This is a genomic window from Pleomorphochaeta naphthae (assembly GCF_055396005.1).
The window spans coordinates 2635221-2692535 of sequence record NZ_AP042457.1 but is presented as its reverse complement, the minus strand read 5'-3'; the positions used below and the strand labels follow the sequence as shown (position 1 = coordinate 2692535).

The 57315-nt window shown below is 33.5% G+C and carries 63 protein-coding genes, 2 tRNA genes and 1 pseudogene (2 of these 66 running past the window's edge); 61 read left to right on the top strand and 5 right to left on the bottom strand.

Annotation, left to right across the window (positions count from 1 at the left end; translation table 11 throughout):
• The 7 genes from ACZ5SO_RS12320 to clpB form a co-directional block, all read left to right on the top strand.
• A protein-coding gene (locus ACZ5SO_RS12320; RefSeq protein WP_464624986.1) for a methionine ABC transporter permease crosses the window boundary here: on the top strand, positions 1-241 show its 3' portion. Its footprint begins 422 nt before the window's first position; 241 of the gene's 663 nt are visible here — the last part of the coding sequence; its start codon lies off the left edge, out of view; the stop codon is at positions 239-241.
• Positions 242-472: 231 nt separating this feature from the next.
• Complete coding sequence (locus tag ACZ5SO_RS12315) at positions 473-1846, top strand: IS1380 family transposase (protein ID WP_464623994.1); 1374 nt, start codon at positions 473-475, stop codon at positions 1844-1846.
• Between the two features lie 525 nt (positions 1847-2371).
• Entirely contained in the window at positions 2372-3175 is an 804-nt protein-coding gene (locus ACZ5SO_RS12310) for a MetQ/NlpA family ABC transporter substrate-binding protein (protein ID WP_464624985.1), read from the top strand.
• Between the two features lie 73 nt (positions 3176-3248).
• Positions 3249-4463 (top strand): DNA recombination protein RmuC, encoded by a 1215-nt coding sequence (locus ACZ5SO_RS12305; RefSeq protein WP_464624984.1) that lies wholly within the window; start codon positions 3249-3251, stop codon positions 4461-4463.
• 47 nt (positions 4464-4510) lie between these two features.
• A complete protein-coding gene (gene argF / locus ACZ5SO_RS12300; protein ID WP_464624982.1) occupies positions 4511-5533 on the top strand; it encodes an ornithine carbamoyltransferase in 1023 nt (340 codons plus the stop codon).
• A gap of 285 nt (positions 5534-5818) precedes the next feature.
• The gene (locus tag ACZ5SO_RS12295) at positions 5819-6424 is read left to right on the top strand and encodes a TetR/AcrR family transcriptional regulator (protein WP_464624981.1); all 606 of its coding nucleotides are present in this window, start codon (positions 5819-5821) and stop codon (positions 6422-6424) included.
• A gap of 83 nt (positions 6425-6507) precedes the next feature.
• Positions 6508-9084: an ATP-dependent chaperone ClpB gene (gene clpB, locus ACZ5SO_RS12290; protein WP_464624980.1), complete on the top strand. Its 2577-nt coding sequence runs from the start codon at positions 6508-6510 to the stop codon at positions 9082-9084.
• On the opposite strand, the gene ACZ5SO_RS12285 is transcribed toward clpB, so the two are convergent.
• Entirely contained in the window at positions 9051-9656 is a 606-nt protein-coding gene (locus ACZ5SO_RS12285; RefSeq protein ID WP_464624979.1) for a nucleotidyltransferase family protein, read from the bottom strand. The two genes, clpB and ACZ5SO_RS12285, sit on opposite strands and share 34 nt — an antisense overlap.
• A 48-nt stretch (positions 9657-9704) precedes the next feature.
• Between ACZ5SO_RS12285 and ACZ5SO_RS12280 the strand changes: the two genes are divergently transcribed.
• Complete coding sequence (locus tag ACZ5SO_RS12280; RefSeq protein WP_464624978.1) at positions 9705-10421, top strand: DUF554 domain-containing protein; 717 nt, start codon at positions 9705-9707, stop codon at positions 10419-10421.
• A 3-nt stretch (positions 10422-10424) separates the two neighbouring features.
• Here ACZ5SO_RS12280 and ACZ5SO_RS12275 read toward each other — a convergent pair whose 3' ends face one another.
• From ACZ5SO_RS12275 to ACZ5SO_RS12265, 3 genes are all read right to left on the bottom strand, one after another.
• Positions 10425-10634, bottom strand: a complete 210-nt coding sequence (locus ACZ5SO_RS12275) for a type II toxin-antitoxin system antitoxin (RefSeq protein ID WP_464624977.1) — start codon at positions 10632-10634, stop codon at positions 10425-10427.
• Positions 10635-10686: 52 nt separating this feature from the next.
• Positions 10687-11637 (bottom strand): SPFH domain-containing protein, encoded by a 951-nt coding sequence (locus ACZ5SO_RS12270; RefSeq protein ID WP_464624976.1) that lies wholly within the window; start codon positions 11635-11637, stop codon positions 10687-10689.
• 150 nt (positions 11638-11787) lie between these two features.
• Positions 11788-14301 carry a glycogen/starch/alpha-glucan phosphorylase gene (locus tag ACZ5SO_RS12265; RefSeq protein ID WP_464624974.1) on the bottom strand — a complete coding sequence of 838 codons (2514 nt, stop codon included), beginning with the start codon at positions 14299-14301 and terminating at the stop codon, positions 11788-11790.
• 222 nt (positions 14302-14523) lie between these two features.
• On the opposite strand from ACZ5SO_RS12265, the gene ACZ5SO_RS12260 reads away from it, so the two are divergent.
• The 45 genes and pseudogenes from ACZ5SO_RS12260 (at position 14524) to ACZ5SO_RS12040 (ending at position 46621) form a co-directional block, all read left to right on the top strand.
• Positions 14524-14595 (top strand) — tRNA-Thr (locus ACZ5SO_RS12260).
• 56 nt (positions 14596-14651) lie between these two features.
• Positions 14652-14831: a 50S ribosomal protein L33 gene (rpmG, locus tag ACZ5SO_RS12255; RefSeq protein ID WP_464624972.1), complete on the top strand. Its 180-nt coding sequence runs from the start codon at positions 14652-14654 to the stop codon at positions 14829-14831.
• Between the two features lie 31 nt (positions 14832-14862).
• Positions 14863-14936 (top strand) — tRNA-Trp (locus ACZ5SO_RS12250).
• Positions 14937-15120: 184 nt separating this feature from the next.
• Positions 15121-15300 (top strand): preprotein translocase subunit SecE, encoded by a 180-nt coding sequence (gene secE, locus ACZ5SO_RS12245; RefSeq protein WP_464624970.1) that lies wholly within the window; start codon positions 15121-15123, stop codon positions 15298-15300.
• Between the two features lie 13 nt (positions 15301-15313).
• Positions 15314-15877, top strand: a complete 564-nt coding sequence (nusG, locus tag ACZ5SO_RS12240) for a transcription termination/antitermination protein NusG (RefSeq protein WP_464624968.1) — start codon at positions 15314-15316, stop codon at positions 15875-15877.
• A gap of 209 nt (positions 15878-16086) precedes the next feature.
• On the top strand, positions 16087-16518 hold the full coding sequence (gene rplK / locus ACZ5SO_RS12235) for a 50S ribosomal protein L11 (protein ID WP_464624966.1): 432 nt from the start codon (positions 16087-16089) through the stop codon (positions 16516-16518).
• 1 nt (position 16519) lies between these two features.
• Positions 16520-17206 carry a 50S ribosomal protein L1 gene (rplA, locus tag ACZ5SO_RS12230; protein ID WP_464624964.1) on the top strand — a complete coding sequence of 229 codons (687 nt, stop codon included), beginning with the start codon at positions 16520-16522 and terminating at the stop codon, positions 17204-17206.
• A gap of 12 nt (positions 17207-17218) precedes the next feature.
• Positions 17219-17746 carry a 50S ribosomal protein L10 gene (gene rplJ / locus ACZ5SO_RS12225; protein WP_464624963.1) on the top strand — a complete coding sequence of 176 codons (528 nt, stop codon included), beginning with the start codon at positions 17219-17221 and terminating at the stop codon, positions 17744-17746.
• A gap of 66 nt (positions 17747-17812) precedes the next feature.
• Complete coding sequence (gene rplL, locus ACZ5SO_RS12220; RefSeq protein ID WP_464624961.1) at positions 17813-18196, top strand: 50S ribosomal protein L7/L12; 384 nt, start codon at positions 17813-17815, stop codon at positions 18194-18196.
• A gap of 179 nt (positions 18197-18375) precedes the next feature.
• A complete protein-coding gene (rpoB, locus tag ACZ5SO_RS12215; RefSeq protein WP_464627849.1) occupies positions 18376-21939 on the top strand; it encodes a DNA-directed RNA polymerase subunit beta in 3564 nt (1187 codons plus the stop codon).
• A 16-nt stretch (positions 21940-21955) separates the two neighbouring features.
• Entirely contained in the window at positions 21956-26233 is a 4278-nt protein-coding gene (rpoC, locus tag ACZ5SO_RS12210; protein WP_464624959.1) for a DNA-directed RNA polymerase subunit beta', read from the top strand.
• A gap of 187 nt (positions 26234-26420) precedes the next feature.
• A complete protein-coding gene (gene rpsL, locus ACZ5SO_RS12205) occupies positions 26421-26795 on the top strand; it encodes a 30S ribosomal protein S12 (RefSeq protein ID WP_464624957.1) in 375 nt (124 codons plus the stop codon).
• Between the two features lie 12 nt (positions 26796-26807).
• Positions 26808-27278, top strand: coding sequence for a 30S ribosomal protein S7 (rpsG, locus tag ACZ5SO_RS12200; protein ID WP_464624955.1), 471 nt, complete (start codon positions 26808-26810; stop codon positions 27276-27278).
• Between the two features lie 606 nt (positions 27279-27884).
• Complete coding sequence (tuf, locus tag ACZ5SO_RS12195; protein ID WP_464624953.1) at positions 27885-29075, top strand: elongation factor Tu; 1191 nt, start codon at positions 27885-27887, stop codon at positions 29073-29075.
• Between the two features lie 65 nt (positions 29076-29140).
• Positions 29141-29449: a 30S ribosomal protein S10 gene (rpsJ, locus tag ACZ5SO_RS12190; RefSeq protein ID WP_464624951.1), complete on the top strand. Its 309-nt coding sequence runs from the start codon at positions 29141-29143 to the stop codon at positions 29447-29449.
• 16 nt (positions 29450-29465) lie between these two features.
• A complete protein-coding gene (gene rplC / locus ACZ5SO_RS12185) occupies positions 29466-30086 on the top strand; it encodes a 50S ribosomal protein L3 (protein WP_464624949.1) in 621 nt (206 codons plus the stop codon).
• Positions 30087-30100: 14 nt separating this feature from the next.
• Positions 30101-30730 (top strand): 50S ribosomal protein L4, encoded by a 630-nt coding sequence (gene rplD, locus ACZ5SO_RS12180; RefSeq protein WP_464624948.1) that lies wholly within the window; start codon positions 30101-30103, stop codon positions 30728-30730.
• 13 nt (positions 30731-30743) lie between these two features.
• Complete coding sequence (gene rplW, locus ACZ5SO_RS12175) at positions 30744-31046, top strand: 50S ribosomal protein L23 (protein WP_464624946.1); 303 nt, start codon at positions 30744-30746, stop codon at positions 31044-31046.
• Positions 31047-31060: 14 nt separating this feature from the next.
• Positions 31061-31885 (top strand): 50S ribosomal protein L2, encoded by an 825-nt coding sequence (rplB, locus tag ACZ5SO_RS12170; protein ID WP_464624944.1) that lies wholly within the window; start codon positions 31061-31063, stop codon positions 31883-31885.
• 9 nt (positions 31886-31894) lie between these two features.
• A complete protein-coding gene (gene rpsS, locus ACZ5SO_RS12165; protein ID WP_464624942.1) occupies positions 31895-32173 on the top strand; it encodes a 30S ribosomal protein S19 in 279 nt (92 codons plus the stop codon).
• 3 nt (positions 32174-32176) lie between these two features.
• On the top strand, positions 32177-32539 hold the full coding sequence (gene rplV / locus ACZ5SO_RS12160; protein WP_464624941.1) for a 50S ribosomal protein L22: 363 nt from the start codon (positions 32177-32179) through the stop codon (positions 32537-32539).
• Positions 32540-33232 carry a 30S ribosomal protein S3 gene (gene rpsC / locus ACZ5SO_RS12155; protein WP_464624939.1) on the top strand — a complete coding sequence of 231 codons (693 nt, stop codon included), beginning with the start codon at positions 32540-32542 and terminating at the stop codon, positions 33230-33232.
• Positions 33232-33648 (top strand): 50S ribosomal protein L16, encoded by a 417-nt coding sequence (gene rplP / locus ACZ5SO_RS12150; RefSeq protein ID WP_464624938.1) that lies wholly within the window; start codon positions 33232-33234, stop codon positions 33646-33648. Before rpsC ends, rplP begins: the two co-directional genes overlap by 1 nt.
• Position 33649: 1 nt before the next feature.
• A complete protein-coding gene (gene rpmC, locus ACZ5SO_RS12145) occupies positions 33650-33856 on the top strand; it encodes a 50S ribosomal protein L29 (protein ID WP_464624937.1) in 207 nt (68 codons plus the stop codon).
• 16 nt (positions 33857-33872) lie between these two features.
• A complete protein-coding gene (gene rpsQ / locus ACZ5SO_RS12140) occupies positions 33873-34124 on the top strand; it encodes a 30S ribosomal protein S17 (RefSeq protein ID WP_464624936.1) in 252 nt (83 codons plus the stop codon).
• 15 nt (positions 34125-34139) lie between these two features.
• Positions 34140-34505 (top strand): 50S ribosomal protein L14, encoded by a 366-nt coding sequence (gene rplN, locus ACZ5SO_RS12135; RefSeq protein ID WP_464624934.1) that lies wholly within the window; start codon positions 34140-34142, stop codon positions 34503-34505.
• 10 nt (positions 34506-34515) lie between these two features.
• A complete protein-coding gene (rplX, locus tag ACZ5SO_RS12130; protein ID WP_464624933.1) occupies positions 34516-34818 on the top strand; it encodes a 50S ribosomal protein L24 in 303 nt (100 codons plus the stop codon).
• Positions 34818-35372 carry a 50S ribosomal protein L5 gene (rplE, locus tag ACZ5SO_RS12125; protein WP_464624931.1) on the top strand — a complete coding sequence of 185 codons (555 nt, stop codon included), beginning with the start codon at positions 34818-34820 and terminating at the stop codon, positions 35370-35372. Before rplX ends, rplE begins: the two co-directional genes overlap by 1 nt.
• 13 nt (positions 35373-35385) lie before the next feature.
• Entirely contained in the window at positions 35386-35571 is a 186-nt protein-coding gene (locus tag ACZ5SO_RS12120) for a type Z 30S ribosomal protein S14 (protein WP_464624929.1), read from the top strand.
• A gap of 9 nt (positions 35572-35580) precedes the next feature.
• On the top strand, positions 35581-35979 hold the full coding sequence (gene rpsH, locus ACZ5SO_RS12115) for a 30S ribosomal protein S8 (RefSeq protein WP_464624928.1): 399 nt from the start codon (positions 35581-35583) through the stop codon (positions 35977-35979).
• Positions 35980-35990: 11 nt separating this feature from the next.
• Positions 35991-36527 (top strand): 50S ribosomal protein L6, encoded by a 537-nt coding sequence (rplF, locus tag ACZ5SO_RS12110; RefSeq protein WP_464624927.1) that lies wholly within the window; start codon positions 35991-35993, stop codon positions 36525-36527.
• Between the two features lie 14 nt (positions 36528-36541).
• Positions 36542-36901, top strand: coding sequence for a 50S ribosomal protein L18 (rplR, locus tag ACZ5SO_RS12105; RefSeq protein ID WP_464624925.1), 360 nt, complete (start codon positions 36542-36544; stop codon positions 36899-36901).
• A gap of 9 nt (positions 36902-36910) precedes the next feature.
• On the top strand, positions 36911-37417 hold the full coding sequence (rpsE, locus tag ACZ5SO_RS12100) for a 30S ribosomal protein S5 (RefSeq protein ID WP_464624923.1): 507 nt from the start codon (positions 36911-36913) through the stop codon (positions 37415-37417).
• Between the two features lie 2 nt (positions 37418-37419).
• A complete protein-coding gene (gene rpmD, locus ACZ5SO_RS12095) occupies positions 37420-37611 on the top strand; it encodes a 50S ribosomal protein L30 (protein ID WP_464624921.1) in 192 nt (63 codons plus the stop codon).
• Position 37612: 1 nt separating this feature from the next.
• The gene (gene rplO, locus ACZ5SO_RS12090; protein WP_464624919.1) at positions 37613-38053 is read left to right on the top strand and encodes a 50S ribosomal protein L15; all 441 of its coding nucleotides are present in this window, start codon (positions 37613-37615) and stop codon (positions 38051-38053) included.
• A 17-nt stretch (positions 38054-38070) separates the two neighbouring features.
• A complete protein-coding gene (secY, locus tag ACZ5SO_RS12085; protein WP_464624917.1) occupies positions 38071-39381 on the top strand; it encodes a preprotein translocase subunit SecY in 1311 nt (436 codons plus the stop codon).
• A 12-nt stretch (positions 39382-39393) separates the two neighbouring features.
• Positions 39394-39507 carry a 50S ribosomal protein L36 gene (rpmJ, locus tag ACZ5SO_RS12080; protein ID WP_464624916.1) on the top strand — a complete coding sequence of 38 codons (114 nt, stop codon included), beginning with the start codon at positions 39394-39396 and terminating at the stop codon, positions 39505-39507.
• Positions 39508-39555: 48 nt separating this feature from the next.
• Positions 39556-39921, top strand: coding sequence for a 30S ribosomal protein S13 (rpsM, locus tag ACZ5SO_RS12075; RefSeq protein ID WP_464624915.1), 366 nt, complete (start codon positions 39556-39558; stop codon positions 39919-39921).
• 14 nt (positions 39922-39935) lie between these two features.
• On the top strand, positions 39936-40325 hold the full coding sequence (gene rpsK / locus ACZ5SO_RS12070) for a 30S ribosomal protein S11 (RefSeq protein ID WP_464624913.1): 390 nt from the start codon (positions 39936-39938) through the stop codon (positions 40323-40325).
• 120 nt (positions 40326-40445) lie between these two features.
• Positions 40446-41498 (top strand): DNA-directed RNA polymerase subunit alpha, encoded by a 1053-nt coding sequence (locus ACZ5SO_RS12065; protein ID WP_464624911.1) that lies wholly within the window; start codon positions 40446-40448, stop codon positions 41496-41498.
• Positions 41488-41862 (top strand): annotated as a pseudogene (rplQ, locus tag ACZ5SO_RS12060) (50S ribosomal protein L17); the annotation flags it as partial. The gene ACZ5SO_RS12065 and the pseudogene rplQ, both read left to right, overlap by 11 nt.
• A 274-nt stretch (positions 41863-42136) precedes the next feature.
• A complete protein-coding gene (rny, locus tag ACZ5SO_RS12055; protein WP_464624909.1) occupies positions 42137-43666 on the top strand; it encodes a ribonuclease Y in 1530 nt (509 codons plus the stop codon).
• 43 nt (positions 43667-43709) lie between these two features.
• Complete coding sequence (locus ACZ5SO_RS12050) at positions 43710-44504, top strand: TIGR00282 family metallophosphoesterase (RefSeq protein ID WP_464624908.1); 795 nt, start codon at positions 43710-43712, stop codon at positions 44502-44504.
• A gap of 2 nt (positions 44505-44506) precedes the next feature.
• Entirely contained in the window at positions 44507-45292 is a 786-nt protein-coding gene (locus ACZ5SO_RS12045) for a TlyA family RNA methyltransferase (RefSeq protein ID WP_464624906.1), read from the top strand.
• Positions 45293-45328: 36 nt separating this feature from the next.
• Positions 45329-46621: a hypothetical protein gene (locus ACZ5SO_RS12040; RefSeq protein ID WP_464624904.1), complete on the top strand. Its 1293-nt coding sequence runs from the start codon at positions 45329-45331 to the stop codon at positions 46619-46621.
• On the opposite strand, the gene ACZ5SO_RS12035 is transcribed toward ACZ5SO_RS12040, so the two are convergent.
• Positions 46605-47159 (bottom strand): hypothetical protein, encoded by a 555-nt coding sequence (locus tag ACZ5SO_RS12035; protein ID WP_464624902.1) that lies wholly within the window; start codon positions 47157-47159, stop codon positions 46605-46607. The two genes, ACZ5SO_RS12040 and ACZ5SO_RS12035, sit on opposite strands and share 17 nt — an antisense overlap.
• A gap of 75 nt (positions 47160-47234) precedes the next feature.
• On the opposite strand from ACZ5SO_RS12035, the gene ptsP reads away from it, so the two are divergent.
• The 8 genes from ptsP to rlmB all read left to right on the top strand — a co-directional run.
• Positions 47235-48977, top strand: a complete 1743-nt coding sequence (gene ptsP / locus ACZ5SO_RS12030; protein WP_464624901.1) for a phosphoenolpyruvate--protein phosphotransferase — start codon at positions 47235-47237, stop codon at positions 48975-48977.
• Between the two features lie 57 nt (positions 48978-49034).
• The gene (gene der / locus ACZ5SO_RS12025) at positions 49035-50570 is read left to right on the top strand and encodes a ribosome biogenesis GTPase Der (protein WP_464624900.1); all 1536 of its coding nucleotides are present in this window, start codon (positions 49035-49037) and stop codon (positions 50568-50570) included.
• Complete coding sequence (locus ACZ5SO_RS12020; RefSeq protein WP_464624899.1) at positions 50570-51280, top strand: HAD family hydrolase; 711 nt, start codon at positions 50570-50572, stop codon at positions 51278-51280. Before der ends, ACZ5SO_RS12020 begins: the two co-directional genes overlap by 1 nt.
• 12 nt (positions 51281-51292) lie before the next feature.
• Positions 51293-52423, top strand: coding sequence for a hypothetical protein (locus ACZ5SO_RS12015; protein ID WP_464624898.1), 1131 nt, complete (start codon positions 51293-51295; stop codon positions 52421-52423).
• A gap of 143 nt (positions 52424-52566) precedes the next feature.
• Positions 52567-53238: a nucleotide exchange factor GrpE gene (locus ACZ5SO_RS12010; protein ID WP_464624897.1), complete on the top strand. Its 672-nt coding sequence runs from the start codon at positions 52567-52569 to the stop codon at positions 53236-53238.
• An 80-nt stretch (positions 53239-53318) separates the two neighbouring features.
• On the top strand, positions 53319-55262 hold the full coding sequence (gene dnaK / locus ACZ5SO_RS12005; RefSeq protein ID WP_464624896.1) for a molecular chaperone DnaK: 1944 nt from the start codon (positions 53319-53321) through the stop codon (positions 55260-55262).
• Between the two features lie 86 nt (positions 55263-55348).
• On the top strand, positions 55349-56467 hold the full coding sequence (gene dnaJ, locus ACZ5SO_RS12000) for a molecular chaperone DnaJ (RefSeq protein WP_464624894.1): 1119 nt from the start codon (positions 55349-55351) through the stop codon (positions 56465-56467).
• A gap of 177 nt (positions 56468-56644) precedes the next feature.
• A protein-coding gene (gene rlmB, locus ACZ5SO_RS11995) for a 23S rRNA (guanosine(2251)-2'-O)-methyltransferase RlmB (protein ID WP_464624893.1) crosses the window boundary here: on the top strand, positions 56645-57315 show its 5' portion. It continues 73 nt past the right edge of the window; the window shows 671 of its 744 coding nt (coding positions 1-671); its start codon is at positions 56645-56647; the stop codon falls past the right edge of the window.

The following is a 57315-nucleotide window of genomic DNA, read 5'->3' as shown; positions in this document are numbered from 1 at the left end:
TCCCGAAGCACTTCCTGCTTTAGTTTCTGGAATAATTTTAACAATTATTAACTTGATTGGATATTCAGCAATGGCAGGAGCTATTGGTGGCGGAGGTCTTGGTGATTTGGCTATTCGTTATGGTTTCCAAAGATTTAGAGCAGATGTAATGTTTGTCGCAGTTATTGTTATCTTACTTTTAGTTGAAATAGTTCAAGTTTTAGGCGATAAATTAGTTGCTCATTTAATGTCAAAAAGATAAATAAACATACAAATCTTATAAATTTAAACTTCTCTTATGGTACATTTGAGAAGCTTTTTTAATATTTATACTCTAAAAGTTGAAATAGTTAAGAAAAATATACAAATACCTGAATCCGTATAGAATACAAAATAAGTAAAATATATCAACATATGTATAGTAAATTATAGACTAAAAAAGCCTCTTATGTTACAATTAAATTATCACAAAAAACGTAACAGGAGAGGCCAAATGATTGATTTTGATTCTACAACAATTACACTAGAGAGTAAAGCAGGTTTAAACTTAATTTCTAAAATTTTAACATTTGCAATGATGAAAGTTAATGATAATGCTGAATATGATTTGGATACCCTTAAATCTAAAAGTCTTTTAGAAAATGAAACTATATATAAAACCTTAGTTGGTTTAAACTCTATGGGATTTACTAATTTTTCTGATGTAGAGCAATTTAGAAATAATGAAGTATTTAAAGAATGTTTAAATCTTAAATTCACTCCTGCTCAAGAAACACTAAGATTGTATTTAGAGAAAGAACGTAGTGCAAATTTTATTGAACATTGTAATTTAGTTAATATTGAATTACTAAAGAAAGTTTCTTTCCCATGTGAAAAGATAAGTGAAAAATATATTCCATTAGATTTTGATGTAACACCTATGATTAATCCTAAATGCAATAAAGAAGAATGTTCTAGAACATATAAAGGGGAAGATGGGTTTGCACCACTTATGAGTTACTTAGGCTCTTATTGTATTGGAGCTGAACTTAGACCTGGAAAACAACATTCTCAAAAAGATTCAATACCGTTTGTTCAAAAGGTATTGGATAATGCTAAAGAGATACTTACTTTAGAAGATTATAGTAAAGTGTTGTGTAGATTTGATAGTGGTCATGATAGTGTAGAAACTATTAATGTACTTGATAAAAATAATGTTAACTTTATTATCAAGAAAAAATGTAGAAGAAACGACTATTCACAAGATTTATTAGAAAGAGCTAAATCATTATATGATAAAAAGATATCATATGATTATAGACAAACAACTGTATACTATGGTTATTTTACCCAAATGTATCCAGTAGGAAAAGAAAATGTTACAAATAAGGCTCAAATAGCATTTAAGATAAAAGAGATTTATGAAGATAAAAAAGGTAATATATTATTATTTCCAGAAATAGAAGTAGAGCTTTATTGGACTAACCTTATTGAAGATGCAATAACAGTAGTTAATCTATATCATGATCATGCAACAAGTGAACAATATCATAGTGAAATAAAAACTGATTTAAACTTTGAAAGATTAGCATCTGGTAAATATAGAGTAAATGAAATGTTATTAGCAGCTATTACTAATGCTTATAACATTTTGAGAATAATTGGAGATATTACATTATTAAATCAATTCTATTTACCTGAAGGAACTAAGGGTAATAAAGATAGAATTAGAATGAAGACAATATTAAGAGATATTATTTATACTAGTGCCAGATATATGAGAAAAGGAAGAAATAAAGTGCTTCGACTCTATAAGAATAATCCTTGGACAGGGTTGTTATTAAGAATTGATAAATTTATTAACATATATTTTCCGCTTTCTGTTTAACACTCAAATAATATAAATACAAAACAACAGAAATAATACTTCTAATATCAATTAGAAGAGTTTAGTATGACTGAAAAAAGTTGTATTTGGAAAAAATTAAAAATATTATTCTTTCTTCTATCAAAATAATGGAATAAAATGTAAAAATAGAAATTGCTAAAACAAATAGACAAGATAAAATCCGTACAACAAAATAATTCAATTATAAAATAGCCAAAAATTAGCTATAATTATCAATTATTAAGATTTATACGGATTTAGGAAATAATGAATAAATATACTTGAATTATTGATAAAAAAAATGTAGAGTATCAAACAAATAAGTAAAGGAGATGAATCATGATAAATATTATTCGGTCAATTTCTAATAAAACTATGATGTCTCCTATGATGATGCCCTAAGGGGCTAAAATATTTATATCTAAAACACATCAAGAAATCTATTTAAAATATCACAATAATTAAATAAAAAAATAATATTTAAAGGATAACTATATCCAAAATAAACATATAAGAGAGGAATTTATGAAAAAATCATTACTATTAACAGCTATAGCATTAATATCAATCACATCATTATTTGCAAGCGGAGCAAAAGAAACTGTACAATCAAATAAAATTGTTGTTGGAGCAACTCCAGAACCACATGCAGCAATGTTGAATTTAATAAAGGATGATTTAGCAGCAGAAGGATATGATTTAGAAGTTATAGAATTTACAGATTATGTAACACCTAATGAAGCCTTAGAAAGTGGTGAAATTGATGCAAACTTCTTCCAACACTTACCATATTTAGAAACTTTCAATAGTGAACATAATACACATTTAGTATCTGCTGGAGGCATTCATGTTGAACCAATTGCCCTATATTCTAAAACAGTTAGTTCTTTAGATGAATTACAAGATGGTGCTACAATTGCAATTCCAAACGATCCAACTAATGAAGGACGTGCATTATTACTATTACAAAGTGCTAATCTAATAACATTAAATGAGAATGCAGGATTAGAAGCAACACCATTTGATATAAAAGAAAATCCTAAAAATTTCAAATTCCAAGAAATTGAAGCTGCAACACTTCCAAGAATTATTGGTGATGTAGATGCTGCAATAATCAATGGTAACTATGCTATCCCAGCAGGTCTTATTGCAACTAGAGATGGTTTATTAATAGAGGGTGCAGAAAGTCCATACGTTAATGTTGTAGCAATTAAAGAAGGAAATGAATCTGCTAAGATAGATGCTTTAGTTAAAGCTTTAAAGAGTGATAAAGTCTCAGCTTGGGTTCAAGAACAGTATCCAAACGGAGAGGTTGTACTTGTAAAATAATAAAGCTTTTAAAAGAAAAGGAATTTTTTAAATTCCTTTTCTTTTTTAATAGTTTAGTGTTATTGTTTTAAATATGAATATTAATATTATAATTGCAGGTATAAATTTAATACTATTATTAGTTTTAATAATACTTATCATAAAAAATAAAAAAATAAAGAAACCTGAAGACGATACATCCTTAAATTTAATTTTAAATCAAAATAATGAAACAAGAAAAGAATTATTACAAATTTTAGAAAACCAAAGAAAAGGTTTATCTGATCAAATCTTAAGTTTTGATCAAAGATTAATGACATCTTTAGATAAAGTCGAACATAAAAGCGATAAATTAACTGTAGATGTAAATTCTCAATTGGAAAAAATTAGAGAAGATAATGAAAAAAGGCTAGAGTCGATTAGAGCAACAGTAGATCAAAAATTAACTACTACTTTAAATACTAGACTTAATGAATCTTTTAAAGTCGTAAGTAGTCAACTAGAGGTAGTACATCATTCTCTAGGAGAGATGAAAGAATTAGCTAATGATGTAGGAAATTTATCTCGTATTTTAATGAATGTTAAAATCAGAGGAACTTGGGGGGAATATCAACTTGAGAATATTTTAGAGCAACTTCTAATTCCTTCCCAATGGGCGAAAAATGTCATTACTCGTAAATCGAGTAATAACAGAGTTGAATTTGCAATAATTCTTCCAGGGAAAGGTGATTTTCCAGTTTATTTACCGATAGATTCTAAATTTCCTAAAGAAGATTATGAAAGATTACAAGAATACCAAGAAGCCGGTGATAAAGAAAAGATTTTGATGGCAAAAAAAGCTATAGCAACAAGAATACAGGCAGAGGCAAAGGATATAAATGAAAAATATATTGACCCACCAAATACAACAGATTTTGGAATTTTATTTTTGCCAATCGAAGGTTTATTTGCTGAAGTGTTAAGCATTAATGGGTTAATTGATAAAGTTCAAAGAGATTATAAGGTTATTATAAGTGGTCCTACAACTTTTGCAGCTCTATTGAATAGCCTTCAAATGGGATTTAAGACTTTAGCGATAGAAAAAAGAAGTGAAGAAGTATGGAATGTTCTCTCTAGTGTAAAATCTGAGTTCAAAAGATTTTCGATTCAAATTGAAAAAGTACAGCAAAAATTAAATCAAGCGAGTTCTTCTTTAGATAAGTTAGGAACTAGAACAAGAGTAATGAAGAAAAAGTTAAATTTAGTTGATAAGATAGAAGAAGATGATGAAGGTGAAGAGATAGAAGATATTACAGGTGAAAAAAACTAGTATTATTATAAAACATAGAATAAAATAAATTAGATGAGGTAATAGGCATGGATAAGAGCATTAATTTAAAGGGACGTAGTTTTTTATCGCTTTTAGATTATTCAAAAGAAGAAATTCTTTTTTTAATTGAATTATCTAAACAATTAAAAAATAAAAAAAAGAATAAAGATTATGATAAATCATTACAAGGAAAATTACTTGAAAACAAAAATTTAGTATTAATCTTTGATAAAACATCAACTAGAACTCGTTGTTCTTTTGAAGTAGCTGCAAATGATGAAGGTTGTGGTGTAACTTTTTTGACTAATAGTCAAATGGGTAAAAAAGAATCTATAGAAGATACAGCAAAAGTTTTAGGTCGTATGTACGATGGTATCCAATATAGAGGGTATAGCATGGATTTAGTAAAAGATATTGCTAAATTTAGTGGAGTTCCTGTTTTTAATGGCTTAACTGATGATGATCATCCAACACAAGTATTAGCTGACTTTTTAACAGCTCAAGAACATTGTGGCAAAGAATTCGAAGACATGAAGTTTGCCTATATTGGAGATGGGAGAAATAATGTTGCAAATGCACTAATGATTGGAGCTGCTAAAGTTGGAATGAATTTTTCAGTTGCAACTCCAAAAGAATTAACACCAGATTCAAAATTAATGGAGAAGATCTTAGATGCAGCTGAAATAAGTGGTGCTAAAATCGAAATAATTAATGATCCTAAAAAAGCTGTTAAAGGTGCAGATGTAGTATATACAGATATTTGGGTATCTATGGGTGAAGAAGATCAAATGGAAGAGAGGATAAAACTTTTAGCTCCATATCAAGTAACTATGGATTTATTAAAAGCTAGTGGAAATGAAAATGTATTATTTGAACACTGTCTTCCATCTTTCCATGATTTAGAAACAACTGTTGGAAAAATGGTATTTGAAAAATATGGATTAAAAGAAATGGAAGTAACTGATGAAGTCTTTAGATCAAAACATTCCATTGTTTTTGATGAAGCTGAAAATAGAATGCATACAATTAAGGCTGTTATAGTTGCAACAATGAGTGATGTTATATATTAAGATATTTTTTAATATAAAATGATTTTATAAAATTCTCCTAAGTAGTAATAATCCTAATTACTTATTTAGGAGAATATTTTTTATAGAAGCATTAAATATCTCAATATCTTCAAAATTTGTATTAAGAGAGTTAAATTATTTTTATCAGTAAAGTAAATATTAAAGATAATTCTCATTTTTGGGCTATTTTTTGTTAATAAATGTTGAGTTGTATAAAATTATATTGCATAATAGTACAAAGTGGTTATTAACTGTCAAAATAAGAAAAGTTAAGGAAATATAGATATGCCAAAGAAAATTGATCATGAATTGAGAAAAATTAAAATTTTACAAACTGCATTAGATGTTTTTGCTAAAGAGGGTTATAAAGATTCAAACCTATCATTAATTGCTCAAGAATGTGGAATTTCTAGACCAACTATATATCAATATTTTAAAGACAAAGATGAGATATATTATTATGCAGTTAAATTGGTAACGGGAAAAATGTTCGAAAAATATGTAGACTTTGCTTGGAACTCAGATGAAAATGTTTTAGACCGTGTTATTGCAATCTGTTCTGATATAATTGATACAGGAGTTGAACATATAGGAGAGCTAACATCTTTAGTTGACGTTATGTTCATGATGAGAAAAGAAGGAACAGATTTTAATTCTGTTATTTTAAGAAGGACTGCTAAGCTAAATATTTTATTTAAAAGATTATTAAGACTAGGTTTAGATAGAGGTGATATTAAAGAAGGAACTTCTATTGAAAAAGTTACTGAACATATTTCTTTATTACTAGAATCTTTCTGTATTGAACTTGCTTTTCTAGAATTAAAAGATGCCACTAAAAATAAAGAGTTAATAAGCACATATCTCAATTTTTTTAAAACAGATAACAAATAAATATTCTAAATAAAAAAGTTGTCAAATTTTCTTCTTTTTATTATTTTTTAAGTACTTAGGGGTGAGTAAAAAAGGAAGAAGAAATGAATATTGAATCAATGACAATAAAAATGCGAGAAGCTCTAGAGTCAGCTAGCTCTATCGCAAATGAAAACGGTAATCCTCAAATTACTACAGAACATATAATCTTGGCAATGTTAAATGCTCAAGAGGGCCTTTTATCTCCATTATTTGAAAAAATAGGAATATCACCAAGAATTGTTGTAGACACAGTTGTTAAGAGAATAGAGAATTTACCAAAAGCTTATGGTGGAAATACAACACAAAGCTTATCCCAAGAAGCATCAAATATTCTTTTTGATGCGGAGAAAGAAAGTCAAAAATTTAAAGATGAATATGTAAGTACAGAACATTTCTTATTAGCTTTACTTAATTCAGATTGTCCTTTAAGTGAAGAATTAAAGAAATTAGGTGTAAACAGAAACAATGTTATGGAAGCTTTAAAGGATATTAGAGGTAGTCAAAGAATTACTTCTAATGATCCAGAGTCCCGATATAAAAGTTTAGATAAATATTGTAGAGATATTACTAAACTTGCTCGAGCTGGTAAATTAGATCCAGTTATTGGACGAGATGAAGAAATTAGACGAATAATGCAAGTTCTTTCAAGAAGAACTAAAAATAACCCAGTACTTATAGGAGAACCAGGTGTTGGTAAAACAGCTATTGTAGAGGGGTTAGCTAATAGAATTGTATCAAATGATGTTCCTGAATCTTTGAGAGATAAAAGACTTCTATCGTTAGATATGGGCTCTTTATTAGCTGGAGCAAAATATCGTGGTGAATTTGAAGAGAGATTTAAAGCAGTTATCAACGATATTGTAAATAGCGATGGTAGCGTTATTCTTTTTATTGATGAATTACATACAATAGTGGGAGCTGGAGCTGCTGAAGGCTCTACAGATGCTTCTAATTTAATAAAACCAGCATTAGCTAGGGGAGAACTTCATACTATTGGAGCAACAACTTTAGATGAATATAGAAAATATATAGAAAGTGATAAGGCTTTAGAGAGAAGATTCCAACCAGTATTTACAAAAGAGCCTAGTGTAGAAGATACAATTGCAATCTTGAGAGGCTTAAAAGAAAAATATGAAGTTCACCATGGAGTTAGAATTAAAGATGAAGCTCTTGTAGCAGCTGCTGTATTAAGTAATAGGTATATTACAAATAGATTCTTACCAGATAAGGCTATTGATTTAGTTGATGAAGCTGCAAGTCAATTAAAAATTGAAATTGAAAGCCAACCTGAAGAGTTAGATAAACTACATCATAAAGCTCTTCAATTAAATATTGAGAAGCAAGCTTTAAGTAGAGAAGAAGATGATATAAGTAAAAAACGACTTAATAAAATTGAAAAAGAGCTAGCTGATTTACAATCTAAAATGGATGCTATGAGTGCTCAATGGCAAAATGAAAAAAAAGCTATTGATAATATTCGAGCAAAAAAAGTTGAAGTTGAAGAATTAAAAAATAAGGAAAGCGCTGCTGAAAGAGATGGCGATTTAGCAACAGCAGCTCAAATTAAACATGGTCAACTTCCAAAGCTTTTAAAAGAGATTGAAGAATTATCCGCTAAAATTGAAGAATTGAAAAAAGGTGGAAAATCTCTATTAAGGGAAGAAGTTTCAGAAGAAGATTTAGAGAGAATTGTAAGCAATTGGACTGGTATTCCAATTAGCAAAATGGAACAAAGCGAAATTGAAAAATATTTACATCTTGAAGAGAGCTTATCAAGTGAAGTAATTGGGCAAGAGACTGCTATCAATGCAATAAGTGATGCAATAAGAAGAAATAAAACAGGTATTTCTGATGAAAGAAGACCTTTAGGTAGTTTCTTATTTGCAGGGCCAACAGGTGTAGGTAAGACTTTATTAGCTAAAGTATTAGCAAGGTTATTATTCGATAGTGAGAAAGCTTTGGAAAGAATTGATATGAGTGAATATATGGAAAAACACTCAGTTAGCAGACTTATAGGAGCTCCACCAGGATATGTAGGCTACGATCAAGGTGGCCAATTAACTGAAGTGGTTAGAAGAAGACCTTATTCAGTTATTTTGTTTGATGAAATTGAGAAAGCTCATCCTGATGTATTTAATGTATTATTACAAGTCTTAGACGATGGTAGACTTACAGACGGCCAAGGAAGAATTGTAGACTTTACAAATACAGTTATAATTATGACAAGTAACTTAGGATCACAGTATCTCTTTGATGGAAGCAGTGATGAAGAGGCTAGAGAACATATTCATCAAGCAATTGCATCAGCCTTTAAACCTGAATTTATTAATAGGATTGATGAGATTGTAATATTTAATAAGCTTGGACGGTCTCAAGTAGAGAAGATTGTAGCTCTACAACTTAATGAGTTAAAGAATAGATTGGAGCCTAAACAACTTCATTTAAAGTGGGATAACTCTTTATTAACACAGTTATATACAATTGGATATAATCCTAATTTTGGAGCAAGACCTATTAAAAGAGCTATACAGAGAGTGGTAGAGAATCCACTTGCTAAAGAAATATTAAAAGGCAAATTTAAAGCTGGATCTACTATTACCTTAGCTTATAATAATGGCTTAGAGATTAGTGTTTCGTAATCTTCTTTTGTATCAACATCTCTAATGTAGGCTTGATTTGATGAATGGAAGGCTATAGTATCTTTTTTCTTTAAAAAAGATCTAAGGCCTTCCTTTTTGTTTTCATAATCTAGGTTTATAATTTCATCAGTAATTTTATTATTAATTAGAACAGGATGTCCGTAAATTCCGTTTACCATGGGTCTAAGGGCATCATGATCTTTTAAATGGGGTATCAAAGATATAAAATCACCTTTAGATAAAAAAGGTATATCTCCAACACTGATGAAATAGGGTGAAGAGTTATTTAAACTTTTTAATTTGATTACTCCAGTTATTAAAGAAGAAAGTTGGCCTAGTTCAAAATTTTTATTGTGAGTGGTATAGATTTTTTTATTATAAAGTTTTTCAATCTTTTTTATTTCAAGAGATATTTCTTTTTCATAACACCCTGTTACAACAATTACATCTAAATCATCATCAAAAGAAGCTTTTATTAGATGATGTAAGAAAGTTTTATCCTTATATTTTAATAACAGTTTATTTTGTTTCATTCTAGAAGAGAGTCCTGCAGCTAAAATAATGTTAAACAAATTTAATACCTCTTGAAAGTGTTTATCTAATCATATAATTTAATATTTATGATTGCAACAATTATTAACTGTATTACAGTTGTCTTAGGCTCGTTAATTGGTTTATTTATAAAAAATCATATAAGTAAAGAATTTAAGCATATAGTTGAAAGTGCCGCAGGCTTAACAACCTTATTAATTGGTATTTCAATGGGCCTTATGACTGAATCTTATGTGGTTTTATTGTTTTCTATAATAATCGGGGGACTAATAGGATACAGTTTAAATATTCATGAAGGTATTTATAATTTAGGAAATTATTTAGAAAGAAAAACAGTTAATAAAGGTGAAGGTGATTCTTTTGCAAAAGGATTTTTAAACGCATCTGTTTTATTTTGTTCTGGAGCAATGAGCATTTTAGGTCCCATACAGGCTGGAACTGTACAAGATTATGAAGTATTATTATTAAAGAGTTTTTTAGATGGTAGTATGGCAATAGTCTTTAGTGCCACCTATGGTATTGGCGTAATGTTTAGTGTAGTTGTGATTTTTCTTTATCAGGGCTTCTTTACTATAGTTGGGTCTTTGATTTCACCACTGTTGGGAGATGCCGGTTTAAATGAATTATCTGCCGTTGGTGGGCTAATGATAGTAATGATAGCTTTTAATTTATTAAATTTGAAGAAATTTAAAACAGCAAATTATCTACCAAGTTTAGTTTTAGCTCCTATTTTTATTAGAATAATTCCAACCTCTATAAATTGGTTTATTAAATTATTATCTTAGCTTTTATTCATCGATTGCATCGATTTCTTCTTTTTCAATTAAAGTTGAATTAAGTCGTTTTTTTCTTTTTTTTACACATTCATGCAGAAGATATTCAATTTGGCTATTAACAGATCGAAAATCTTGTTCTGCCCATTGAACTAACTCATCATATAAAGCTGATGATAATCTTAAAGGAATTTGCTTTCTTTGTTGTTTTTTCTTTTCACTCATATAAGCTAAACTCCGTCATAAGACGGAGTTGTTCAATCTCCTCAATAATTAATTAATATAATGATCCAGAATTAACTATGGGTTGAGCATCTTTGTTGCCACATAAAACAACCAATAAATTACTTACCATAGAAGCTTTTCTCTCTTCGTCTAATTCTAAAACATCATTTTCTTTTAATTGTTCTAGAGCCATTTGTACCATAGAAACCGCTCCATCTACAATCATCTTTCTAGCATCAATTATGGCTGCAGCTTGTTGTCTTTGAAGCATAGCAGCTGCAATTTCTTGAGCATAAGCTAAATGTGTAATTTTTGCTTCTAATATTTCTAAGCCAGCAAATTCAACTTTCTTTTGTATTTCTTTCTTTAAACTTTCTGCAATTTCTTGTGAATCTCCTCTAAGTGATAGTTTAGATTCATCTTCATCAGGGCTGTCATAAGGATATTTTCTTACAATACTTCTTAGGGCACTATCACTTTGTATTGATAAAAACTCATAATAATTTTCTACAGCGAATGCAGCTTTTGCACTATCAATAACTTTCCAAATTACGACTATTCCAATTTCAATGGGGTTTCCCATGGCATCATTAATTTTTTGTTTTTGGTTATTTAATGTAATAGCTTTAAGTGAGAGTTTTTTAATAGGACGATCATATGTCGTTGTATTCCCATTAGAATCTTTTCTTACTGCTTTTTTAAAGCCAACTGTAGCACTTGTATAGAAAGGATTTATGTAGAAAAAACCAGGGCCTCTCAAAGTTCCACAATACGTTCCAAAAAAAGTGAAAACTCTTGCAGAATTGGGTTTTAAGACAGTAAGTCCCGAATATAAAATAATTATAATAATTTCTAAAATTGATAATATTGTAATTGATAAGGCTAAGTGTGTTTTAAAATTTAATAGAAATAATGCAATTACGCCAAGTTGTATAGCAGTAATAACAAAAAATGCTAAGCCTCCATTTATTGATTTTGCTTTAAATTCTTTGACTTCTTCCATTTTGTATCTCCTTTAAAAGTATGATATCAATTTGATATCAAATAAAGTATGAAACTGTTTTATACTTTTGTCAAGATTTATATACAAATAAAAAGTGGTTTGCCATATAAAGACAAACCACTTTGTAAGATAATTATGAAATTGAGTAAATTAAATTTTCTTAGCATTTTCAACAGCTGTTTCTATTTGAGCAGCTTTTTTTACAGGGCAAGGTTTAATTTTCCAAATATCATTAGCATATTCTAATATTGTTCTATCTGAAGAGAATTTCGCAGATGCTGCAATATTTAAAATAGCTTTCTTATTCCATTCTTGTTGATTGTTTTTGTATAAGTCCCTAGCTTTTGTATGGGCTACGCTATACAAATCCAAATCAGCAAATAAGAAATATTTATCACCGTCTTCTAAAAGAGACTTAGTTAATCTATCGAAGATATGAGGTTCTCCAATGTTGAAATATCCGCTAGTAACTAAATCGATAATATTTTTAATTGATTCATTATTTAAAATGTAATCATAAGGATTATATGTACTTGCTAAATTTGCAATTTCCTCTTCAGTATTACCAAAGATGAACATATTTTCTTTTCCAACTTCCTCTGCCATTTCTATATTTGCTCCATCCAAAGTTCCAATAGTTAAAGCACCGTTAGCCATAAATTTCATATTTCCTGTACCGGAAGCTTCGGTTCCAGCTGTGGAAATTTGTTCGCTAAGGTTAGTTGCAGGAATAATCTTTTCAGCCATTGATACTCTGTAGTTAGGCATAAAGAATACTTTGAGGACATCATTTACAGCGGGGTCACTATTAATTGTTTTAGCTATATTATTAATAAATTTGATTATCAATTTAGCATTAACATAACCTGGAGCAGCTTTTCCTCCAAATAAGAAAGTAATTGGATGCATGTCAGCTTTATTAATTTGATTATTTTTAAGCTTTGTATAAATTAATAAAATGTTCATAGCATTTAGAAGTTGTCTTTTATACTCATGAATTCTTTTTACTTGAGTATCAATCATAGTGTTTGGATCAATAATTAAGTTAGCATCTTTTTTCAAAAAGTTTGCTGCTTGAATTTTACATCTATTTTTAATTTTAGCAAAATCTTCAACAAATGCTTTATCTTCAGCAAAAGGAGCTAAGTTTTTAATTTTAGAATAATCTAAAATCCAATCATCACCAATTGCACTGTTTATTAATTTAGATAATTCTGGGTTTGAATCTAACAACCATCTTCTTTGAGTAATTCCATTAGTTTTGTTATTGAATTTTTCTGGGAAGATTAAATTAAATTCAGGGAACATGTTAGTTTTTAAAAGTTGGCTATGAAGTTGAGCAACACCATTGGTGCTGTGAGATCCAATAATTGAAAGGTTTGCCATTCTAACCATTTTAGGATTTGATTCTTCAATTATACTAACTTTACTTAACATATATGGTTTAAGCGGGAAGAATGCTGCAGCTTTTTGTAAGAATCTATGATTGATTTCAAAAATAATTTGAACATGTCTTGGAAGTAATTTTTCTAACATTGGAAGTGACCATTTTTCTAAAGCTTCAGGCATTAGCGTATGGTTTGTGTATCCAAAAGTATTTTCAGTTATTTCCCAAGCTTGATCCCAACTTAAGCCTTCAACATCTATAAGAAGTCTCATTAATTCAGGAATAGCTAAAGAAGGGTGGGTGTCATTTAATTGTATTGCAGCTAGATTGTGGAAATCTGACCATTTATGACTAGGTTTTTGCTTAAATCTTCTAATAATATCTTGTAAAGAACAAGATACAAAAAAGTATTGTTGTTTAAGTCGAAGTTCTTTACCCATATAGCCTGTATCATTTGGATATAGAACTTGGGAGATATTTTCAGCAGTAATTTTTGCTCTAACAGCTTCGGTGTAATCACCATCATTAAATTCTTGGAAGTTAAAATCTTCAGCAGCTTTAGCACTCCAAAGTCGTAGAGTGTTAACTGTTTTACACCCGTAACCTACAATTGGCATATCATAAGCCATTCCTGTTACAATTTCACCATCTACCCATTTAAAAATATCTTTTCCATTTTCGTTGATAATATTTACTCTACCGCCGAATCTAACAGGGAATTTTAAATCTTGTCTTGGAATTTCCCAAGGATTTCCGTTCTTTAACCAACTGTCAGGATATTCTTCTTGCCATCCATCTTTAATTTGTTGTTTAAAAATTCCGTAATTATATCTAATACCATAGCCAAAAGCAGGAATTTCTAAAGTAGCTAAAGAATCTAAGAAACAAGCGGCTAATCTTCCAAGACCGCCATTTCCAAGTCCTGCATCAGGTTCTTGGTCTTGTAGTTCTTCAAAGTTTTTGCCAAGTTCTTTTAATGCTTGTTTAACTTCTTTTTCAATACCTAAGTTAATGATATTGTTTGTCATCGCTCTACCCATTAGAAATTCTAAGGATAAGTAATAAACTCTTTTTACATCTTTTTTCCTTTGGGTTTCACGACTTGCATGTAGTTGATGAACAATTCTGTCCATAATTGATAAGGCTAGGGCGTGATATAGCCCTTCTTTGGTGTTGTGGAAGATGTCAGCATCTAATGTATATTTTAGATGTTCAGCGTAATCTTGAACTATGTCATTAGCAGTTCTTCCAAAACGTGTCTTCTGTATTGTTGCCATCTAATTCTCCTTTAAAGGAATTTGTTATTATATAAATAAAATATAACAAAGATTATATAGTTACAAGATAGATATCTAGTTAGGCTTAATTTAAGAAAATATTATTGAAATATTAATAAAAAAAGTGAAATTAAAACTTAAAATCGGTTGACAAAACGAATTGTGTTTGATATGTTGAGTTTCGCATGTATTGGTTTTTTCATATGTGATGGCAATGATTTTGCCCTTATAGCTCAGTGGTAGAGCACCACCTTGGTAAGGTGGGGGTCAGCAGTTCAAATCTGCTTGAGGGCTATAAGAATAAAAACCTTAAAGCATTGAAAAATGCAACTTGCTAAGGAGTAAGGAATATGGCAAACAGTAAGAAAAAAGGACCTGTTGAGAAGATAGCTTTAAAGTGTACTTCATGTAATAATAAGAATTATACAACACAAAAAAATCGCCGTAATACACCAGGCAAATTAGAGCTTAATAAATATTGTCCATTTGAACGCAAGCACACCTTGCACAAAGAAGCAAAAATTAAATAGTCTAATTCCTTAAGTTAATCGAGAAGCGAACAGGTCAGTAGCTCCAATGGCTAGAGCACTGGTCTCCAAAACCGGGTGTTGTAGGTTCGAATCCTACCTGACCTGTTGGCTTCTCGTATTGATTTTTATGGTGAATAGCGTTAAAATCTCAGTAAAACCATTTTGCTGGGATTTAAGCATACTTATTAGATGTGTTTATTCTCACGGGTAAAGGTGCTCTAGAGACGCCTAAATGAAGCTTTCATTAAAATTTTAGGTATTTGTATCTAGGATATTCTAGGGAGAAGATATGAGTAAAATAGTAAAATTTTTTAAAGAATCTCGTCAAGAACTTTCAAAAGTTGTATGGCCTACAAGAGAGCAAGTTGTAATTTCAACTCGTGTTGTACTGATTTCTGTTGTTATTTTTGCAGCAATTTTAGGTCTTGTTGATTATTTGTTACTTCAAGGTTTATATCTATTATTCTAAAGTAGGACGGGTTATGGCTAAAGGTTGGTATGTAGTAAATACTTACACAGGGTATGAGCAAAAGATTGAGAGAACAATAAATAAATTAAGAGAAAATAATCTTGATTTTGCAAATGTTTGTTCTGAGGTAAAAGTTCCTTTTGAAACTGTCATTGAAGTAAAAAATGATAAAGAGAAAGAAGTAAAGAAAAAAATCCTTCCTGGATATATTCTTGTTGAACTAGATTTACCAGATAATTCTTGGGCCAAATGGTGTGGTGAAATTAAAAGAATTCAAGGTGTTACAGGCTTTTTGACTTCGTCAGAAAGAGCTAAGCCTAAACCATTACATCCTGAAGAAGTAAAACAAATTTTTAGAAAGACCGGTGAACTCCCTGCAGATAAAGTCTTTAAACCTCGTCAAAACTTCTCAGTCGGAGAAACAGTTAGGATTATTGATGGTCCATTTGATACATTCTCTGGTGAAATTGAAAAAGTTAATTTAGAGAAGAACAAGATTACTGTTAGTGTTGGTATTTTTGGTCGATCTACCCCAGTAGAATTAACTTTTGAACAAGTAGAAAAATTTGTAAAGTAAACTACTTGTTTAATGAATTATTATAAACTATTTTGCAGTTTATGAAATATCGTTTTTTTATAAAATGAATTGTTTCGTTTACACTCCTCTTCATTTGGTAAAACATTTGAAAAGGTGGGAGCCTGATCGTATGACAGGCGTTATAACCAGCGTAGGAGCTCGAATTTCGGTCAGCTCAGACCAAGCTCAGCTACGTAAGGAGAAAAACTATGGCAAAGAAAAAGGTTACAGCTGTAATTAAGTTACAGTGTCCTGCCCAAAAGGCTACACCTGCACCACCAATTGGTCCAGCGTTAGGTCCTCATGGCGTTAGTGCCCCACAATTTGTTCAGCAGTTCAACGATAAGACTAAGTCTTATGAACCTGGACTTACACTTCCTGTTATTATTACAGTCTACTCTGATAGGAGCTTTACATTTATTTTAAAGACTCCACCTGCAGCAGTACTTATTAAAAAGGCTTTAGGTCTTTCTAAAGGTAGTGGTATTCCTCATACTAATAAAGTAGGAAAAATCACAAATGCTCAGCTAGAAGAGATCGCAAAAGTAAAAATGCCTGATTTGAATGCAAATGATATCGAAGCTGCGAAGAAAATCGTTGCTGGTACTTGCAGAAGTATGGGCGTAGAGGTGGAGGACTAATATGAAGCACGGAAAGAAATATCTTGAAGCAGCTAAGAAAGTAGATAGTGAAAAACTATATACATTTAGTGAAGCTTCTCAATTAGTCAAAGAAATTGCATTCGCAAAATTCGATGAAACTGTTGAATTGTCTGTTAAATTAGCATTAAAGAAAAGCCAATCAGTTCGTGATACCTGTGTTTTACCACATCAATTTGGTGCACAAAAACGCGTTCTTGTTTTCTGTAAAGGCGACAAAGTTCAAGAAGCTAAAGATGCTGGCGCAACTTATGTTGGTGATATAGACTTAATCGACAAGATTCGTGGCGGATGGTTAGACTTTGATGTTGCAGTTGCAACTCCTGATATGATGAAAGATGTTGGTCGTTTAGGTCCTATTCTTGGTAGAAGAGGCTTAATGCCAAACCCTAAGACTCAAACTGTAACTTTTGATATCAAGGGTGCTTTAGCTGAATTACAAAAAGGTCGTGTAGAATTCCGTTCTGATAAGACTGGTGTAGTTCACTTAGCAGTTGGTCATGTAAGCATGGATCCTGAGAAAGTTTGTGAAAATGCACAAACAGCTCTTAAGGAAATCATTCGTAAGAAGCCTGCTGATGCAAAGGGCGATTTCGTTCTTTCTTTAGCATTGTCCTCAACAATGGGCCCTGGTGTTCATGTGTCGGCAAAAGACTTCATGGCAAACTAGGAGGAAGTTGCAATGGATTATAAAACACGCATTACTCCAGCTAAAGAAAATGCTGTAAAAGAATTAAGAGATGAGTTCCAACAATATAGTGGATTTATATTCACTGATTATAGAGGAATGACTGTAGAACAAATTACTGCTTTACGTAAAGAATTATTGACTAATGAAGGTGCATATCGCGTTGTAAAAAACAGATTTGCTAAGTTAGCAATGAGAGATTTAGGTATCGAAATTGACGAAAGCGTATTTGTTGGCCCAACAGCTGTTGCTTTATCAAAAGGTGATAGCGCAAATGAAATTGCTAAAGCTGTATTCAAAGCTAAAGATAATGGCGCACCAATGGTTGTAAAATGTGCAAAAATTGATGACAAATTATTTAGCGCTGAAGAAATTGAAGCATTTAGTAAATTACCTGGTAGACTTGAATTATTATCTTCATTGATGGGTACTATGAGAGCACCAGTTCAAAAACTTGCAGCAACATTGCTTGCATATGTAGAAAAAAACAGCGAAGGCACTGCTCAAGCTGAAGCAAATTAACACAACATTAGTCTTCACGCGTAACCTGCTATTGTTGTGAAGAATATAATTTAAGGAGAAGATAATATGGCTACTAAAGAAGAAATTTTAGAATCAATCGCAAACATGAGTGTTCTTGAGGTATCAGAATTAATCTCAATGATGGAAGAAAAATTTGGTGTAACAGCTGCTGCTGCAGTTGCTGCTGGTCCTGCTGCTGCAGCTGGTGCTGAAGCTGCTGAAGAACCAACTGAATTCAATGTAATATTGAAAGAAGCTGACGCTAAAAAGAAAATTGCTTGTATTAAAGCAGTTCGTGCTATTACAGGTCTTGGTCTTAAAGAAGCTAAAACTATGGTTGAAGCTGGTAACCAAACTGTTAAAGAAGCAGTTAGCAAAGAAGATGCTGAAACTCTTAAGAAACAACTTGAAGAAGCTGGTGCAACAGTTGAACTTGTTGCTGCTGAATAAGAACTTTTGCCAGGCCCGGGGCTCCGGGTCAGGCTTTGTTTTTTTTGGCCTTATTTTTGAATAAAGGCAAAATGCCACCTACCATGGTGGCTAAACGTGTCTTTTCATTCCCCGTGAGGGGAGATAGGTGTAATACACCGACTAAGTTTATCTTAGATCTTTGACGTGGAGGGTAGATGATGGGTGCCTCAGGCAAATCCATAAAACGCACATACATCGGTTCTGAATTTTATGAAGTTTGTGAACTACCAAACCTAATTGGTGTCCAGTTAGATTCTTATGAACGTTTTTTACAATATAATCATTGTAAGCAAAATGCAGTAGTTGACAAAAATAATCCTTCAGGGTTGGAAGAAGTATTCCAAAACACATTCCCTATTGAAAGCCCAAACGGAGAAATGCGTTTGGTATACAATAATTATGTTATTGACTTCGAAAACCAAAAATTAACTGAATCACAATGTAAAAAGAAAGGTCGTACTTATAGCGTTCCTATAAAAGCAACAATAAGTTTAGAACTTCCTGATGGTGAAATCAGAGAAAAAGAAATTTTCTTTGGTGATATCCCTGTGATGACAGACCGTGGCACATTTATTATCAATGGTGCTGAGCGTGTAGTAGTTTCTCAAATTCACAGATCTCCAGGTGTTATTTTTTCTTATGAAAAAACCGATAAAGAAATTTATTCCTCTAGAATCATTCCTTATCGTGGTGCATGGTTAGAGTTTGAAATTGATGATAAAAAGAAACTTATATATGCAAAAATCGATAGAAAGAAAAGGATTTTAGCCACTCTATTCCTTAGAGCCATTGGTATAAATACTCGTGAGGCAATCATAGAGAAATTCTACAAGATTAATGAAGTAGAATTAAAAAATGATCCAGAAGTTGTTGATTATTTAGATTCCAGATATATAGCAAAAGACATTTGGGTAGATTCCGTTGACGAAAATGGAGACAAATGTAAGAAGATTTTCTTAACTGCTGGATCTATGCTTAACCCCCATGAAATAGAAGAATTATTAAAAGTTTATAAAATCACAAAACTTGATATCGTTGATTTAGAATCTGATGATACATTAAAAAATCCAATGATCTTAAACTGTTTAGAGAATGAACAGAACTCTAAATTCCCATTGGATGAAAACGGAGAACCTACTAAGGAAGCTGTTTTATCTACAATTTATAATGTTTTACAACCTGGTGAAATGATTGCTGTAGAAAGAGCTGAAAAAGATCTTCCTAACTTGTTTATGTCTCCTCGTCGTTATGATTTAGGTGCAGTTGGTCGTTACAAATTCAACAAAAAATTTGGCACTTTGAATGATGATGATGAAGAAGAAGATACATCTAATACAGTATTAACACCACAAGATATTGTTAATACAATGGATTATTTAATTAAAGTATATAGCAATCAAGATAAGAAAAAGTACCATATTGATGATATTGATAATTTAGGAAATAGACGTATACGTTGTGTTGGTGAATTATTACAAAACGCTCTTAAGAGTGCATTCTCAAGAATGGAACGAATTGCTAAAGATAGAATGAACCTTGAAAATGATAGTGTTAGACCTCAAGACTTAATATCAATTAAGCCTATAGTTGCCGCTATTAAAGAATTTTTTGGTTCATCACAGCTCTCTCAATTTATGGACCAAGTTAATCCATTAGCTGAGTTAACACATAAGAGAAGGTTGACAGCTTTAGGACCTGGTGGTCTATCAAGAGATCGTGCAGGTTTCCAAGTTCGTGACGTACACTATACTCACTATGGTAGGATGTGTCCTATTGAAACACCTGAAGGTCCAAACATTGGTCTTATTCTTTCTCTTGCAAACTATACAAGAATTAATAAATATGGTTTCTTAGAAACCCCATATAGAAAAGTAATTGATGGTGTTGCATCAAAACAATATAGATATTTAGATGCAAACGATGAAGAAAAATATTATATAGCACAAGCATCTGCTAAAATTGATGAAAATGGTAACTTCTTAGAAGAAGAGATTCCTGTAAGAAAGAGTGGAGATTATTCAACAAAGAGTGCTAAAGAAATTAAGTATATGGATGTAAGTCCTAAACAGGTTATTTCTGTAGCTTCTTCACTAATCCCATTCCTAGAACATGACGATGCAAACAGAGCTCTTATGGGATCAAACATGCAACGTCAAGCTGTTCCTTTACTCTTTCCTGAAACACCTCGTGTAGGTACAGGTATGGAAGAAAAGGCTGCATACGACTCTGGAGTATTAATCAAGGCTAAGAGAAGTGGTGTAGTTGATTATGTATCATCAACAAAGATTATAATCAAACCAGATGAAGTAGATATTGATGGCATTGTAGATGTATATGAGGTTCAAAAATTCTCAAGAACCAACCAAGATACATGTATGAACCAAAAACCTTTAGTTGATAAAGGTCAACACGTTGAAGCTGGTGAAGTTTTAGCTGATGGCCCTGCAACAGATAGAGGACAATTAGCACTCGGAAGAAATATCTTAGTTGGATTCGTACCATGGAATGGTTATAACTACGAAGATGCTGTTTTAATAAGTGAGAAAGTTGTAAGAGAAGATATCTTCACATCTATTCACATAAAAGAATATACAATTGATGTTAGAGAAACAAAATTAGGCCCAGAAAAACTTACTGCAGACATCCCTAACACAAGTGAAAAAATGCTAGAACAATTAGATGAAGATGGTATTGTAAGAATTGGTACTTATGTAACACCTGGCTCTATTTTAGTTGGTAAAGTAACTCCTAAAAGTGAAGGAGATACAACTCCTGAATTTAAATTATTGAATTCTATTTTTGGAGAAAAAGCTAAAGAAGTTAGAGACTCTTCATTGAAAGTTCCACACGGAACATCTGGTACTGTTATAGATGTACAGCGTTTAACAAAAGCAAATAATGATGAACTACCTCCTGGTGTTGAAGAATCTGTTAAAGTCCTTGTTGCAACAAAGAGAAAGTTAAGACAAGGTGATAAAATGGCAGGTCGTCACGGAAATAAGGGTGTTGTTTCAAGAATATTACCTGAAGAAGATATGCCATTTATGGCTGACGGAACAACTTTAGATGTTTGTCTTAACCCTCTAGGTGTTCCATCTCGTATGAACATCGGTCAGCTTATGGAAACTCAATTAGGTTGGGCTGCTGTAGCTCTAGATGAATGGTATTCATCTCCTGTTTTCCAAAGTGCCTCTATGGAACAAATTGAGGCAAAAATGATTGAAGCAGGTTTACCTAAAGATAGTAAACAGGTTTTATATGATGGTAGAACAGGTGTACAATTTGTAAATCCAGTATTCTGTGGTTACATTTATTATCTAAAATTGCATCACTTAGTTGACGATAAGATGCATGCTCGTGCTACTGGACCTTATTCCTTAGTAACTCAACAACCTCTTGGTGGTAAAGCACAATTTGGTGGTCAAAGATTGGGAGAAATGGAAGTTTGGGCATTAGAAGCATATGGAGCTGCAAATACTCTTCAAGAATTGCTAACAATTAAGAGTGATGATATGACAGGCCGTGTAAAGATTTATGAAAGTATTGTTAAGGGTGAACCTTCAACTGCTGCAGGAATGCCTGAAGCATTTAACGTACTTGTTCAAGAAATTCGTGGTCTAGCATTAGATATGTCCGTCTACGACAATAAGGGTAGACAAGTTCCTCTAACCGAAAGGGATGAAGAGCTCATCGCTAAGAAAGAGAAAACACCTCTAAACTAATCAGGAGTATAACGGAATGAAAGAAATTCAAGATTTCGATAGTGTTAGAATTAAATTAGCCTCACCTGAACAAATAAAAGCTTGGTCTTATGGTGAAGTTAAGAAACCAGAAACTATCAATTACCGTACTTTGCGTCCTGAGAGGGATGGTCTGTTTTGTGAAAAAATATTTGGTACTACAAAAGAGTGGGAATGCTACTGTGGTAAATTCAAATCTATTCGTTATAAGGGAGTAGTTTGTGACCGCTGTGGTGTTGAAGTTACAAATGTAAAAGTTCGTCGTGAAAGAATGGGACACATTACATTAGCTTCTCCCGTAGCTCATATTTGGTACTACAGATCAGTTCCTTCTCGTATGAGTTTATTACTTGATATATCAAGAGCTAACTTACAAAGTGTTTTATATTACGAAAAATATATTGTTATTTCTCCTGGTGAAACAGACCTTAAAGAAAAACAAATTTTAAGTGAAGATGAATACTATGATGCTCTTGAGCAATATGGTGAAGTTTTCCGTGCTGGCATGGGAGCAGAAGCTATTCGTGAGATTCTAGCTAATTTAGATTTAGACAAATTAAGCTACGAACTTCGTGAAGAAATGAGAGCTAAAGAAGGCAAAATAGATAAACATCTATATAAAAGAATTGAAGTTTGTGAAAGCTTTAGAAATTCAGAAAACAAGCCTGAGTGGATGATTTTAACAGTAATTCCTGTAATCCCACCAGATTTACGTCCAATGGTACAACTTGATGGTGGACGTTTTGCAACTTCTGATTTAAATGACTTATATAGACGTTTAATTAACAGAAATAATCGTTTATCACGCTTAATTCAGTTACATGCTCCTGATATTATTATTAGAAATGAGAAGAGAATGTTACAAGAAGCTGTTGATGCTCTATTTGACAATACGAAGAGAAAACGTGTTGTTCGTGGTGCAAACAATAGACCTCTTAAATCTCTTTCAGATATGCTAAAAGGTAAACAAGGTAGATTTAGACAAAACCTACTTGGTAAACGTGTAGACTACTCAGGTCGTTCTGTTATTGTTGTTGGACCAGAATTGAGAATCCATCAATGTGGTCTACCTTCAAAAATGGCACTTGAACTTTATAAACCATTCATTATGAAAAAACTTGTTCAAAAAGGTGTTGTTTATAACATTAAGAAAGCTAAGAATTTAGTTGAACAAGAAACTGATGAAGTATGGTCAATCCTTGATGATGTAGTTAGTGAACACCCAGTTATGCTTAACCGTGCACCGACTCTTCATAGATTAGGTATTCAAGCATTCGAACCTGTTTTGGTTGATGGTAAAGCAATTAAACTTCACCCTCTAGTATGTCACGCATTTAATGCTGACTTTGACGGTGACCAAATGGCTGTACACGTTCCATTAACACAAGCTGCTCAATTAGAATGTTGGACACTTATGTTAAGTGCTACAAACCTACTTGACCCAGCAAATGGTAAACCAATTGTATTCCCATCACAGGATATGGTTCTTGGTGTTAACTATTTAACAAGAGAGATGAAAGGTGCTAAGGGAGCTGGCCATTACTATGATAGTTTAAGTGAAATCGAATTAGCTATTGATAGTGGTATTTTATCTTATAATGCAAGAATTTTATATAGATTACCTAATGGTGAGAAAATTGAGACAACTCCTGGTAGAGTTATCTTCAATTCAGTATTACCAGAAGGAATTGAATTCCAAAACTTATGTTTAGGTGATAAAGAGCTTAAAAAATTAATTGGAAATACAATTGCTCAAAAGAAAAACTCTGTAGCTGTTCAATTATTAGATGCAGTAAAAGATATTGGATTTAAATTTGCAACAGTCTTTGGTGCAACAATTGGTCTTTCAGATATGATTATTCCAGATGCAAAAGCTGAAATAATGAAAGAAGCAACTGAAAAGCATGCAGAGATTAAAAAGCAATACAGTGTACTTGCAAGTATTTCTTCTGAAGAAAGATATAACCGTGTAATTGAGGTTTGGACAGATGCTAACGAAAGATTAGCAGATGAATTAATGAAGGACTTAAAAGAAAGTCAAAACGGATTTAACCCATTATTCTTAATGGCTGACTCTGGTGCTCGTGGTAGTAAAACTCAGATCAGACAGTTAGGTGGTATGCGTGGATTGATGGCAAAACCAACAGGTGATGTTATTGAGTTCCCAATTAAATCAAACTTTAAAGAAGGTCTTTCAATCATTGAATTCTTTATTTCAACAAACGGAGCTCGTAAAGGTTTATCTGATACAGCACTTAAGACTGCTGAGGCTGGTTATTTAACACGTCGTCTAGTAGATATCTCTCAAGATGTTGTTGTTAATGAAGAAGATTGTCATACAATCAATGGTATTTGGATTGAAGCACTTAAAGATGGGGATGATTTAGTTGAGGCTTTGAGTTCTAGAATAGTAGGCCGTTGCCCAGTTGAAGATGTTCACCATCCATTTACTGGAGAAATTATTGCTCCTGCAAATGTTGAAATAGATGAAGAAGTAGCTCAGAAAGTTGAAGAAGCTGGAATTGAGAGAGTGTTCTTAAGAACTGTATTAACTTGTGAAGCTAAACATGGTGTTTGTAGAAAATGTTATGGTAGAAACCTTGCAACAAATAGATCTGTTGAAATTGGTGAAGCAGTTGGAACAATTGCTGCACAATCTATTGGACAACCTGGTACACAATTGACCATGAGAACATTCCACGTTGGTGGTACTGCATCTACTTCAAGTGAAGATAATACAATTTCATTCAAGAATCCTATTATTATTACATCAATTGAAGGTCATCATGTTACAAGAGAAATAGATGGTATTAAAGTCTTCTCAAGAAAAGGTTTCTTACACTATGAAGTTGTTGTATTTGAGATTGAAAAAGGATCATATTCTAAATTATTAGTTAAAGAAGGTGATGCAATTGCAAAAGGTACACCTTTATATACGAAGAAAGAAAATCCTGAAGAAATTGTAACTAGTTCTCAAAATGGTATAATCAAGATACTTGATAATAAAGTACTTGTTGTTGGAAAAACTCAAAAAGCAGTTATTAAAACTGGTTCAGAGCTAGAAAGATATGTTGAAATAAACAGTTATATCCCAGCAGAAAAAACAATTGCTTCCTTTGACCCATTCAGTGAACCATTCATTAGTGAGTATACAGGTTATGTACATTTTGTTGATATTACAGCTGGTTCAACCATGGTTGAAGAAAAGAATTCTGAAACTGGTAATATCCAAAGAAGAATTACTGAACATAAACTTGAACATTTACAACCAAGAATAACTATTACAAGTCTTCCAAATGGTGCAGGTGAAGTATTGGTAAATTATCAACTTCCAGGTGGTACTTATTTGACTTGTGAAGATAATCAACATATTACTGTTGGTGAAATTATCGCTAAGATTATTAAGAGTGGAACTAAAACTGCTGATATTACTGGTGGTCTACCACGTGTTGGTGAATTGTTCGAAGCAAGAAGACCAAAAGTAATTGCTGTATTAGCACAAGTTTCTGGTGTTGTAGAAATTGGTAATGTTACAAAAGGTAAGATTATTGTTAGAGTAAGAGATGCTTACGATAAGAGTTACAAACATGTCATTCCAATGAATAAACACTTACTTGTAAGAGATGGTGATACAGTTGAAGCTGGTGAGAGATTATGTGACGGAGCAATTGATCCACATGATATCCTAAATATTAAGGGTGAAAATGCGCTACAATCTTTCTTAGTTGATGAAGTTCAAGCTGTTTATAGAATGCAAGGTGTAGATATTAACGATAAGCACTTAGGTGTTATTGTTAGACAAATGCTTAAGAAAGTAGAAGTTGTATCTGCCGGTGATACTGATTTAGTTCATGGACAACAAGTAGATAAACATCGTTTCCACAGTGAAAACCAAAGGGTAGTTAGAGAAGGTGGACAACCTGCTGTAGCAAAACCATTATTACTTGGTATCACAAGAGCAGCTCTTTCAATCGAGTCATTCTTATCAGCTGCATCTTTCCAAGAGACTACTAAGGTCTTGACAGAAAGCGCAATTGCTGGTAAAACAGACGAGTTAAGAGGCTTGAAAGAAAACGTAGTTATCGGACACTTGATTCCAGCTGGAACAGGTATGAAGAGATATAGGAATGTCAAGCTCGAAGACGAAGCTCTTTTGTTGAACGCTCAAGAAGCAGAGCAACAACAAGTTGCCAAACGACGTGAAAGTATGGCAGCTGAGATGGGCATTGAAGAAAATGGTAATTTAAAAAAAGTAGTTGATACAACTAATGTTTAATAGATATTTTATAAGGATGTTGTGCCTGTTGGCATAATGTCCTTATGTAGAGTCTATTAGTTAAAACATAGATGTATTCATGCTGACTACTTTTTGTTGGAAATATTTTTCTCTGTAAGAAGAGTATAGATCCCCAAAAGTGAGAATTGAGTGGATCGCGAATTAAAAAAGGGAGTGTATCTAGAAGATGCCTACTATTAATCAGCTAATTAGAAAAGGGAGAAAAAGTCAAGTTAACAAGACTAAATCTCCTGCTCTTGAAAGTTGCCCTCAAAAGCGTGGTGTTTGTACCAGAGTTATGACTGTAACTCCTAAAAAACCAAACTCTGCACTTAGAAAGGTAGCTCGTGTTCGTTTGTCAAATGGAATTGAAGTAACTGCTTATATCCCTGGAATTGGTCACAATCTACAAGAACACTCTGTAGTTTTACTACGTGGTGGTAGAGTAAAGGACCTTCCTGGTGTACGTTATCATATCGTCCGTGGTGCTAAGGATACTCTTGGTGTTGCAGATCGTAAGAGAAGTCGCTCTAAGTACGGCGCTAAAAAGCCAAAGGCTTAAGGGGAGTAAGATATGTCAAGAAGAAAGGCAGCTACAAAACGTGAAATTTTACCAGATGCAAAATATGGTAGCGTAATTGTTGAAAAATTTATCCGCCATTTAATGGTTGATGGTAAAAAATCCGTTAGCACAAAAATTGTTTATACAGCATTAGAAACAGTTGAGAAAAAGTCAAACGAAAAAGCATTAGATGTTTTCTTAAAAGCAATCGAAAATGTAAAACCTGTCGTTGAAGTTAAATCTCGTCGTGTAGGTGGTTCAACTTACCAAGTACCAGTAGAAATCAACGCAGTTAGAAGTGAAGCTTTAGCAATGAGATGGTTAATCTCAGCAGCAAGATCTCGTAACGGTTGTTCTATGGGCGAAAAATTATCTAGTGAACTATTAGATGCTTTTTCAAACACAGGTTCAGCTTTCAAAAAGAAAGAAGATACCCACAGAATGGCAGAGGCAAACAAAGCTTTTACTCATTTCAGATGGTAATTTCAAAAAAAATCAAATACAACAAGCAGCAATTTTGTTGCTTGTTATTTTTTTTGCTACGCGTTTGCTTTAATTTTTAGTAATATAATTCTATAGTTAATAGACAATGAGATATAACTATTCTTAATTATTATATATTGAAAGCTTAAGTAAAAGTTATTTTATTGCAAAAAATATTTAATTAGCTTTTGCTAGATGGCAAATAACCGATTAAAATGATGAATCATCACTTATAATAAGTCTTTATTTGTTAAATATTTAATTATCATTGATATATGAAAAAATACACTATATTAGGTGTTGACAATAAGTTGTGTTTTTTATATATTAACAAAGGTTCACATTTGTGGTGACTTGAGTCCCCATCTGTGATTGCGAGCCAAACGATTGTCTATATAAGATAATTGATGGTTCCAGAACTAAAGTTTTTTTTCAAACTTAAGCTATGTCGGCCTTTATCTAAGTAAATGTCGACCTCTGGAAACCCTCTTTTTCCTATATAGATGAATATTAGTTTGTCTCATAAACTATGAAGGATATAATTACCTTTATAGGTGCATATTAATTTTTTTGTGACCGGTAATAAACGGCACAAGGAGGAAAGAGATGGCTAAACAGAAGTTTGAGAGAACTAAGCCTCACGTTAATGTTGGTACTATTGGTCACGTTGACCACGGTAAGACTACCCTCACCGCAGCAATTACAATGCACTGTGCTAGAAAGTTTGGTGACAAAGCTCTAGCTTACGATGCAATCGATAATGCTCCAGAAGAGCAAGCTCGCGGTATTACTATCAATACTCGTCACGTTGAATACCAATCTGACAACAGACACTATGCACACGTTGACTGTCCTGGTCACGCTGACTACATCAAGAACATGATTACTGGTGCAGCACAAATGGACGGAGCAATTATTGTAGTTGCTGCAACAGACGGTGCAATGGCTCAAACAAAAGAACATATCTTACTTGCTCGCCAAGTTGGTGTTCCTTCAATTATTGTTTTTGTTAACAAAACTGACCAAGTTGACGATCCAGACTTAATCGAATTAGTTGAAGAAGAAATGAGAGATCTTCTAACTGAAAACGGTTTTGACGGTGAAAATTGTCCAATTATCTGTGGTTCAGCTTTTGAAGCATTAAACAATCCTGATGATCCTGAAAAAACTCAATGTATCGAAGATTTATTAGCTGCAATGGATGAATATATCCCTCTACCAGATAGAGCTGTTGATAAACCTTTCCTTATGCCTATTGAAGATATTTTCTCAATCTCAGGTCGTGGAACAGTTGTAACAGGACGTGTTGAACGTGGTGTTGTTCATGTTAATGACCAAGTTTCAATCGTTGGTATTAAAGAAACAAAAGACACAGTATGTACTGGTGTTGAAATGTTCAACAAATTATTAGATGAAGGTCAAGCTGGTGATAACATTGGTGCACTATTACGTGGTATCGATAAGAAAGAAGTTGTTCGTGGACAAGTTCTAGCAGCTCCTAAATCAATTACTCCACACAGTAAATTTATTGGTACTGTTTATGTATTAAATAAAGAAGAAGGCGGACGTCATAAACCATTCTTTAGTGGCTATCGCCCACAATTCTACTTTAGAACAACCGATATTACTGGAACTGTAGAATTACCTGAAGACAAACAAATGGTACTACCTGGTGATAATACTTCTTTCACAGTTGAATTAATTCACCCAGTTGCTATGGATAAAGGTCTACGCTTCGCTATTCGTGAAGGTGGTAGAACAGTTGCTTCTGGACAAGTTACAGAAATTATCGAATAATTCTTATCAGCGAATGTCTTGTCGGTAGAAATACTTACTGACAAGACCCGTTTTTTGGAGGAATAATGGCTAAAGAAAGAATTCGAGTCAGATTGAGAGGTTTTGATGTTGAGCTTGTAGAACAAAGCTCAAAAGCAATCGTTCAGACAGTAGTAAAGGCCGGAGCAAAAGTTTCAGGTCCGGTACCTCTCCCAACTCGTATCAACAAGTACACTGTCCTGAAATCGCCCCATGTCAATAAAAAGTCCCGTGAGCAGTTTGAAATGAGAACTCATAAGCGTTTGATTGACATTTTAGATCCCACATCTAAGGTTATGGATGCGCTAATGAAGCTTGAGCTCCCAGCCGGTGTAGATGTAGAGATTAAGCAGTAAAGAGGTGAGGTAAGAAATGTTAGGGCTTATCGGCAAAAAAGTTGGAATGACACAGGTGTTTGATGCTGACGGCAGACTCACTCCTGTGACTGTTATAAAGTTTGAGGGCAATGTTGTCATCGGTCAAAGAACTAAAGAAAAGAACGGCTATGAAGCTGCAGTTTTAGGTTCTGTTGACAAGAAGAAGAGCACCATTACTAAACCTTACGCTGGACAATTCAAAGATACATGTGCACCAAAGCAAAATGTACAAGAGTTCCGCGGATATGAAAAGGAAGTAAAAGTTGGCGACGAATTAGGTGTAGATATCTTTAAAGATGCTACATTCGTTGACGTAACAGGTACCTCAAAAGGTAAGGGATTCGCTGGTGGTATGAAGCGCCACGGTTTCTCAGGTGGACGTGCAACACACGGTTCAAAATTCCACAGAGATATCGGTGGTACCGCAATGTCAGCTACACCTTCACGTACATTTAAAGGCCGTAATATGGCTGGACGTATGGGTGGTGAAAAGACAACAGTTCAGAATCTAAAAGTGATTCGTGTAGATGAAAACATGCAGGTACTAATGGTTAAAGGTGCAATTCCTGGTCCCGCTCAAAGCGTTGTCATCGTTAAAAAAGCGATTAAGAAGTAGGTGCGAGATAGATTATGGAATATAAAGTCTTTTCTACAAACGGCAGCGAAGTTAAAACTATCGAATTAAATGAAAGAGTATTTAATTGTGAAGTTAGTGACGGAAGCATTTATTATGCCGTAAATAATGAGCTTGCTAATCGCCGTGTTGGTACAGCAAGCACCAAGACCCGTGCTGAGGTCAATTACAGCAATACTAAGCCTTTCAAGCAGAAGGGAACTGGTAATGCACGTTTTGGTGATAAAAAGTCTCCTGTACATGTAGGTGGTGGTACAATATTCGGACCTAAACCTCGTGATTATAGTTATCAATTACCTAAGAAGATGAAGCGTTTAGCTATGAGAAGTCTTCTTTCTAAAGGTGTTCAAGATGAACGTTTAGTAGTAGTTGAAGATTTTACAAGTGAAAACGGCAAAACCAAAGACCTCGCTGCCATATTGAAGAACTTCAAGTGTGACGAAAAAAGAACAACACTTATATTGAAGGATGATGATAAAATGTTGCGTAGAGCAGCAAGAAACATCCCATATTTACATGTTCTTTCCTTCAATAAACTCTCAGCTAAAGAACTTCTTTACGCTAGAAAGATTCTTGTATTGGAAACAGCCGCTTCGAACTTGAATAGCTTCTACGGCGACAGATAAGGGGATCAATGAAATGAGAGCAGATGAAGTAATCATTGCACCAGTATTGAGCGAAAAATCAAATGCCGCTCGTGAAGGTGAATGTAAGAAGTATACATTTAAGATTAACACTCGTGCTAATAAGTTCGATGTTGAATCTGCTGTAGCTGAATTATTTAAAGTGACAGTTACAAAATGTAATGTTATGATCGTAAAAGGTAAGCCTAAATTTTCTAGAGGCAAAGGTGGAGCTATAAAAGGTAACACTGGTAACTGGAAAAAGGCTGTCGTGACTTTGGCTAAGGGTGAAAGCATCCAAGCCATCGAAGGCGTATAAGGAGAATTTGGAAAATGGCTCTTAAATCTTATAAGCCCAATACTCCCGCTCTTCGTCAGAAGACTACTTTAGTCTTTGACGACTTGACCACAAATAAGCCAGAGAAATCACTTACAACTAGCTTAAACAAAAAAGCTGGTCGTGATAGTCATGGTCGTATTAGTGTACGCCGAAGAGGTGGTGGGCATAAACGCGCTTATCGTATTGTTGACTTTAAGCGTAATAAAATTGGTATTCCTGGTATTGTAAAAACCATCGAATATGATCCAAATAGAACAGCAAATATTGCTTTAGTATTCTATGCTGACGGTGAAAAACGTTACATGCTAGCTCCTAAAGGATTAGAAGTTGGTACTAAAGTTATTAGTGGTCCTGAAGCTCCATTAACTATTGGTAATGCTCTTCCTATGAAGAATATTCCATTAGGTGTTCAAATTTTCAATATAGAATTAACACTTGGACGTGGTGGACAATTAGTACGTAGTGCTGGTTTGGGTGCAACTATTGTTGCTAAAAACGGAGACTATGTAACCGTAAAATTACCTTCTGGTGAAATGCGTTTAGTATTTGCAGAATGCTATGCAACAATCGGTCAATTAGGTAATGAAGATCACATGAACGTAAACTTAGGTAAAGCTGGTAAATCTCGCCATCTTGGAAGACGTCCAAAAGTTCGTGGTGTTGTTATGAACCCAGTAGATCATCCACATGGTGGTGGTGAAGGTAAAACTAATGGCGGTCGTCATCCAGTAACTCCTTGGGGTAAACCAACCAAGGGTGGAAAGACTCGTTCTAAGAAAAAACCTTCAAGTAAGTTCATCGTTAAGAAGCGAAAGTAGGAGTATAAAGTGGCAAGATCAATCAAAAAAGGCCCTTTTATTGAAAAGAAGCTTTTAAAAAGAGTTACAGAAGCTAGCAAGTCTGGTAGTAATGCGATGATCAAGACGTATTCCCGCGCTTCTACGATCATCCCAGAAATGGTTGGTTTCACAATTTCCGTATATAACGGAAAGACATGGATTCCAGTTTATGTAACAGAAAACTTAGTTGGTCACAAACTCGGTGAGTTTGCACCTACTAGACTATTCCGTGGCCATGCTGCCTCTGATAAAAAGAAGGGTAGGTAAGATATGAAAAATTACACAGGCTATAGAGCAGTCGCAAAGTATCTTATGATTTCTCCAACAAAAGTTCGCCCAGTAGCAAACTTAGTTAGGAGAAAGCCTTATACTGAAGCAGTTGCAATCCTAGAGGCTATGCCTCAAAAGGGTGCAAGACTACTTCTTAAGGTATTGCAGAGTGCTGGTGCCAATGCTATGAATGTTAACAGTAAAATTGATGAAGATTCATTATATGTTACACAGTTGATGGTAGACGAAGGTCCTCGCATGAAACGCGTATGGCCAAGATCCCATGGAAGACGTGATATTCTACTCAAGAGAATGTCTCATATTACAGTCGTTGTTGACGAAAAAGCAAACTTGGGGGAATAAATGGGACAAAAAGTTAATCCAATTGGACTCCGTCTAGGAGTCAACAAAACTTGGAAGTCAAAATGGTATGTAGATTCAAAAGAATATGCAGATACATTGCATGAAGATTTACTATTACGTAAAACTTTGGTAGACTGTCCAGAAGTACAAGGTGCTGAAATTGCAGATGTTGAAATCATCCGTAAACCACAACGTGTTACTATAGTAATTACAACAAGTCGCCCAGGTATCATTATTGGTTCTAAGGGTTCTAATGTTGAAAAGTTAGGCGCTCGTTTACAAAAACTTTCAACCAAGAAGGTTCAAATCAAGATTAAAGAAATCAAGAAACCTGAAGGCAATGCACAATTAATTGCACAAAATGTAGCAAAGCAATTAGCTTCACGTGGTTCTTTCAGAAGAGCTATGAAAATGGCTGTTTCTAAAGCAATGCAAAGTGGAGTACAAGGCGTTAAGATTAAATGTTCTGGTCGTCTTGGTGGAGCTGAAATTGCAAGAACTGAATGGATGAAAGAAGGTAGAGTACCATTACACACATTACGTTCTGACATTGATTATGGTGTAGCAACAGCTCGCACAACCTTTGGTGCTATTGGTATTAAAGTTTGGGTGTTCAATGGTGAAATCTACGAACATGCTAAAAAGAATGACGCAGGTGGTTTGGTTAAGAAACCTTCTAAAGGAGTTAATTAATGCTTAGTCCTAAAAGAATCATTCATAGAAAAAAGCAAAGAGGCACCATGGATGGTGTTGCTCACCGTGGTAATACCATTGCATTTGGTGAGTTTGGTTTAATGGCATTAGAGCCAAAATGGATAACCAACCGCCAAATTGAAGCTGCTCGTATTGCGATGACTCGTCATATTAAGCGTGGTGGTAAAGTATGGATCAGGATTTTCCCTGACATGCCTTATACAAAGAAACCCGCTGAAACTAGACAAGGTAATGGTAAGGGTAACCCAGAAGGTTGGGTAGCAGTTGTTAAGCAAGGTACTATGATGTTTGAGATGGCTGGCGTTAGTGAAGAACTAGCACGTGAAGCACTTTCACTTGCAGCTCATAAATTGCCAATCAAAACAAAGATTGTAGTTAGAAGAGAGGTAGAATAACATGAAGAATTCATTCAAAGATCTAACATTAGAAGAAATGATCGCTAAGCGTGATGAGCTTCGTAAAGAATATTTAGACATTCGTATGGATAGGGTTCTAGGTCATGTTGAAAACCCTCTAGCAATTAGAAATGTTAAGAGACAAATTGCTCGCCTTAACACTCTTATCCACGAGTATGCCTTAGGCATTCGCACATCCGCTAATTAAGAGAGGCTCGAGGTAGATGGAAGTAAGTAAAAAAACTTTTACAGGAAAGGTTGTTAGTGATAAAATGGATAAAACTATTGTTGTAGCCATTCACACAAGAAGCCTTCATCCTTTGTATAAAAAGTATGTGACCAAGACTAAGAAAGTTAAGGCCCATGACGAAAGAAATGATGCTCACATTGGCGATACTGTACGTGTTGTTGAATGTCGTCATTATAGCAAAGACAAGTGCTGGCGCTTAACTCAAGTCGTCGAGCGTGCTCGTTAAGCAAGGAGATACGTCATGGTACAAATGCAGAGTTATTTAAATGTTGCTGACAATAGTGGCGCAAAACGTGTTCAAGTTATCAAAGTTTTAGGTGGTAGCCATAGATACGTAGCCAGTGTTGGTGATATTGTGGTAGTTGCAGTAAAGAACGCTCTTCCAAATGGTGCAATTAAAAAAGGCGCTGTTTTGAAAGCTGTTGTAGTACGCACTAAGAAGGAATACCGTAGACCTGACGGTACCTATATCAGGTTCGATGATAACGCATGTGTTATTATTGATGCCAACAATAACCCACGCGGTAAAAGAATCTTTGGACCAGTAGCTCGTGAGCTACGTAATGGTTATATGAAGATTGTTTCACTCGCACCGGAAGTGTTGTAGGAGAAAAGCAATGAAGCTCAAAAAAAACGACACCGTTAAAGTTCTTGCCGGCAAAGACAAAGGTTACGTTGGTAAGATTGTTAAGGTGGACCCTAATAAAGAGAGGGTAATCGTCCAAGGCGCTAACATGGTTAAAAAGACTGTTAAAAGGCGTAGTCAACAAGACAAGGGCGGTATTATTGACATTGAAGCTCCGATTCACGTTTCTAATGTTGCACTAGTTGTAGATGGAAAGGTTAGTAAAATCGGATACAAGTTCGACGATGACGGCAAGAAAGTTCGTTACGCGAAGAAAACCGGAGAAGTGCTCTAATGGAAGAAAAGTTTGTACCAACCTTCAAGAAAAAATATCTTGAAGAAGTTGCACCAGCTCTTTTCAAAGAGCTAGGTTATAAATCTGTCATGCAGATTCCTGCCATTGAGAAAATTACACTAAGTGTTGGTGTCGGAGAGGCTATTGTAAATAAAAAGCTTTTGGATGCTGCTGTAAAAGAATTAGAACAAATTGCAGGTCAGCATGTAGTAAAGACAAAATCAAGAAAGTCAATTGCTAACTTTAAAGTTCGTGCAGGACAAGAAATTGGAGCTATGGTTACCCTTCGTGGTGATAATATGTGGTATTTCTTAGAACGTCTTATTGGTATGGCTTTACCACGTGTTAAAGACTTTAAAGGGGTTAAACCTCATGCTTTTGATGGTCATGGTAATTACTCTTTAGGAATTACTGAACAGATTATCTTTCCTGAAATTGACTTCGATAAAATTGAACGCATCAGCGGTCTGAATATCGCAATCGTTACGACGGCCAAGACCGATGAAGAAGGGTATGCATTACTTAAGAAGTTAGGCATGCCATTCGCTAAGTAAGAGGTAAAATAATATGGCTAAAAAATCAATGATTGTAAAAGCTCAAAAAGAGCCTAAATTCAGTACTAGACAAGTAAATAGATGTAGGATTTGTGGAAGACCTCGTGGTTATATGCGTAAGTTCGATATGTGCAGAGTCTGCTTTCGTAAATTGGCAAATGAAGGTCAGATCCCTGGCGTAACCAAGTCAAGTTGGTAGGAGATAAAAATGGCTGTAAGTGATCCAATTGCAGATATGCTGACTAAGATTAGAAATGCTAGTCAGGCAAAACATGAAAAAGTAGATATTTCCACATCTAAATTAAAACTTCAAATCGTAAAGATTTTGAAAAATGAAGGTTACGTAAAAAACTTCAAAAAAGTTACAAAAGATGGTGTATCTAATATTCGTGTTTTCTTAAGATATGATGAGAATCAGAGCCCAGTACTTCACGACATTCAACGTGTTTCAACACCAGGTCGTCGTGTTTATAGTGGCTATCGTAACATGCCTCGTGTATATAACGGTCATGGAGTAGTTGTAGTATCTACTTCAAACGGCGTTATTACAGGAAAAAAGGCCTCTGATAAAAAGATTGGCGGTGAGCTAATCTGTACTATTTGGTAAGGTGGTGAAAAATGTCGCGTATTGGTAAAATGCCCGTTGCACTACCTGCAGGGGTTAAAGTTACTTTTAAAGACGGAACTTTAAGTGTTGAAGGACCTAAGGGTAAATTAACACAACAAGTTCGTGAAGAAGTTAGTTTCGATGTTCAAAAAGAACAAATCGTTGTAACTCGCAAAGACGAATCTAAGGCTAGTCGTAGCTACCATGGCCTATACCGTCAGTTATTAAGCAATATGATTGTTGGAGTAACTAAAGGGTATACAAAGAACTTAATTGTAAATGGTGTTGGTTATCGTGCTGAGGTTAAGAAGAATTTATTAATTCTTAACTTAGGCTATTCAAACATTATTGAATATGTTATTCCAGAAGGTGTAACAATTACAGTTGAAGGTCAAAATAAGATTGCCGTTTCAGCAATCGATAAGCAGTTAGTTGGTCAAATAGCTGCGGAGATTCGTTCTCTTCGTAAACCAGAGCCATACAAAGGTAAAGGTGTAAGATATGAGGATGAAGTCATTCGTCGTAAAGTCGGTAAATCCGGCAAATAATCGGTAGGTAAGAGATGAAGAAAGTAATTGATAAACAAAGAAAGCTTAAAAGACGCAAGCTTCATATCAGAAAAAGCATCTCCGGTACTGCCAGCAGACCGAGGATGACTGTTTTCCGTAGTAATCACCATATGTATGTTCAAGTAATTGACGATGTAGCAGGTAAAACTCTTGTTTCTGCTAATACTGTTGAAGCTGAACTTAAAGGACTAAAAAACTGTACAGCTGATGCAGCAAAGCTTGGTGAGGTGATTGGTAAGAGGATGATCGAGAAGAATATCACAACTTGTGTATTCGACAGAAATGGCTACCTCTATCATGGTATTGTTAAGAGCATCGCCGATGGCGCCCGCAGTGCTGGCGTGAAGTTCTAGGGGGAGACCGTGGAAAGATCAAGAAGAGAAGATAAAAACGACGGATACGTTGAAAAGCTAATTAAACTTAATCGTGTTTCTAAGGTTGTTAAGGGTGGTCGAAGATACTCTTTCTCAGCTCTAGTAGTTGTTGGAGACCAAAAAGGTAAAGTTGGTTATGGTTTTGGTAAAGCAAATGATGTTACCGATGCTATTCGTAAGGCAGTAGATCGTGCTAAAACTAGTATGATTAGTGTTCCTGTTAAAAATGGTACAATTCCTCACGAATGTATTGGAAATTTCAAGAGCGCTAGTGTACTTATTAAACCTGCAGTTCCTGGTACTGGTGTTATTGCTGGTGGAGCTGTTAGAGCTTTATGTGATGCAGCAGGTATCACAGACATTTTAGGTAAATCACTAGGTTCTAAAAATACTGTTAACACAGTTAAAGCTGCTTTTGATGCATTTGAAAATTTGTTTGATGCTCGCCAAGTCGCAAAGAATAGAGGTAAAACTCTTAAGAACATGTGGGGTTAATGATGGCTAAAAAGGAAAAACAACTTAAAGTTACTTTAACTCGTAGTGTTGCAGGTACTTTGCCAAAGCAACGCAAAACTGTTAAAGCAATTGGTTTGAATAGGATTAATAGCAGTGTAGTTATCAATGCAACTCCTGAAATGCTTGGCATGGTAAACGTCATTGCTCACCTTGTTAAAGTTGAGGAGATGTAAGATGGCAAATGTTGGTCAAATTAAAGCACCTTTTGGTGCAAATACAAAGAAAACTATTGTAGGTCGCGGTGCTTCATCGAAGGGTCGTGCTTGTGGTAGAGGCCATGATGGACAAAACTCACGCTCAGGTGGTGGTGTTCGTCCTGGTTTTGAAGGCGGCCAGATGCCTTTGTATCGTCGTGTCGCACGTAGAGGTTTCTCTAACCATCCTTTCAAAAAAGATTATCAAGTAGTTTCTTTAACTGCTATCAATCTAAATTTTGAAGATGGTGCTGTAGTTAACTTAGAAGCTCTAAAGAAAGCTAATTTAATCAAAGGTCATAGTACCAATGCTAAAATTCTTTCTAATGGAGAAATAAATAAAAAGGTAACTATTGAAGGTTTAAAGGTTTCAGCAAGTGCAGTTGACAAAATAACTGCTGCTGGTGGCGAAATTAAATAACAAAAAGGTTGGTCTAAATGGCAAACTCCCTAGTTGAAATGATGAGAATCCAGGAGTTAAGAAGAAAGGGCCTAATCACTTTCCTCCTACTGTTTATCAGTAGGGTGGGAGCGGTTATTCCAATTCCAGGAATTGACGTCCAGGTTCTACAACAATATTTCCTATCACAGAGTAATTCTAATTCTTTCGGATTTACTGAATATTTGAATTTCTTTTCCGGCGGGGCATTTTCGAATTTCTCGTTATTTATGTTAGGCGTAATGCCTTACATTAGTACTCAAATTATACTTCAATTATTAATGATTGTTGTTCCTAGTTTGAGAAAGCTCGCGCAAGATCCTCATGGATCTAAGAAAATTCAACAATACACTAGATACGGAACAATAGTTGTTTGTTTGATTCAGTCCTATGTTATAACAATTTATGCTAATTCGATTCCTGGTTCAATGACCATGAGTCGCTTACCATTTACTTTAATAGCAATGCTGTCTGTTACAGCAGGTAGTATGTTCCTCGTATGGATTGGTAACAAAATTACTCAATTCGGAATTGGTAATGGTATTAGCTTGTTAATTTTTGCAGGAATCGTTGCAAGAATTCCTTCAGCTCTTGTTACACTATTTAAAGGTGTTCAAGACGGTAGTTTTAATCCAATTTCATTACTAGTTGTTTTAGCAATGTTCATAATTGTTATTGCATTAGTAGTATACGAGCAACAAGGTGAGAGAAAGGTTCCGGTAAACTATGCAAAACGTGTAGTTGGCAGAAGAATGTATGGTGCACAAAGCACTTATATTCCTGTAAAATTAAACCCAAGTGGCGTTATCCCGGTTATCTTTGCTTCAGCATTAATGTCCTTCCCACTTCAAATTGCATCTAGTTTAGGCGCTGAAGTGAGTTGGTTAGCAGCTTTTGCTAATTGGTTAAATCCACAGGGTGTCCCCTACATAATCATATATACTCTGTTGATTATCGGTTTCGCATTCTTCTATACTCAGGTTACAATGAATCCTGTAGAGATGGCTAAACAGATTCGAGAAAATGGTGGTTCCGTTCCTGGTGTAAGGAGCGAAAAACTTGAGGAGTATCTAACTAAAGTTATCAACCGCGTTATTCTTCCTGGATCTATATTCTTAGCTTTCATCGCATTGATTCCAACTTTAGTACAGAAGTTCTTCAGTTTCCCATCATCTGTTGCAATGCTATTCGGTGGTACTTCATTAATCATTATGGTTGGTGTTGACCTAGATACTATGAGACAGGTAGAAGGTGTTATGAAGATGCATCACCAAACCGGTATTTTTAGCCAAACAAAGGCAAGAAAATAATAGGAGCTTAACATGAAAGTCAGAGCAAGTGTCAAACCAATATGTGACAAGTGCAAAGTTATCAGAAGAAATGGGGTTGTTCGTATAATTTGCGAAAACCCAAAACATAAGCAAAGACAGAAGTAAGGTTCGGCGTAAGCCACCTCTCTAAGAATAAAAATTAGGAGGCCAATAATGGCAAGAATTGCAGGTGTTGACTTGCCGAACAAAGCTGTTAAGATTGCTTTAACGTATATCTTTGGCATCGGCAAAGTATCAGCGATTGAAATTTGTGAAAAAACAAAAATTGATCCAGATGTAAGAATTAATACACTATCAAATGATGAATTGGCTGTTTTACGTCATGAAATCGAAGAAAATTATAGGGTTGAAGGTCGTCTTCGTACTGAAGTAGCTCTAAATATTAAACGACTTATGGACATCGGTTGTTACCGTGGACTACGTCATAGAAAAGGCTTACCAGTTAGAGGGCAAAAGACTAAAACTAATGCTAGAACTCGTAAGGGTAAGAAGAAGACCGTAGCAGGTAAGAAGAAATAAGGGGTAGATGAAAAATGGCTAATGCAAAAGCGAAAGCAAAGCGTAAAGTTAAAAAGACAGTCTATGATGGTAATGTATACATTCAGGCTACTTTCAACAATACAATCGTTACCATGACAGATCTTGAAGGAAATGCTATTTCTTGGGCTTCTGCCGGTGGTTTAGGATTCCGTGGTGCTAAGAAATCAACTCCATATGCAGCACAGGTAACTTGTGAAACAGCAGCTAAGAAGGCAATGGATTATGGTCTTCGTGAAGTTAATGTTTATGTAAAAGGCCCTGGTGTTGGACGTGAAAGTGCTATTAGAGCACTTGGTGTTTTAGGATTAAAAGTTCGCTCTATTAGAGACGTAACTCCAATTCCTCATAATGGTTGTCGCCCACGCAAAACACGTAGAGTTTAATTATTAGGGGCATTTCCAAGTAGTTTCTTGGGATGCTGTTTATTGAGGTTTGGCTCCAAAGGAGCCATCCCCGCGCCAAAGCAGATATTAATCTGCATATCCAGACTTTAAGGAGTAACCATGGCACGCAAAAACCTTTTGAAGGGCTTTAAAAAACCCAAGGGAACTAATTTTGAGCATAGTGCAGAAGAAGCAAATTACGGAAAGTTTGTAGCTTATCCTTTTGAACGAGGGTTTGGTACAACTATCGGAAATACGCTCAGAAGAGTTCTTTTATCTTCAATTCAGGGTTATGCAGTTACTGCTGTTAAGTTCACAAGCTTTAATGAAGAAGGTGTACCTCATTTAATTTCTAGTGAATATGATCAGCTTCCAGGTGTTCGTGAGGACATTGCGGATATAATTGCTGCTCTAAAAAAATTACAAATTAAAATGCCTGAAGATTGCGAAGGTGTTAATCTTCTCATTGAGTGTAAAGGGCCCGGCGTTATTACCGGTCAGAACTTTGAACGCGACCAGGTAGAAATTACCAATAAAGATTTAGTTCTATTCACTATGATGGACGATGCGAATATCGAGATGGAAGTTCAAATTGATTTAGGAAGGGGTTATGTTCCTTCAGAAATTAATGAGAAATATGTAGAAGAAGTTGGCGTTATCGCTATAGATGCTTTCTTCTCTCCTGTAACTCGTGTTAAATATTCTATCGAACCAACTCGTGTAGGTTATAGAAACGACTACGATAAGTTAATTTTAGAAATTTATACAGATGGAACCATTGCACCAGTTAATGCCTTAGCAGAAGCTGCAAAGATTGCGAAAGATCATTTCTCAGTCTTTATCAATTTTGATGAAGCATTGGTAAATAGTGAAGAGGAAGTTGATGAAGAAGAAGAAAAAATCAAAAAGATTTTAAATACTTCTGTTGAAGAATTAGAACTTACTGTTCGTTCTAGCAACTGCCTCAAGAATGCTAATATTAGAACTATTGGCGATTTAACAAAGAAAACTGAAGATGAAATTGCAAAAACTAGGAACTTTGGTAAGAAGTCATTAACAGAGATTAAAGATAAACTTAAAGAGTGGAATCTAAGTCTTGGAATGACAGACTATAGTGTTTTAAAAAACACAATCAATGTGCCTGGTAACAAGGAAGAAGAAGATGAGACATAGATTTGGTTTCAACACGTTAAGCAGAAGCACTGCAGAGCGCGATGCGATGTTACGTAACATGGCAACCTCACTTCTCCGTTATGAGAGAATTGAGACTACAAAAGCTAAGGCTCTTGAAGTACGCAAAACGGTAGAAAAAATGATCACTAGAGCAAAAGAAGATAGTGTTCATAATCGCCGTATCGTTGCTAAAGATATTAAGGACCCTGCTGTTCTTAATAAGCTCTTCACAGAGATCGCACCTCTAAATGTTGATCGCAAAGGTGGTTATACCCGTATTTTAAAAACTGGTTACCGTTTAGGCGACGCAGCAGAGATGGTAATTTTAGAACTTGTTGATAAAACAACTGCTAAAGAAGAGAAGTAAACTGAAGTACTTTGTACTCAGAGTATTTAGAATGAAGGAGAAAAAGCCTTCAATCTCTAAATACAAATCTTTTAAACTAGCTAGTTTAAAAGAAAGGATACAGTGATTTTTTATCTGAAATATATTACTTTATGATTTGAAATTACTGTCTTTTGTCAATTATTGACTTAGCCGTTACCAGTTTTGGTAGCGGTTTTTTATACTCATAAAACTTGACAATTTAACATTAGTTGAATAATATTGAACCAATTGCAACTAAGGAGAAAATATTATGAAACCATTAATTTATCTCCTTCTTGTTGTTCTTGGTGCCCTTTTCGGATTTATCGGAAGATGGCTGTATTCGAAATTTAAACTGACTTCTGTTGAGCAAAAAGCAAGACGCTTAGAAGCAGATGCAGTAAAAGAAGCTGAAGCAAAAAGTAAGGAACTTATCCTTGAGACTCGTGACCAATTGTTGAAAGAACAACAACAAGTTGAGAGAGAGGCAAGAGAAAGAAGAAGTGAATTGCAACGCTCAGAGAGACGAATCCTTCAAAAAGAAGAAAACGTCGAGCGGAAATTAGCTGAATTAGATACCATTAAGAATCAACTCGAAGATAGAAAAAAAGTTATTGAAAAAACTGAAGTAGAATTAGAAAAACGTGAGAGCTCTGTTATGATGGAGCTAGAGAAAATTGCTAATATGTCTCAAGAAGAGGCCAAAGACCTCATAATTGAGCAAATGAAAAAAGAAGCAAAACGAGATTCACAGACGGTTATCAACAAAATAGAGCAAGAAGCTCAATTAAAAGCTGATAAACTCGCTAGAGACATTATTCTAACATCCATTCAGAGGATGGCGACTGAAGTAAGTGGTGATGTATCAATCGCTTCTGTAAGCCTACCAAGTGATGAGATGAAAGGTAGAATAATTGGAAGAGAAGGTAGGAACATAAGGACATTAGAAACATTAACTGGAGTAGATATTATTATTGATGATACACCAGAAGCTGTTGTAATTTCTTGTTTCGATCCTGTTAGAAAAGAAATTGCAAGGGTAGCTTTAGAGCGACTAGTACAAGATGGTAGAATTCATCCTTCTAGAATCGAGGAAGTTGTTAACAAAGTTGCAAAAGAAGTTAACAGAACAATTGCCGATGAAGGTGAAAAACTTGTTTTTGATATGGGAATCCATAATATGAGTCAAGAGATGATTAGAGCTCTTGGTCGCTTATATTTCAGAACAAGCTATGGTCAAAATGTATTAAGTCATTCTCGTGAAGTTGCTGTCTTAGCTGGTATGATAGCTAGTGAAGTTGGAGCTGACTCTGAAATTGCTAAGAGAGCTGGTCTATTACATGATATTGGTAAAGGCATTGAAACTGAAAGCGATGCAAACCATGCAGAATTAGGTGCAGAGCATGCTAAGAGGTTAGGTGAAGATCCTATTATTGTAAATGCTATTTTAGCACATCACAATGATGTTGAGCCAAAATCCCCTGAAGCAATTATTGTTCAAATAGCGGATGCTATTAGTGCAGCTAGACCCGGTGCAAGAAGAGAAACTTTAGATAACTATATCAAGCGATTAGAAAGCTTGGAAAAAATTGCAGAAAGTTTTGACGGTGTTGAAAAAGCTTTTGCTGTACAAGCTGGTAGAGAATTAAGAATATTAGTTAATAATTCAAGTGTCACTGACGAAGAAGCTAAGGATATGGCTAAAGAAGTAGCTTCAAGAATTGAAGCTGAATTGAGATATCCTGGTAGAATAAAAGTCACGATAATTCGAGAGATGCGTGTAGTTGAATATGCGCGATAAAATTAGAGGCTTTTATAGCCTCTTTTTTAGTTAGGAATAGCTTGTGGGAAATACATTTACTGTTTTAATGCTTGGGGATGTTTGTGGGCAACCAGGCATGAGAGCTCTCTTTATTGGTTTAGGCCAATTAATAAAAGAGCATAGAGCTGATTTTGTTGTTGTAAATGGAGAAAATGCCGCTAATGGATTTGGGCTAAATGAAAGTGAGAAAACGCAGCTTTTTTCATTAGGCGTTAATGTAATAACTAGTGGTAATCATATTTGGCAACAAGATGAAATTTATGACTCCTTAAAAAATGATAAGAGATTATTGAGACCTTTAAATTATCCAAGTGGAACAATTGGCCATGGTTCTACAATATTAGAATCAAATGATGTTAAAGTTGGGGTAATTAATTTACAAGGTAGAGTTAGTCTTCCTCAAACAGATTGTCCATTTAGAACTGCTGAAGAAGAAATTAGAAAAATGAAAAGAAACTGTGATATTATATTGATTGATATGCACGCTGAAAATCATGAAGAAAAAAAAGCTTTAGCAATGTATTTAGATGGAAAAGTTAGTGCGGTTGTTGGAACGCATACTCATGTGCAAACTGCAGATGAAATGATATTAGAGAATGGAACTGCATTTATAACAGATTTAGGACTTTGTGGACCAAGTGATAGTGTTATAGGATCTGATCCAGAAATATCGATTAAAAGACAATTAACTCAAATGCCACTTAGAACAAAAATACACACAACAGCTCCAGTTATTAATGGAGTCGAAATAAAAATAGATAAAAAGAGTGGTAAGGCAATATCAATTAAACGAATTAATAAGCAGTTATTGGTATAGTTATGGCTAAAAAAATATCTCTCTTATTAAAATTGAAAGAAGAGTATTCGCAATATACTAAAGATGAACTTACAGCCTTTGTGGTTTGTAAAAATGTTTATGTAAACAATGAACTAGTTACAAATCCAAAGGTTAGAGTTGATAGCACTTGTAAAATTGATTTAGCCTTTGGAAAATTTGTTTCAAGGGGTGGGCTCAAGCTTGAGAAAGCCCTAGAAAGTTTCTCTATTGAGGTAAAGGATAAAGTTGTCTTAGATGCTGGTTCATCCACTGGTGGCTTCACAGACTGCTTATTACAGCATGGAGCTAGGTGTGTCCATAGTGTAGATGTTGGATATAATCAATTAGCTTGGAAATTGAGGGCAGATGAAAGAGTTATAGTTCATGAAAAGCAAAATATAATGTTGCTTGAGGATTTAGATCCTCCAGCAGACTTAGCTGTATGTGATCTATCCTTTCGTTCGATAAAAAATGCAGCTTCTCATATATTAAAATTATGTGGGAATACTCAATTAATATGCTTAATTAAACCTCAATTTGAAGTACCAAAATGGAAAAGTGATTTTTCAGGTGTGGTTGAGGATATGGACTTTTTAGTTGAAGTATTAAATCATGTATATGATATCTTATTAGAAGACGAGGTTTATATTAAAGATGTAATTGTAAGTCCGATAAAAGGGAGAAAAGGGAATATAGAATTCTTATCTTTATTAACCAAAGAAGAAGGTATAAATAAAATTGAATTTACAAATAAAATTTTACAACTTATAGAGACCTTAAAAGACTAGACTTTAATTAGTTATATTAATAGACTTGCACACATTATGAGTATTACAAAAAAGAAATTATTCTTGTCATGGGTTCCTTTAGCAATAATGTGGATTGTAATGGCCACAGAACAGCCCATGATAACAAGTTTTATATCAAGATTGCCAGATGCTACTAATCAATTAGCAGCTTTTGGTTATTCTTTTGCCTTAGCCCTTTTTATAGAAGGGCCAGTAGTTCAGATGTTATCGGCTGGAACTGCAATAGTAAAGAGTGTTAGTTCCTATAAAAAAATATTAAAGGTAATGCACGCTCTAGCAATAATCACGACAGCTTTGCATTTAATTCTTTGCATTCCTGCAGTTTTCAACTTTATTGCAATTACAATCTTTGATTTACCAGCAGATTTGCTAAATAGTGCATATTGGTGTTTTGTTTTATTAATTCCTTGGCCAGCTACAATAGGGTATAGAAGATTATGGCAAGGGGTAATGATAAAACATGATAGAAGTAAATATGTACCAATGGTAATGTATATAAGGCTTATTTTAGCATTTATCGTATTATTTATAGGTTTAAATTTTTTCAACATAAGGGGAGCTTTGCTAGGTGGTTTAACACTATCTTTAGGAGTTATCTCAGGTATGATTTCTTCATATATTTTTGCAAAACCTGCTTTGGATAAATTAGAACCAACAGATAGTGAAAATTTAAGTTTAAAGCAAATGGTACATTTCTATATACCTTTAGCAATAACTTCTTGGATTACCTTAGGAATAAGGCCATTATTAAATTTAGGAATTACAAAAGGTTTATATCCGATAGAATCCCTAGCTGTTTGGCCAGTTGTATTAGCCTATCTATTTTTATACACCTCAATAAGTCAATCTTTGCAAGAGATAATAATAGCACAGTATAAAAAAGAGAATTTAAAAGTTATAAAAAGTTTTGTAAATAACGTAGCAATAAGTTTAACAATATTATATATCGTTATTTATTTTATAAAACCGTTATGGGGCCTTTGGTTTATTAATGTCTCTAAACTCCCAACTGAGTTATTAATATATTTACCAATTTCATTAGGCGTTTTGATATTATTGCCATTCTTTAGTGCTAAGATAGCCTTATATAGAGCAAGTCTTGTAGCAGAAAGACAGACCACTTCAATAACCATAGGAGTTTTTATAAATGTTGCAACATTACTGTTATCAATATTAATTCTACCTTATATTTTTAAAGTAGCTGGAGTTTACATAGCAGCTTTAGCTTATGTATTATCATTTATCTTTGAAGTAATTTTCTTATTTATTAGGGTTAAATATTTGAAAAAGCTTAATTATATTGCTTAATCAATTCTTTATTTTCATTATATAAGTTCCCATCAACTAGTAAGAAGAATTTAGCAGAGCTATTAATAAATAAAGCTTGAGCTTCAAGTTGTTTATATGCTAAAGGAAAATTGTCACTATTTAAGATTTCTTTAGAGAGATTTAAATAAGTGGCTTTTCCTTTAGAAGTGACACCTATTAATTTAGTATCTTGAGGGATAAAGGAAACACAATAATTTTCTAAAGCTTCTAGAGGAGGGCTCATAAGTTGATATTCAAAACTATCATGAAGAAAATTATATCTTTTTGTACCCCTATATTGAAAACTAATAATATTATTATCCATTGATATGAAAAATAAAGTATAATCTCTATAAGATAGATCTTCTTTATTTTCTTTAGCTTCATTGATTAGTTCAATAGCATTAGAATCAATAATTGCTTGTTTAACTTTTGGTAAAAAGAAAATTAATTCAATGATAGTTAAAATTACAAAAATAGCTAAAATATATATTGTAATTGTAATATTATTTTTTTTATTGAAATTATTTCTTTTCATATCTTTATATTATAATAAATAATTATAATAATCGACACTTTACAATGGTAAAAATAGAACGTAAAATAAACGCATATGAGAATACTCAATGGTATAGCAGCTTCAGGTGGAATATCATGTGGTAAAGCTTTAGTTTTTACCCATAATAACCTTGAAGTAAGCAAAGAAAAAATTGGACCTAACAAGGTTAAGGAAGAATTAGAAAAGATTGAAAAAGCTGTTCAAAAGAGCTTAGAAGAAACTCAGTCTTTATTTGATTCTATTCATGATGATACAAGGAAAGCAATATTAGAGACTCATATCATTATGTTGCAAGATCCAGAATATATTTCTGAGATTAAGGATTCAATAAGTATTCATTATCAAAATGCAGCTTGGGCAGTTGAAAGTGTAACAGCATCTTTAATTGCAACCCTTGAAGCAAGTGATATAGAGATGATTAGAGAGAGAGCCATTGATTTAAGTGATATTTCGAGGCTTTTAATAGATAATTTAAGTGAGAGAAAAAGCAATACATTAAGTCAAATAAAAGAAGAAGTTATTCTAGTAGCAGATTCTTTACTTCCATCAGAGATGCTTAAAATTGACAAAAAATGGATTAAAGCTATTGCCGTAGATACGGGAGGAAGAACCTCTCATGTAGCTATATTTGCTCGTTCATTTGGAATCCCAACAGTTTTAGGACTTTATGGAGCATCTTTAAAAGCAAGAGATGGAGATGAAGTAATTCTTGATGGTAATGAAGGTCAAATTATTATAAGACCTGAGTGGTATGTAAAAGAAAAGTTTGAAGTAATAAAACAAAATTGGGAAAGCCATCAAAGAGAACTTCTTTTAGTTGCAAAACTTCCAGTTATTTCTCCAGACAAAAAAGAGTATGTATTAAAAGCTAATATAGAAACAGCTGATGAAGTTGATTCTGCCTTAGAAAAAGGTGCAAGTGGGATTGGCTTATTTAGAAGTGAGTTTTTGTTCTTACAAAAAAATGGAAGCTTAAAAGAAGATGTTCAATTTGAAGCATACAAAGAAGTATTAGAGCAAATGAAAGGCAAGCCAGTAACTATTAGGACAATAGATATTGGAGGAGATAAGGCTGTTTCGGGACTAGGAATAGATGAAGAAAACCCAATCTTAGGTTGGAGAGCAATCCGATTTTGCTTAGAGAGAAAAGATATTTTTAGAATTCAGCTTAGAGCCTTGTTAAGGGCTTCCATTTATGGAAAACTTCATATAATGTTCCCTATGATTAGTGGTCTTGATGAATTAGAGAAAACTTTATTAATATTAAAGCAAGTCAAAGAAGAACTTAGAGCAAATAAAATACCATTTGATGAAGATATAAAGGTGGGAACTATGATTGAAGTACCCTCTGCTGCTCTTATATCTGATGAATTAGCAAAAAGGGTTGATTTTTTCTCTATAGGAACAAACGACTTAATCCAATATACTATAGCAGTTGATAGAGGAAATGAGAAAATCGCTTATCTTTATCAACCTTTCCACCCTGGAGTATTGAGACTGATAAAAATAGTTATAGACAATGCTCACAAAGCCAAAATACCAATAGGCATGTGTGGAGAGATGGCAAGTAATCCTTATGCAACGGTTTTACTTGCAGGCCTTGGTTTAGATGAATTTAGCATGAGCCCCTCTTCTCTTTTAGAAGTTAGAAAAATATTAAGAGAGGTAAATTACACAGAAGCAAAGCAGATGGCTGATAAAGTATTGAAAATGAATTCATCAACAGCTATTGTATCATTTGTCAAACAATGGATGAGAAATCGCTTTGACCACTTACCAAAATCACATACTCTTTAAAAAGATAAGGTGATTAATTAGATAAGGAGAAAGCAGAAAAATAATTCTGTATTAATTATGGATAGTCAACAAATACCAGTAATTTCAATTATAGGAAGGCCTAATGTAGGTAAATCTACATTATTTAACAGATTGATTGGCAAAAGAAGAGCAATCACAGACCCGACTCCTGGAGTTACTAGAGATCCAATTCCAGAGAGATGTTTAATTGGAAATCATTATATTACTTTAGTCGATAGTGGCGGGGTAAAGCAGGAACTAGAAGGACTTGATGATTTAGTTAGTCAAAAAAGTCTTTCTCTTTTAGAGAAGAGTGATGTAATAATTTTCATGATGGACTGTATGAGAGTTACAGCAGAAGATGAAGTATTAATAGAAAAATTACGCCCTTACTCAGACAAAGTATTATTAGTTATAAACAAAATAGATGATTCAAATAGAGAGAATCTAATTTGGGAATATTATTCTTATGGATTTCAAAGAGTTTTAGGAATAAGTGCTGCTCACGGATTAGGTATAGAAGAATTAGAAGAAACTTTATTAGGGTTATTAGATCTTGAAGAAAGATTTGAAGCACCTGATGAAGTTGAAACAGTTAAAATTGCAGTTTTAGGGAAACCAAACACTGGCAAAAGCACATTAACAAATCTTTTAGTTGGAGAAGATGTTTCAATAGTATCAACAATTGCGGGTACTACAAGAGATGTAGTTAGAGGAGCTTTTTCATACAAAGGAACAGATTTTACAGTATTAGATACAGCTGGAATAAGAAGGAAAAGTAAAGTTGATGAAGATGTTGAATATTATTCAGTAAACAGAGCTATAAAAACCATAGATGAAGCTGATGTTATCTTATTAATGATAGATAGTGTTGAAGGCTTATCTGATCAAGATAAAAAAATAGCAAACTTAATTGTTCGAAAAGGAAAGGGAATAGTATTAGTATTAAATAAGATTGACCAACTTACTGGAATAGATAATGAATTAACAGCAATCAAAGATAGAATGAGATTCTTATTCCCAATTTTAGGATTTGCTCCAATTACAGCAATAAGTGCACTAAATGGTACTAAAATTCCTGCTATGTTAGATACTGTTTGGAGTGTTTGGAAGCAACTAAATAAAAGAGTTGATACTTCAATAATCAACAATGCTTTAAAAGATTGGACAGAGAGTTATACCCCTCCTAGAGGAGGAGAAGGCCATTTTAAAGTTTATTATGGTACTCAAGTAAGTGCAACTCCAGTTAGATTCTTATTTTTTGTAAATAGAATTAAAAGTTTTCCAGAAATTTATGTAAAATATTTGAAAAACTGTATAAGAAGAGATTTAGGTTTCTCACAGATTCCAATTGAAGTAGATTTAAGAGAGAGAAGGAGAAATCCCTCTTTAAATAAAAAAGGTGATAAACCAATTTTGTCAAAATATTCTACTGAAAAAAGTCCATCTGAATCGAAGAGTGTTAAAAAACCTTCTTCAGGAAGAGCGGTAGCAAAGAAGAAAGGTAAAAAACCTGGCAATAAAGCAGCTCTTGGAAAATCAATTGAAAAAGTTAAAAAAGCAGAGAAGAATAGAAGAGGACGCAAAAAATAATGGGAATCGTCAAAGATAAAGATATCAAGGCAATTTGCCTTGATATCGATGGAACTTTATATCCTCGATTTCAAATGAATTTTAGATTGATTCCTTCTTTTTTTCCTGATATTAAGCTCGGAATCAATTTTAATCGAGTTCGGCAAGAATATAGAAAAACGCAAGAGAGCGAAAAACCTTTAAGTGATGATAGAAAAGGATTTTTAGAAAAGCAAGCAAAAATATATTTAAAAAAAGATAATCCATCAAAAGCTGAAATTGAAAAAATTATCAAGAAAATAGATAAACAATTTTATAAAACCTGGGAAAAGACTTTTTTATCAATTAAAGCTTATAAAAACATGGTTAGCACCTTAAAAGAAGCTAAAGATCAAAATTTAAAAATAGTATTATTAAGTGATTTTCCCATAGCTAAGAAAGTTTCAACATTACAAATCGAAGATCTTGTTGATTTTGCAATATCAAGTGAAGAAACAGGATATCTAAAACCAAGCGAAAAACCCTTTATTTATATTACTAATTATCTAAAACTAGATCCAAAAAGTTGTATTTATGTGGGAGATAGTTATAATAAGGATATTATAGGTGCAAAAAAGATAGATATGAACACTCTTTATTTAACTAATAAGTCAAGTGATAAAAAATATCCCAAAGCTGATTATATTTGTAAAAATTGGTTTGAGATCGAAAAATTATTATTTGGGTTATAAAGGAGGCAACTCTTGAACATTTCGATTGTATTACCATTTTTATTATTTTTATTAACAATAGTAATAAATCTAGTTGTGATAAATTCAAAACTAAATGATAAAAATCAAAATACTAATGCTCAAAAAAGAATTTTAGAAAAAATTAGAAGAGCAGAGCAAAATTTAAATGATAATATTATTTTAACGGAAGAGAAAATAAGTTCTCAAAAAATCGAAGTAAATAATATTTGTTCACAAATCGATAATAAAATTAGAGAATTAACCTCACACAGTCAAGAGTTAGCCCAATTATCGAATACCCTAAATGAATATAGGTCAATGTTAGCTGTTTTAGAAGTATCAACAAATAAGACACATGAGTGGGTTATTACAGTAAGAAATGACTGTAAAAAATTAGAAGAATTACAGAAAATTATAGAAGAACATCAAAAGACAACAGTAGAAGTAATAAACTCCTATGGTGAAGCTGTTGAAAAGCAAAACAATTTTTACGGAGAGTATGAAAAAAAATTAGAAAATATAAAAAACAATTACATAAATGAAGTCAATGATTATGTAAGAGTAGCTGTTGAAAATCTCAACTCTAAAATCATTTCTATTAATCAAGTATCAAATGAAGCAAATAAATCAATAAAAGAAGCTAAGCAAGCCTTTGACAATTTAGCAAAAGAAGAGATACAATTTGCAACAGAATCTAAAAACACTTTACAAGAGTATAAAAAAGAGAGAGATATAGCTCTTGAAAAAGCAAAAGAAGATATAGCTAAAGGTTTAAAAGATTCTATAGAATTACATAAAACTAGCATAGGCCGGGCTAACGAACAATATTTAATTAAATATGCAAAAGAAATTGAAAATATTAATTTGAGAAAAATGGTAGAGGCTGATGAGGCTTTAAATACTTTAATTGATTCAATTAATTATTTGAAGGAAGCTGATAATACTAAAAATAAAAGCTTTAATAACAATAACAAAGCAACAAAGATAATAAAAGAAGAAAAAAAAGAACCTTTGAAACAGGAAAATGAAGATACCATAGGGGATGATAATAAAGAGAGTGAAATAAAAAAACAAAAATCTATTAATAAAGATGATAAAATCTTCTATCCTATTGGAGAAGAGGAAGAAATCCTTCTAGATTAAAGTTTTTTTGTTCTAATACTTGACGATTAATAGACCCCGTATTATTTTTATTTCGTAAATAAAATTCATAAAGGGAGAAATTAACTAATGATTATTTATTAGTTAATTTTTTAAGGCCTTTTAATTAATACAGGAAAGTAAAAATGAGTAAAGAAACTACTGATAAAACAGAGCAAAAAGTAGAAGACAAAAATATTGAAGTAAATATTGAAAGACCTCAAGAGAAAGAAGACAAAAAAGAAGAAGTTAAAACAGAAGTAAAAGAAGCCAAAAAAGATAAAAAGGCTAAAAAAGAAAAGAAAGAAAAAAAAGAATTAACACCTCTTGAAGAAAAGGATTTAGAAATCGCAAAATTAAAAGCTGAATTAGAAGCTGCTAAAAAAGCAGAACAAGAAGCAAAAGATCAACTACTTAGAAAAGTAGCAGAACTTGAAAACTTTAGAAAACGTCTAATAAGAGACAAAGAAGAAAGTATTCATTTTGCAAATACCCAATTGATTAGTGATCTTTTACAATCGTTAGATGATTTTGATAGAGCTATCACTGCATCAGAAACCTCTAGAGACTTTGATAAGATTCATGATGGGGTTGTTATGGTAAATGATAAACTTCATTCGATTTTAGAGAAGAATTGGGGATTAAAGAAAATAGATTGTGTTGGTAAGGAATTCGATCCATCTTTACATGAAGCATACATGATGGAACAATCCGATGAATATGATAAGGAAGTAGTTTTGCTTGAATTAGGAGCTGGCTATACTTTACATGATAGAGTAATAAGACCTGCAAAAGTTAAAGTTGGTAAACCAAATTAATTGACGAATTGAAGTAGAATTATTACCTTTGTGTTAGATATTGAAAATAAAAGAAATTAAACAAAACCAGGAGATATAAAATGGGTAGAATTATTGGAATAGATTTAGGAACCACAAACAGTTGTGTTTCTGTAATGGAAGGAAATGAACCAATTGTAATAGCCAATTCTGAAGGCCAAAGAACAACACCTTCAATTGTTGGATATACAGCTAAAGGTGACCGTTTAGTAGGTCAACCTGCCAAAAACCAAATTGTAACCAATGCTGAGAATACAGTATTCTCAATAAAACGTTTTATGGGACGTAAATATAATGAAGTACCTTCAGAATTAAGTATGATTCCATATAAAATTAAAGCAGGAGCTAATCAAGAAATAAAAGTTGATATAAGAGGCAAAGAATATTCACCACAAGAAATTTCTGCAGCAGTATTACAAAAGATGAAAAAAACAGCTGAAGATTATCTAGGTGAAACAGTTACTGAAGCCGTTGTAACAGTACCAGCATATTTCAATGACTCACAAAGACAAGCAACAAAAGATGCAGGTAAAATTGCAGGTTTAGATGTTAAGAGAATTGTTAACGAACCAACAGCTGCAGCATTAGCATATGGTTTCGGTAAAGATGCTTCTAAAGAAGAAAAAATTGCTGTATACGATTTAGGTGGTGGTACATTTGATATTTCAATCCTAGAATTAGGTGATGGAGTATTTGAAGTAAAATCAACTAATGGTGATACTCATCTAGGTGGAGATAACTTTGACCAAGTAATTATCGAATGGATGATTGAAGAGTTTAAAAAAGAAACAGGAATTGATTTAAAGAGCGATAACATGGCTCTTCAAAGATTAAAAGAAGCTGCTGAAAAGACAAAGATTGAATTATCTAATTCAACAAACTCAGATATTAACTTACCATTTATTACAGCAGATCAAACAGGACCTAAACATTTGCAAATGTCTTTAACACGTGCTCGTTTTGAACAAATGATTAAACCACTTGTTGAAAAAACAAAAGAACCTTGTGTTAAAGCTTTAAAAGATGCAGGTCTTAGTGCAAGTGACATTGATGAAGTTATTTTAGTTGGTGGATCATCTCGTATTCCTTTAGTACAACAAGCTGTTAAAGATTTATTTAAAAAAGAACCTCACAAAGGTGTAAATCCTGATGAAGTTGTAGCAATGGGTGCAGCAATTCAAGGTGGTATTTTAGGTGGTAATGTTAAAGATGTATTATTATTAGATGTTACACCATTATCATTAGGAATTGAGACACTAGGTGGTGTATGTACAAAATTAATTGAAAGAAATACTACAATCCCAACTAAGAAGAGTCAAATTTTCTCAACTGCTGCTGATGGTCAAACTGCTGTATCAATTCATGTTTTACAAGGTGAACGTGAAATGGCATCACAAAATAGAACCTTAGGAACTTTCAACTTAGAAGGAATTCCTGCAGCACCTAGAGGAGTACCTCAAATAGAAGTAACATTCGATATTGATGCTAATGGTATTGTACACGTATCAGCAAAAGACTTAGGAACAGGAAAAGAGCAAAAGATTAGAATTGAAACCTCTTCAGGTTTATCTGATTCAGAAATTGAGAAGATGGTTAAAGATGCTGAAGCTCATGCAGAAGAAGATAAGAAAGAAAGAGCTAAGATTGATGCAAGAAACGAAGCTGATGGTTTAGTTTATTCAACTGAAAAATCTCTAAAAGATTATGGAGACAAAGTAAGTAGTGAAGACAAAGCTAAGATTGAAGCAGCATTAGCAGACTTAAAGAAAGTAATTGCAGATTCTTCTGCAAGTGCTGAAGATATTAAAGCTAAGACAGAAGCATTACAACAAGCTGCTTATAAGTTAGCAGAAGAAGTATATAAGAATTCTGCTGGTGCACAACAAGCTCAAGGTGGTGCAGATCCAACAGCTTCAGCTCAACCAAATGATAGTCAAGCAAACAATGCTAACTCTGCTACTAATAATGATGGTGTTGAAGACGCTGACTTTGAAGTTGTAGACTAAAATTGTTTTAATCTATAAACTAAAAAACACATCATGTCAGCTGTGGCATGATGTGTTTTGATGAAAACTAAGCAAGGAAAATTGTCGTGGCAAAACGAGATTATTATGAAGTATTGGGAGTTTCAAAAAACGCTAGCGCAGATGAGATAAAAAAAGCTTATCGAAAATTAGCAATTGCAAACCACCCAGATAAGAACCCTGGAGATAAAGCTGCTGAAGAACGCTTTAAAGAAGCAACTGAAGCATATGAAGTTTTAAGTGATGAAAAAAAACGTTCAACTTATGATCAGTTTGGATTTGCAGGAGTTGATGGAATGGCTGGTGGGCATGATTATTCTCATGTATACAGCGATTTTAGTGATATTTTCGGTGGTGGTGGATTTAGCGACATTTTCGAATCTTTTTTTGGTGGAGGAACTTCCTCTTCAAGAAGGAGTTCAAGACCAAGTGTAGGTGCTACTCTTAGATATGATGTTACATTAGATTTAGAAGAAGCTGCTTTTGGGAAAAAAATAGAAATATCTTATGCTCACCATATAGCCTGCCCAACATGTAATGGTAGTGGTAGTAAGACAGGTGGAACAAAATTATGTCCACATTGTAATGGTACAGGTAAAGTAAACAGAGCAAGTGGATTCTTTGCAGTTTCAACCCCATGTAGTAACTGTAATGGTACAGGACGGGTTGTAGAAGATCCTTGTAATAATTGTCATGGAACAGGAGTTGTAAGAAAACAACAGAAAGTTAAAGTTTCAATACCTCCTGGAGCAGATGATGGAACTAGAATATCACTTAGAGGAATGGGAGATGCTGGCAGAAATGGTGGTCCTTCAGGGGATTTATATGTATATATAAATGTAAGACCACATAAGTATTTTATTCGCCATGGATATGATTTATATGTTCAAATCCCTATTTCTATTACACAAGCTGCTTTAGGGACAGAAATTAAAGTTCCATTACTAGAAGGAAAAAAAGTAAAAATCACTATACCTTCCGGTGTACAAACTGGTAAATTAATTAGAGTAAAAGATAAAGGTATTCCAAAAGACAGGAATATGAGTAGAAGAGGTGATATGTATATCAAACTTAGAGTTGATACCCCTAAATTGGGTTTAACCTCTCAAAAAGCTAAAAAACTATTAAAAGAATTAGCTAAAGTATTAGGTGAAGATGAATCACCAACTCCAATACCTTTTGAATAAGATTAAATTATAAAATATATAATAGGTCATTTGTTTCAATAACTAGTTGAAGTAAATGGCCTTTTTTTAATTAGAAAACATCAATTCACTTGAGTTAACTAATTCCTTGTGGACTAGTATTTTTTTTAATAAAATGATAGTTTTTATTTACATTATCAAAGGGTAAGGAGTAGCACCATGGGTGAAAAAATATATGGACGCCATGCAATAGAAGAAGGACTTAAACTAGCACCAGCAGGATCCACATTATATATTTGCAGAGGTGGCAATAATAAATATTCAGATTTAGATAGAATTGCAAGATTTAGTCAAAAAGTAGCAGTAAAAAAAATATCAAAAGCAGAAATGGATAAAATGATGCCAGGCGTTGATCATAGAGGCGCAATATTAGATTTAGGTGGAGCAAGAAGATCTGTTAGCAGAGTTAATACAACTAGCGTTAAAGAGTATCTTTCTACATTAGAAGATGGCAAAGGCGGACTAGTCTTAATTTTAGATGGAATAACAGATCCTCACAATCTTGGAGCAATACTTAGATCTTGTGATCAATTCGCAGTTGATTTAGTAATAATTCCTGAAAGAAGAAGTGTTCAAGCAAATGAGACAGTAATTAAAATATCAAGTGGGGCAGCACAATATGTTCCAATTGCTCCTGTTGTAAATATTAATAGAGAAATTGATTTATTGCAGAAAAATGGCTTTTGGGTTTATGCTGCAGACATGAATGGAACAGCTTCATATAAAACAGAATTTGCCTCAAGAAGTGTAATTGTTATGGGTAATGAGGGATCAGGTATCTCAAGATTAGTTAGAGAAAAATGTGATTATGTTGTTTCGATTCCAATGAA

Bases quoted from the DNA above. Each gene is read 5' to 3' on its own strand.
- ACZ5SO_RS12315 (WP_464623994.1), top strand. From the start codon at position 473: ATGATTGATTTTGATTCTACAACAATTACACTAGAGAGTAAAGCAGGT.
- ACZ5SO_RS12310 (WP_464624985.1), top strand. From the start codon at position 2,372: ATGAAAAAATCATTACTATTAACAGCTATAGCATTAATATCAATCACA.
- ACZ5SO_RS12305 (WP_464624984.1), top strand. From the start codon at position 3,249: ATGAATATTAATATTATAATTGCAGGTATAAATTTAATACTATTATTA.
- argF (WP_464624982.1), top strand. From the start codon at position 4,511: ATGGATAAGAGCATTAATTTAAAGGGACGTAGTTTTTTATCGCTTTTA.
- ACZ5SO_RS12295 (WP_464624981.1), top strand. From the start codon at position 5,819: ATGCCAAAGAAAATTGATCATGAATTGAGAAAAATTAAAATTTTACAA.
- clpB (WP_464624980.1), top strand. From the start codon at position 6,508: ATGAATATTGAATCAATGACAATAAAAATGCGAGAAGCTCTAGAGTCA.
- ACZ5SO_RS12280 (WP_464624978.1), top strand. From the start codon at position 9,705: ATGATTGCAACAATTATTAACTGTATTACAGTTGTCTTAGGCTCGTTA.
- ACZ5SO_RS12275 (WP_464624977.1), bottom strand. From the start codon at position 10,634: ATGAGTGAAAAGAAAAAACAACAAAGAAAGCAAATTCCTTTAAGATTA.
- ACZ5SO_RS12270 (WP_464624976.1), bottom strand. From the start codon at position 11,637: ATGGAAGAAGTCAAAGAATTTAAAGCAAAATCAATAAATGGAGGCTTA.
- ACZ5SO_RS12265 (WP_464624974.1), bottom strand. From the start codon at position 14,301: ATGGCAACAATACAGAAGACACGTTTTGGAAGAACTGCTAATGACATA.
- rpmG (WP_464624972.1), top strand. From the start codon at position 14,652: ATGGCAAACAGTAAGAAAAAAGGACCTGTTGAGAAGATAGCTTTAAAG.
- secE (WP_464624970.1), top strand. From the start codon at position 15,121: ATGAGTAAAATAGTAAAATTTTTTAAAGAATCTCGTCAAGAACTTTCA.
- nusG (WP_464624968.1), top strand. From the start codon at position 15,314: ATGGCTAAAGGTTGGTATGTAGTAAATACTTACACAGGGTATGAGCAA.
- rplK (WP_464624966.1), top strand. From the start codon at position 16,087: ATGGCAAAGAAAAAGGTTACAGCTGTAATTAAGTTACAGTGTCCTGCC.
- rplA (WP_464624964.1), top strand. From the start codon at position 16,520: ATGAAGCACGGAAAGAAATATCTTGAAGCAGCTAAGAAAGTAGATAGT.
- rplJ (WP_464624963.1), top strand. From the start codon at position 17,219: ATGGATTATAAAACACGCATTACTCCAGCTAAAGAAAATGCTGTAAAA.
- rplL (WP_464624961.1), top strand. From the start codon at position 17,813: ATGGCTACTAAAGAAGAAATTTTAGAATCAATCGCAAACATGAGTGTT.
- rpoB (WP_464627849.1), top strand. From the start codon at position 18,376: ATGGGTGCCTCAGGCAAATCCATAAAACGCACATACATCGGTTCTGAA.
- rpoC (WP_464624959.1), top strand. From the start codon at position 21,956: ATGAAAGAAATTCAAGATTTCGATAGTGTTAGAATTAAATTAGCCTCA.
- rpsL (WP_464624957.1), top strand. From the start codon at position 26,421: ATGCCTACTATTAATCAGCTAATTAGAAAAGGGAGAAAAAGTCAAGTT.
- rpsG (WP_464624955.1), top strand. From the start codon at position 26,808: ATGTCAAGAAGAAAGGCAGCTACAAAACGTGAAATTTTACCAGATGCA.
- tuf (WP_464624953.1), top strand. From the start codon at position 27,885: ATGGCTAAACAGAAGTTTGAGAGAACTAAGCCTCACGTTAATGTTGGT.
- rpsJ (WP_464624951.1), top strand. From the start codon at position 29,141: ATGGCTAAAGAAAGAATTCGAGTCAGATTGAGAGGTTTTGATGTTGAG.
- rplC (WP_464624949.1), top strand. From the start codon at position 29,466: ATGTTAGGGCTTATCGGCAAAAAAGTTGGAATGACACAGGTGTTTGAT.
- rplD (WP_464624948.1), top strand. From the start codon at position 30,101: ATGGAATATAAAGTCTTTTCTACAAACGGCAGCGAAGTTAAAACTATC.
- rplW (WP_464624946.1), top strand. From the start codon at position 30,744: ATGAGAGCAGATGAAGTAATCATTGCACCAGTATTGAGCGAAAAATCA.
- rplB (WP_464624944.1), top strand. From the start codon at position 31,061: ATGGCTCTTAAATCTTATAAGCCCAATACTCCCGCTCTTCGTCAGAAG.
- rplV (WP_464624941.1), top strand. From the start codon at position 32,177: ATGAAAAATTACACAGGCTATAGAGCAGTCGCAAAGTATCTTATGATT.
- rpsC (WP_464624939.1), top strand. From the start codon at position 32,540: ATGGGACAAAAAGTTAATCCAATTGGACTCCGTCTAGGAGTCAACAAA.
- rplP (WP_464624938.1), top strand. From the start codon at position 33,232: ATGCTTAGTCCTAAAAGAATCATTCATAGAAAAAAGCAAAGAGGCACC.
- rpmC (WP_464624937.1), top strand. From the start codon at position 33,650: ATGAAGAATTCATTCAAAGATCTAACATTAGAAGAAATGATCGCTAAG.
- rpsQ (WP_464624936.1), top strand. From the start codon at position 33,873: ATGGAAGTAAGTAAAAAAACTTTTACAGGAAAGGTTGTTAGTGATAAA.
- rplN (WP_464624934.1), top strand. From the start codon at position 34,140: ATGGTACAAATGCAGAGTTATTTAAATGTTGCTGACAATAGTGGCGCA.
- rplX (WP_464624933.1), top strand. From the start codon at position 34,516: ATGAAGCTCAAAAAAAACGACACCGTTAAAGTTCTTGCCGGCAAAGAC.
- rplE (WP_464624931.1), top strand. From the start codon at position 34,818: ATGGAAGAAAAGTTTGTACCAACCTTCAAGAAAAAATATCTTGAAGAA.
- ACZ5SO_RS12120 (WP_464624929.1), top strand. From the start codon at position 35,386: ATGGCTAAAAAATCAATGATTGTAAAAGCTCAAAAAGAGCCTAAATTC.
- rpsH (WP_464624928.1), top strand. From the start codon at position 35,581: ATGGCTGTAAGTGATCCAATTGCAGATATGCTGACTAAGATTAGAAAT.
- rplF (WP_464624927.1), top strand. From the start codon at position 35,991: ATGTCGCGTATTGGTAAAATGCCCGTTGCACTACCTGCAGGGGTTAAA.
- rplR (WP_464624925.1), top strand. From the start codon at position 36,542: ATGAAGAAAGTAATTGATAAACAAAGAAAGCTTAAAAGACGCAAGCTT.
- rpmD (WP_464624921.1), top strand. From the start codon at position 37,420: ATGGCTAAAAAGGAAAAACAACTTAAAGTTACTTTAACTCGTAGTGTT.
- rplO (WP_464624919.1), top strand. From the start codon at position 37,613: ATGGCAAATGTTGGTCAAATTAAAGCACCTTTTGGTGCAAATACAAAG.
- secY (WP_464624917.1), top strand. From the start codon at position 38,071: ATGGCAAACTCCCTAGTTGAAATGATGAGAATCCAGGAGTTAAGAAGA.
- rpmJ (WP_464624916.1), top strand. From the start codon at position 39,394: ATGAAAGTCAGAGCAAGTGTCAAACCAATATGTGACAAGTGCAAAGTT.
- rpsM (WP_464624915.1), top strand. From the start codon at position 39,556: ATGGCAAGAATTGCAGGTGTTGACTTGCCGAACAAAGCTGTTAAGATT.
- rpsK (WP_464624913.1), top strand. From the start codon at position 39,936: ATGGCTAATGCAAAAGCGAAAGCAAAGCGTAAAGTTAAAAAGACAGTC.
- ACZ5SO_RS12065 (WP_464624911.1), top strand. From the start codon at position 40,446: ATGGCACGCAAAAACCTTTTGAAGGGCTTTAAAAAACCCAAGGGAACT.
- rny (WP_464624909.1), top strand. From the start codon at position 42,137: ATGAAACCATTAATTTATCTCCTTCTTGTTGTTCTTGGTGCCCTTTTC.
- ACZ5SO_RS12045 (WP_464624906.1), top strand. From the start codon at position 44,507: ATGGCTAAAAAAATATCTCTCTTATTAAAATTGAAAGAAGAGTATTCG.
- ACZ5SO_RS12040 (WP_464624904.1), top strand. From the start codon at position 45,329: ATGAGTATTACAAAAAAGAAATTATTCTTGTCATGGGTTCCTTTAGCA.
- ACZ5SO_RS12035 (WP_464624902.1), bottom strand. From the start codon at position 47,159: ATGAAAAGAAATAATTTCAATAAAAAAAATAATATTACAATTACAATA.
- ptsP (WP_464624901.1), top strand. From the start codon at position 47,235: ATGAGAATACTCAATGGTATAGCAGCTTCAGGTGGAATATCATGTGGT.
- der (WP_464624900.1), top strand. From the start codon at position 49,035: ATGGATAGTCAACAAATACCAGTAATTTCAATTATAGGAAGGCCTAAT.
- ACZ5SO_RS12020 (WP_464624899.1), top strand. From the start codon at position 50,570: ATGGGAATCGTCAAAGATAAAGATATCAAGGCAATTTGCCTTGATATC.
- ACZ5SO_RS12010 (WP_464624897.1), top strand. From the start codon at position 52,567: ATGAGTAAAGAAACTACTGATAAAACAGAGCAAAAAGTAGAAGACAAA.
- dnaK (WP_464624896.1), top strand. From the start codon at position 53,319: ATGGGTAGAATTATTGGAATAGATTTAGGAACCACAAACAGTTGTGTT.